Here is a 57671-nt window from a genome sequence, read left to right as displayed (position 1 = left end):
GAAGGAAATAGGAAAAGGTGCTTTAATACAAAGATATAAGGGATTAGGAGAAATGAATCCAGATCAGCTTTGGGATACAACTTTAAATCCAGAGACACGAACACTTTTCCAAGTTACTATTGAAGATGCTGCAAAGGCAGAGAAAATGGTATCACTTCTTATGGGAGATGTAGTTGAACCAAGAAAGAATTATATGTATAAGTATGCAGAGTTTTAAAGCAAGGAAGGAGATAAATTATGGCTAAGAAGGTACATAATATACCAAAAGATAATAATATTTTACGAATACCAATTGAAGAGGCAATGCCAGACAATTATCTTCCATATGCTGTTGAAGTAGCAAAAGATAGAGCACTTCCAGATGTAAGGGATGGGTTGAAGCCTGTTCATAGAAGAATTCTTTATGGATCATATTTATTAAAAGCTTTTCCAGATAGACCATACTATAAGTCGGCTAGAATAGTTGGGGATGTATTAGGTAAATTCCATCCTCATGGGGATTCATCTGTTTATGATGCAATGGTACTTATGGCTCAAGACTTCTCTACTAGAGAGCCATTATTTGATGGACATGGAAACTTTGGTTCTATGGATGGTGATGGAGCTGCGGCTATGCGTTATACAGAAGCAAGGCTTTCACCAATAGCTATGGAAATGCTAAAAGATATTGAAAAAGAAACAGTAGATATGGTTCCAAACTATTCAGATAGTGAAATGGAACCAAAGGTTTTACCAGCGAGATATCCTAATCTTTTAGTTAATGGTACTTTTGGAATAGCGGTTGGATTAGCTACTAATATTCCACCACATAATTTAGGTGAAGTTACTGATGGGGTTTTAGCGTATATAGATAATCCAGAAATAACTACAAAAGAGCTTATGGAGTATATAAAGGCACCAGATTTACCAACAGGTGGTGTGCTGATAGGTAAAAATTCATTATTATCTGCATATGAAACAGGAGAAGGTAAGGTTACATTAAGAGCAAAGACAGAAATTGAAAAGCTTGAAAATGGACGTTATGGAATTGTAATAACAGAATTCCCTTATAGAAGAAATAAATCAAAGATTCTTCAAACGATATCTGAAATGACTGGAGATAAAAGACACCAAAAGGCTTTAGAAGCAATTACAGATATTAGGGATGAATCAGATAGAACTGGTATTAGAGCTGTTGTTGAGTTGAAAAAGGCAGCAGATTATGATACAGCAGATAAGATATTAAAATATTTATTTAAAAAGACTGATTTACAGTGCAATGTAAGCTTTAATATGGTGGCTTTAGCAAATGGAAAGCCACAAACTATGGGATTAAAGACAATAATAACTCATTATGTTAATCATCAAAAGGATATAGTTACAAGAAGAAGTATAAAAGAGCTTGCAATGGCAGAAAAAAGATTCCATATAGTTGAAGGGTTCATTAAAGCAATTGATGTTTTAGATGAAATAATTAAGACTATTAGAGAATCAAAATCTAAAAAGGATGCAGGAATTAACCTAGTTGAAAAGTTTGGATTTACAGAAATGCAAGCAGAAGCTATTTTAGAACTTATGCTTTATAGATTAACAGGTCTTGAAATAAAAGTGTTCCAAAAGGAATATGCAGAACTTGAAAAAACTATAAAGAGGTTAAGAAAAATATTATCTGATGAAAAGACTCTTTTAAATGTTGTAAAAACTGAATTAAAAGAAATAACTGATAAATATAGAAATCCTAGAAGAACTATGATAGTTGAAGATGATAGTGAAGCTAAAATTGATTTACAAGAGCTTATTGTAGTTGAAGATGTTATGGTTACTTTATCAAAAGATGGATTTATTAAGAGAATTCCAGTTAGGACTTATCAAAGATCTAATGCAAAGGCAGAAGATATTGAATATAGAGAGGGAGATGAACTTAAATTCTTATTTAAGTCTAATACTACTGAAAATATTCTATTATTTACTGATAAGGGAAATATGTATCAAGTTAAAGGTATAAATATTCCTGAAGGTAAGTGGAAAGAAAAAGGAGAAAGAATAGATTCTATAATTAAAACTTTAAATTGTGATGATGAAAAAATAGTTGAAGCTATATCAGTAGGAGTTTTAGATTCTAATAAGAGTGTTCAGTTTATAACTAATAGAGGTATAATCAAAAAGAGTACTTTAGATAAATTCCAAACTAATTACAGTAAAATTCAAGCTATTAAATTAAAAGAAAATGAATTTGTATTAGATATAGAGATTTTAGATAATAATGAAGAAAAAGAATTCTTAAAAGTAGAAACTAAATTAGGATTAAAATTTAGCTTAGAACTTCCTAAGATAGAAGATACACCTAGAAATATTTTAGGTACACAATTATTCAATCTAATAGAAAGTGATGAAATAATTAAAGTTGAATATCTAAATGAATTTGAGTTTATGACATTTAGTGTTGGGGTAACGGCTAAAGGAAGTTTAAAAGGTTTTGCAAGAGCAAAAGCTAGTGATAGATTAAAGGTAAATACTGATTCTATAAGTACTTTATTATTATTTACTAATAAGGGGAATGTTTATAAGATACCATCATTCCTAATTTCAAATGTTGTTAAAGAAGAAATTTCATTAGAAAATATTATTGATGGATATTCTAAAAATGAAAAAATAATCGATGTGCATTCAATAAAGAATTTTGATGAAAGAAATATGGTTTATTTCTTTACTAAAAAGGGAATGATAAAGAAGACTTCGTTAAAAGAATATGATGGAAATTATTCAATATGGCAGGCCTATAAATTTAAATATGAAAATGATGAAGTAATTTCTGTATGTATTGAAGATTATTCTGAAAGTGAAGTATTAATAATAAGCAAAAAAGGTATGGCAATTAGATTCCTAAGTGATAATGTTAATCCAATGGGAAGAATAGCAGCAGGGGTTACTGGAATAAGTTTAAAAGAAGATGATGAAGTAATTTATGGTAAAATAATTGATATAACATCTAATAATAGCGATGAAATAGCTGTAGATACTAGCAGAAGTTTTGAAGTTGTTTTAATTACAAGTAGCAAAGAGAAAAAGACTATTTCAACTGAAGAAATAAGAATTCAAAATAGGGCAGGAAGAGGTACTAATGTTATGGTCATTAGCTTAGATGATGAAATAACAGAAGTGCAATTTAGTTAATAGTTTTGAGTTAGGAGTTAAAAGTTATATATGATGGATACTTGTTACAATAGTAAGAAGTTTTTAGATATTATATAACAAATAGGTATGCCTAATATAATGAATGTTAAAAAAGAAGTTCCTTAGGAGATTTCATTTATAACTCCTAACTATAAACTTATAACTATAAATTAATATAAAGGGGTGTTTTAAAATGAAAAAAGTTGCAGTTTTATTAGCAGAAGGCTTTGAAACTATTGAAGCATTAACAAGTGTAGATATTTTAAGAAGGGCAGGTGTTACTTGTACTACCTTTGGAATTAATGAAGTAGAAGTAACAACATCTCATTCAATTACAATAAGAGCTGATGAAGTTTTAAATGATGAAATTTATAATTATGATGTAGTGATATTGCCAGGTGGTATGCCAGGGGCTGTTAACTTAAGAGATAATGAAAAAGTGAATGAAATTGTAAAGAAATTTTATGATGAAGGTAAAATAGTTGCAGCAATTTGTGCAGGGCCAATTACATTTGGAAAATTAGGAATTGTGAATGGAAAAAATGCTACATGCTATCCTGGATTCGAAGATCAGTTAGTAGGATGCAACTATAAAGATGAACTTGTGGTTGTAGATGAAAACATAATTACAGGAAGAGGACCAGCAGCTGCTATACCATTTGCATTTGAAATATTAAATCATATATTACCAGAAAAGGTTGAACAAATTAAAAAAGCAATGCTTTTTAATAGTTAATAGTTTTGAGTTAATAGTTAAGAATTATGGAAATAAAGTCAGCTTAAGCTGACTTTATTTTTAACTACTAACTATTAACTATTAACTATCAACTAAAGTAACGGGGGTGTTTTTTTGGAAAAATGGATGGTTAGAAACGTAAAGTTTGATACTGTAAAATTTGCACAACAATTAGGTATTAGTGATACAGTTGCAAAGCTTATGGTTAATAGGGGAATATATAATTTAGATATAGCAAAAGAATACCTAAGCTCATCTATAGGTGAACTTCATAATCCAACAGATATGCTTGGAATGAGCGGAGCAGTTGAATTAATGAGGAATAGTATTATTAAAGGTGAAAAAATACTTATAGTTGGAGATTACGATGTAGATGGCGTAATAAGTACATATGTCCTTTATATAGCTATAAGTAAATGTGGTGGAAATGTAAGTTTTCATATTCCTGATAGGATAAAAGAAGGATATGGAATTAATGAAAGTATAATTAAAAAGGCTAGTGAGGATAATATTGATATTATAATTACTTGTGATAATGGAATTGCAGCAATAGAACAAGTAAAGTTAGCTAAAGAATTGGGAATTAAAGTAATTATTACAGATCACCATGATGTACCATTTATTGAAGAAGATAATGTAAGAAAGTATGTAGTTCCAGAAGCTGATTATGTATTAAATCCTAAACAAGAAAATTGTAATTATGAATTTGATAAAATTTGTGGTGCTGGAGTAGCATATAAATTTGTACAATGTCTTTATAAAGAATTTAATATTCCTAATGAAGAGTTATATGATTTAATTCAATATGTAGCCATAGCAACGGTTTGTGATGTTGTTGATTTAGTTTCTGAAAATAGAATATTAGTTAAAGAGGGACTTAAAAGAATTAATAATACGAGTAATATAGGACTTAGAGCTTTATTTAAAGAAACTGGATTAGAAGGAAAGGAAATAACGGTTTACTCATTAGGATTCGTTATAGGACCTAGTATAAATGCATCAGGGAGGCTTGAACAGGCTGAATGGGCATTGAAGTTATTAATTACAAAAGATAAAAATGAAGCTGAAGAATTAGCTAAAAAATTAAATGAGTTGAATAAGGATAGGCAAGAACTTACTCAGACAGGATTAGAGGAAGCCATAAAGATAATTGAAGAAAATAATATGGCCAAAGATAAGGTGCTTGTTGTTTATTTAGAAGATGTTCATGAAAGTATTGCAGGTATAATTGCAGGTAGAATTAGAGAAAAATATAACTTGCCAACAATTATATTAACAAAGGCTCATGAAGGTGCTAAAGGATCTGGTAGGTCAATTGAAGAATATAATATGTTCGAGGAATTATTAAAGTGTAAAGATTTGCTTGGAAAGTTTGGTGGTCATCCAATGGCTGCAGGAATGTCTATTCCAAGTGAAAATATAGATAAATTTAGAGAAAAGCTAAATGAGGTAACAACATTAAGTGATGAAGATATTATACCAAAGGTATCAATTGATATGCCGCTTCCGATTAATAAAATAAATTATAAGTTAATAGATGAAATAGCATTATTAGAACCATATGGAAAGGGAAATCCAAAGCCTAATTTTGCTGTTAAAGGATTAATGGTTAAAGCGGCTAGGATTTTAGGAAAGAATAATAATGTTTTAAAATTAAATCTTACTGATGGATACTTAAATATAGACGGAATTTATTTTGGTGATATTGAAGTGGCCTTAGAAATAATTAAAAATAAATTTGGCGAGTATGAATATAATAAAATGCTTAATGGGCAGACTAATATGGTAAAAATAGATATAGTATATTTTCCAGATATCAACGAATATAACGGTAGAAAAAGTGTCCAGTTATTGATACAAAATATAAGGGTATAGTAGTTATAAAATCCAAATAATAAATAAAGGTATCTATATAATAAGATACCTTTATTTATTATTAAAATATTTACAATATTAAATTCCTTTTTCGTATTGTTCAACCATACGTTTAACCATTTCTCCACCAACGCTACCGCATTGTTTTGAAGTTAAGTCACCATTGTAATCAGTAAAAGGAACTCCCATTTCAGTTGAAACTTGGTTTTTGAATTTTGCTAATTTGTCTTTAGCTTCTGGAACTAATTGTGCCATTTAAATCATCTCCTTATATCTTTATGTTAATAGCTTATCCAATAAAAAAGTTTGTATAATATTTAATTGGAGGAAAAGGTGGAAAAATACTGGGTTAGTGGTAGAATATATATTGGCGAGTGAGAAAATTAAATATAAATAAAAAAATAAGGAATTAAGACATATAATTTGGTTAAAAATTAAAATAAATGAGTTATTTTTTTATTTTATTTCTCTTAAAATATTAATTGTATAAATTTATGAGGTTTTAACAATTAAGATTCATAGTACAAATAATTAATGAGGTGTTTTAATGAGTAAGTATAAAATCATAATGACTGGTGGGGGTACTGCAGGACATGTAACTCCTAATTTAGCCTTAGTTCCAAAGTTAAAGGAAAAAGGATTTGAAATAAAATATATTGGGAGTTATGAAGGTATTGAAAAAGAAATTATTGGTGATGCAGGGATACCATATTTTGCAATTTCATCAGGTAAATTAAGAAGATATTTTGATATGAAAAACTTCACTGATCCATTTAAAGTGATGAAGGGAATAGTGCAAGCAAATAAAATATTATCTAAAGAGAAACCAGATGTTATTTTTTCAAAAGGTGGTTTTGTGGCTGTTCCAGTTGTTATAGCTGCATCAATGAAAAAGATACCAGTAGTTTCGCATGAATCAGATTTAACACCAGGTCTTGCAAATAAGTTATCAGCTCCATTTTGTGATAAACTATGTGTTACATTTAGGGAAAGCTTAAATTATATTAAAGATGGAAAAGGTGAATTAACAGGAACACCAATAAGAGAAGAAATATTAAAAGGTAGTAGAATTACTGGAAAGAAGATTTGTAATTTTAATAATGACAAAGAAGTAATTTTAGTTATTGGGGGAAGTTTAGGAGCAAAAAGTATAAATGATGAGGTAAGATATCATATTCATGAAATATTAAAGGACTTTAATATTATTCATATTTGTGGAAAGGGAAATTTAGATAAGTCATTAGAAGAATTAGATGGATATAAGCAATTTGAATATGTAAAAGAAGATTTGCCACATTTACTTCAATATGCTGATTTTGTAATATCAAGAGCAGGGGCAAATGTAATATTTGAATTACTAGCGTTAAGAAAGCCTACTTTATTAATTCCGTTATCTAAAAAAAGTAGTAGAGGGGATCAAATATTAAATGCTAATTCATTTGCTAAAGAAGGATATTCATTAGTGTTAGACGAAGATGAGATGATGGAAAAACATAATTTGCTAGAAAGATTGTTTGAATTAAGAAGTAAAAAAAGTGAGCTTATAAAAAACATGACAAATAGTGAAATGAAAAATGGTGTTGATGCAATTTTAAATGTTATTATGAAAAGTATAAATAAAAAGTAATTTGCGTGTTTAACCGTTTTCAATGAAAATATTTTTAAAATATGAAAGTAAAGAACTTGAAAAAAAAAAATACTGTTATATAATGAAAGTAATGGAAAATTTAACAAAAATAAAACAAAAGTATAAGAGGTGCTGAAAATGAAAAAAGTTTCAATAATATATTGGAGTAATGGTGGAAATGTAGAAATTTTAGCAAATGCTATAAGTGAAGGTGTTAATTCTAAAGAAGTTGAAGTTGAAACAAAACACGTTGCAGATGCTACTATTGAAGATATATTAGAAGCTGATGCTGTTGCATTAGGAAGTCCAGCAATGATAAACGATGAAATAGAAGAAATAGATATGAAGCCTTTTATTAATAGCTTAAGTGAATTAAATATTAAAAATAAACCTTTAGTATTATTCGGATCATGTGGATGGCGTGATGCTAAGTTTATTGATAAATGGGGGAATTTGATGGAAGATTATGGATTTGAGATTTTGTCAAAATTTACTGTTAAAGATTCCGTTGAAAAAGAAGATTTAAAAATTGCTAAAGAACTTGGTAAATTATTAAGTCAACAATAGTTTTAATAAATTTTTATTGTCAAATAGTGTTTAAGCCTGTGATAAATTTCACAAAGTGGAAACGAAGGATAAAAAGCAGAGGTTAGATTTTATCTATTAAGCTTAGAATGTATTAATAATTGCAAGCAACAATGATATTTAAAAGATATCATGATTTATATGCTTAAATTTTTTTGAAAATGGGAAGCGAGGTAGACGAGATGAGAAAAATGAAAACTATGGATGGTAACACTGCTGCTGCACACGTGTCATATGCGTTTACAGAAGTAACTGCTATTTATCCAATCACTCCATCATCACCAATGGCAGAACACGTTGATGAATGGGTTGCACAAGGTAGAAAAAATATTTTTGGACAACCAGTAAAAGTTATGGAAATGCAATCAGAAGGGGGAGCAGCAGGTGCTGTTCATGGATCATTACAAGCTGGAGCTTATACAACTACATATACAGCTTCACAAGGTTTATTATTAATGATTCCTAATATGTACAAAATAGCTGGAGAAAGACTTCCAGGGGTTATACATGTATCAGCTAGAGCATTAGCTACATCTTCATTAAATATTTTTGGAGATCATCAAGATGTTATGGCAGCTAGACAAACTGGTTTTGCTATGCTAGCTGAAGGTTCAGTTCAAGAGGTTATGGATTTATCAGCTGTTGCACACTTAGCTGCAATAAAGACTAGAATTCCATTTATGAACTTCTTTGATGGATTTAGAACATCTCATGAAATTCAAAAAATAGAAGTTTTAGAATATGATGAATTAGCTAAGTTAGTTGATTGGGATGCTGTTAAAGAATTTAGAGCGAGTGCTTTAAATCCGGATCATCCAGTAACTAGAGGTACAGCTCAAAATCCAGATATATATTTCCAAACAAGAGAAGCTGTAAATAGATTCTACGATGATATCCCAGAAGTAGTTGAAAGTTATATGGCTGAAATTACTAAATTAACAGGAAGAGAATATCATTGTTTTGATTATTATGGAGCACCAGATGCAGATAGAATAATTATTGCAATGGGTTCAGGAACAGACGTTGCTGAAGAAACAGTAGATTACTTAAATGCAAGAGGAGAAAAAGTTGGGGTTGTAAAGGTTAGACTTTATAGACCATTCTCAATAGAAAAATTATTAGCTGCAATTCCAGATACAGTAAAGAAAATTGCAGTATTAGATAGAACTAAAGAACCGGGATCAATTGGTGAACCTTTATACTTAGACGTAGTAAGTGCATTTGCTGGTAAAGAAAATGCTCCTTTAATAGTTGGTGGTAGATATGGATTAGGTTCTAAAGATCCAAATCCATCAGATATAGCAGCTGTTTATGAAAATCTTTCTAAGGACGAGCCTAAGAATGGATTTACAATTAGTATAGTTGATGATGTTACTAATACATCATTAGAAACAGTAGAAGATATTGATGCTACTCCAGAAGGAACTAAGGCATGTAAGTTCTGGGGATTAGGATCAGATGGTACTGTTGGTGCTAACAAGAGTGCTATAAAGATAATTGGCGATCATACAGATATGTATGCCCAAGGATATTTCTCATATGACTCTAAGAAATCAGGTGGTATCACAGTTTCTCACTTAAGATTTGGTAAGAAACCAATTAAATCACCATATTTAATAGATAAAGCTGATTTCGTAGCATGCCACAATCAATCTTACGTTTATAAATACAACGTATTAGATGGATTAAAGAATAATGGTAAGTTCTTATTAAATACAATTTGGACACCTGAAGAATTAGATGAAAAATTACCAGCTGAAATGAAGAGAACTATAGCTGAAAAAAATATAGAATTCTACACATTAAATGCTGTTAAGATAGCTCAAGAAATTGGACTAGGTGGAAGAATTAATATGATAATGCAAGCTGCATTCTTTAAGTTAGCTAACATTATTCCAGTAGATGAAGCAGTAGCGTATTTAAAACAAGCTGTTGTTACTTCATATGGTAAAAAAGGTGAAAAAGTTGTTAACATGAACAATGCTGCAATAGATTCAGGTGTTGATGCTATTGTTAAGATAGATGTTCCAGCATCATGGGCTAATGCAGTAGATGAAGAAGTAGCTGCAACAAAAGAAATTCCTTCATTTATTAAAGAAATAGTTGAACCTATGAACAGACAAGAAGGATTTGGATTACCAGTTTCTACATTTGTTAAACATGGTATGGAAGATGGTACATTTATGGCTGGTACAGCTGCATATGAAAAGAGAGGAATTGCAATTAATGTTCCTGAATGGGTTCCAGAAAATTGTATTCAATGTAATCAATGTGCTGTAGTATGTCCACATGCTGCAATAAGACCATTCTTATTAACTAGTGAAGAAGCTGAAAAAGCTCCAGCAGCAATGAAAACTACTGATGCTAAAGCATTAAGGACAGAAACACCATATAAGTTCTCAATAGGTGTTACACCTCTTGATTGTACTGGTTGTGGAAACTGTGCTGAAGTATGTCCAGCTAAGAATAAAGCTTTAGTTATGAAACCACAAGATACTCAACATGATCAAATTGAAGCTTGGGATTATGCAATAACAGAGGTATCAGCTAAGAAGAACCCAATGAATAAGAATACATTAAAGGGAAGCCAATTTGAACAACCATTACTTGAGTTCTCAGGTGCTTGTGCTGGATGTGGAGAAACTCCATATGCTAAGCTTGTAACTCAATTATTTGGTGATAGAATGATGGTAGCTAATGCTACAGGATGTTCTTCAATTTGGGGAGGATCAGCTCCTGCAACTCCATATACAGTTAATCATAATGGACATGGACCAGCTTGGGCAAATTCATTATTTGAAGATAATGCTGAATATGGATTAGGTATGTTCTTAGGAGTTCAAGCTATAAGAGATAGAGTTGCTGAAAATGTAAAAGTTGCATTAGAAAGTGATTTATCAGATGAAACTAAGGCTGTATTAAAAGATTGGTTAGATAATAAAGATGAAAGCGCTGGAACTAGAGAAAGAGCAAATGCTTTAGTTACTGCACTTGAAAATTGTGATTCTGAAATAGCTAAGACTATTTTAAATGATAAAGAATTCTTCGTTAAGAGATCTCAATGGATCTTTGGTGGAGATGGTTGGGCATATGACATCGGATACGGTGGACTTGACCATGTTCTTGCATCAGGAGATAACGTAAATGTATTAGTATTTGATACTGAAGTTTATTCAAATACAGGTGGTCAATCTTCTAAAGCTACACCAACAGCTGCAATTGCTAAATTTGCAGCTTCAGGTAAGAGAACTAAGAAGAAAGATTTAGGAATGATGGCTATGAGCTATGGTTATGTATATGTTGCTCAAGTATGTATGGGGGCAGATAAGAATCAAGTTCTTAAAGCTATAGCAGAAGCAGAAGCTTATGATGGACCATCATTAATTATAGCTTATGCTCCATGTATAAATCATGGTATTAAAGCAGGAATGACAAATTCACAAGCTGAAGCTAAGAAAGCTGTAGATTGTGGATACTGGGCATTATACAGATATAACCCAGCATTAAAAGGAACTAAGAATCCATTTACTTTAGATTCAAGAGAACCTAAGGGAGACTTCAAAGAATTCTTAATGGGTGAAGTAAGATATGCTTCATTAGCTAAAGCATTCCCAGAAGCTGCAGAAGCTCTATTCGAAAAGACTCAAGCAGATGCTATGGAAAGATTAGAAAACTACAAAAGACTTGCTAATCAAGAATAAAATTTAAATTTAAAAGGCGATACATTTATGTATTGCCTTTTTGTAATTTTAAAACAAAAATTCTAGTATTATGAATATATAAATAAATAATATGAATTATTAATAAAATTTTTATTAAAATGAAGATTTTTCTTTTATTTTACTAAAAATAAGAGTACAATTAGAAGGACTACTTAAGTTAAGCAAAATTTAAAATACAGTTTTTTACTGGTTTATTTTAATTAGAAATTGTTTAACTTATTATTAAGGAGGAATGTAAAATGGAAAAAGAATTAAATAAATGCGGTGAAGGCTGCGGATGCGGACACGACCACGATCATGATAGCCACGGATGTGGAGAAAACTGCGGGTGTGGAGAACACGAACATGAACACTTCGTTGTTGATTTAGAAGACGATAACGGAAATGTTTTATCTTGCCCAATAGTTGATGCATTTGAATTTGAAGAAAATGAATATGTATTAGCTCAAAACCCAGAAGATGAATCAGTTTACTTATTCAGATCAACTGAAGAAGGAGAACTTATAGTTCCAGAAGAAGCTGAATTTGATAAAGTAACAGAATATTACACTAATGTTTTAGCTGAAGACTAATATTTCGTAAAGATTATGCAATTTTAATTGCATAATCTTTTTTTATTATATAAATTAAATGATAATTAAATTCATTGTTTTCAATTTACAATTTAATGAGGAGATGATATATTTTTATTATGGAAAAAATTACTTGGAGTTATAAATGAATTAGTAAAGAGTCGAAAATGGTTGATTGAAAAGTTTTCCTGGGTTATTTATTGAATAAGTATAGGTTATGAAATTAATTGATTAAATTAAAAATTAGAATTTTGATTATAATGGAATAACAATGTGCTTAGTAACTTAAACTAAGTAAAAGTGGTTTTATGTTATATAATAAAATTTCACTTACAGAGAAAAGGTGAATAAAATGAAGTATGCAGATTTACATATTCATTCAAGTTATTCTGATGGTTCGAAAAGACCAGAGGAGATAATTGATTCGGCAATAAAAAATAATATAAAATGTATTTCAATAACGGATCATGATTCTATAGCATCGCAATATGTGACAAAAAATAATTATGATGATTTATTAATAATTCCAGGAATTGAACTTAGTACAGAGTATAATAATATGGAGCTTCATATACTTGGATACTTTATAGATGTTGAAAATAATGATTTAAAATCACTTGTTAATGAATTAAATATACAAAGGATTAAAAGAGTTGAAAGTATATTATATAATTTAAGAAAATATAATATAAATTTAGAGTTAAAAGATTTAGAAGTAGACAATGATTCAACTGTGGGCAGAAGTCATATAGCAAATGCCATGGTTAAGAAGGGGTATTTTGACAATTATAAAAGTGCATTTAGAAGTTTTTTAGTACAAGGAAAGCCTGGATATGTAAAAGGATTTAGATTAAATTATAGAGATTGCATAGATGTGATTAATAATTCTGGTGGAGTGCCTATTTTAGCACATCCTGGACAAATATATAGAAAACTTGAAGTTGAAAATATATTAAAAGAATTGAAATGTTTTGGGTTAAAAGGTGTTGAGGTATATCATCCTAGTCATACACAAGGAGATGTTAATAAATTTTATAACTTATCTAAAAAATATAAACTATGTGTAACTGGAGGAAGCGATTATCATGGAAGACCTGTAGGTAATGAGTGTATATCTATTGGCAGTTGTGGATTAAATGAAGAGTGTTTAGAGAAATTTATTAAATTTAATAATAAGAGATAGTGGGGGCAAACAAATGGAATTATCAAAAAAAGCACAAAGAATTGAACCATCAGTAACTTTAGAAATTACAGCGAAAGCTAAAGAGATGAAAGAAAATGGAGTAGATGTTATTAGTTTTGGAGCTGGGGAGCCAGATTTTAATACACCTAAAAATATAATTGACGCAGCTATCAAAGCAATGAATGATGGAAATACTAAGTATACTAGTGTAAATGGGATATTACCATTAAGAGAAGCAATTTGTAAAAAATTCAAAGAGGATAATGGATTATTTTATAAACCATCACAAATAGTTGTTTCAACAGGAGCAAAACAAAGCCTAGCTAATACTTTTTTAGCTATATTAAATCCTGGTGATGAAGTAATTGTACCAACTCCTTATTGGGTTAGTTATCCAGAGCTTATTAAATTAGCAGATGGAAAGCCTGTATTTGTAAAAAGTGATGAAAAATCAGATTATAAATTTACTAAGGAAAACTTAGAAAATGTAGTTAGTGATAAAACAAAGGCTATTGTATTAAACACACCTAATAATCCTACTGGAACTATATATAGTGCAGATGAATTAAAAGTGATTGCAAATTTTGCTAAAGAACATGACCTTATAATTGTATCTGATGAAATGTATGAAAAACTTATTTATGATGGAGAAAAGCATATAAGTATTGCAAGTATTTCACAAGATGCATATGAAAGAACTATTGTTATTAATGGTTTATCTAAATCATATGCAATGACAGGATGGAGAATAGGATATTGTGGTGCAAGTGAAAAGATAGCAAAATTAATGACAAGTATTCAAAGTCATGTAACTTCAAATGTTTGTTCAATAACTCAGTATGCAGCAGTTGAGGCTTTGAATGGCCCGCAAGATAAAGTAAATGAGATGATTGGCGAATTTGAAAAAAGAAGAAATTATATGGTAGATACAATTGAAGGTATCAATAATTTAAGTATAATTAAACCTAAAGGTGCCTTTTATATTATGATTAATATAGAAAAGTGTTTAGGAAAAGAAATTAATGGACAAATATTAAATGATTCTATGGATTTTTCAGCTATGCTATTAGAATGTGAAAAGGTAGCAGTTATTCCAGGTAAGGCCTTTGGATTAGATCACTATGTAAGGGTGTCTTATGCAACTTCTTTAGATGCAATCAAAGAAGGTCTTATGAGAATTAAAAAATTTGTAGATAAGCTGAATTCTTAGCTTTAGGTGGAGTTTTAACTTCAAAGGAAGATTAAAATTCATTATCTAAGAGTGGGTTAGTTGTTAGCACTGCTTTAAAAAATGGCATGAGTGTAACAATTTATAATTGTCAAAAAAGTTGAATTAGATAATTGGGGCTGTAGCAGGTTTAAATGCTCAGCCCTTCATATATGATGGAGGATAAACGTGGAAAAGTTAGCGATATTTGATATAGATTATACAATAACAAGAAAAGAAACACTAATGGAGTTTTTTAAATATCTTGTTTCTAAGGATATTAAAAACATAAAATTTTTACCAAGGGCTTTATATTCAGGGCTTATGTATAGTATAAAAGTATATGATGAAAGAAGAGTTAAGGAATGTTTCTTAAAGTTTATAGATAATATAGATGAAAAGGACTTAGCAAAACTTACAAAATCATTTTATGATGAAAGATTAAGTAGTATACTTTATAAAGATGCTGTTGATATGATAAAGAAATTAAAAAATGAAGGGTACATGGTAATTCTTATATCAGCATCGCCAGAATTTTATATTAAAGAATTTTATGCTATTAAGGAAGTAGATTTAATAATAGGTACTAAATTTGCTTTTGAAGGTGGAAAATTTGTAAGAAAAATGGATGGAAACAACTGCAAAGGAGAAGAAAAGGTTAAGAGACTAAATGAAGTTTTAAAAGAAAAAAATATTAAAGCAGACTTTAAAAACTCATATATGTTTTCAGATTCTCTTTCAGATAAGCCATTATTAGATTTAGTTGGAAATCCATATTTAATAAACTATAAGAAGCATCATGAAATTGAAATATTAAAATGGAAGTAATATAAATCTTCAAAGGAAGTGTAATTTTTATGGAAGCTATAAATAAGTTTTATTTAAATAATGAAAAAATAGAAGACGTAAATGAATTTAATGAAGATAGTGAAAAAGGTAGTATAATATATGAAGTTCTTAGAGTGATTAATGGAAAAGCTGTGTTTTTAAAAGATCATATTGAAAGAATGAAAAGATCTTTTGCACTTATAAATATGGAATTTCCATTTAACACTGAAGATGTAGAAAAAAAGGTTAATGAGGTTATTAAAAAGAATGATAATGTATTAGGAAATATTAAAATCACTTATAATACTGCTTCAAAGAATTTAAAAATATATTATATAAAGCATTCTTATCCAAGTAATGAATTATATACTGAAGGTGTAAAAACTATTCTTTATTATGGAGAAAGAGAAAATCCAAATGCAAAAATAGTAAATGACAATTTTAGAGCAAAAGTAACAGAGGAAATAAAAAAATCAAATGCTTTTGAAGCAATATTAGTTGATAGGAATGGATTAATAACAGAAGGTAGTAAATCTAATATATTTGCTATTAAAGATGGAAAACTTATTACTGCAAAAGCAGAAGCTGTTTTAAAGGGAATAACAAGAGATAAAATAATAGATATTGCTAAAGAAATAGGAATAGAATTTGAAGAAGTTGATATAAAGTCAGAAGATATTGATAAGTTAGATGCAATGTTTATTTCGGGCACTTCTCCTAAGATATTACCAATAGCATTTGTTAATAATATAAAACTTGATGTGAATAATATCACCTTGAGAAAGCTTATGAAAGCATATAATGAGCTTTTAGAAGGAAAGAGATAAGGCATTTTTATTAAAAGAGGGATGGGGCTATGGAATTAAATTTAAAAAAAGAAGTTAATACGTATTTGTTTGTTTTATTTAAGCTTATGGGTGGATTTTTTCTAGCATCATTAGGAATAGTATTTATGATAAATGCTAACTTAGGTCTATCACCATGGGATGTATTACATAAAGGGATAACCAATGTAATTCCTATTACAATGGGACAAGCAAATATTGTAGTGGGAGTAGTTGTTGTTATTGCTAGTGTATTTTTAGGGGTAAAAATAGGTATAGGAACTATATTAAATACAATTTTTATTGGAGTATTTATAGATTTAATAACGATGAGTAAATTAATACCAGTTGTACATAATTTATTTATAGGAATAATAATGCTTATAATTGGAATGCTTTTATTAGGTCTTGGAACTTGTATTTATTTAAGTTGTGAATCAGGATGTGGACCAAGAGATGGATTGATGACAGCATTAACTAAAATTACTAAAAAACCAGTTAAGGTAGTAAGGGGAAGTATTGAAATAGGAGCTTTAATTTTAGGATGGATCTTAGGAGGAAGTGTTGGATTAGGAACTATAATTACAGCATTAGGATTAGGGTATTTTGTACAAATGTGGTGTAAGGTACTTAAAATAAATATAGCAGATTTAAAACATAAAAGTATAATAGAGACTTTAAACTTTAAATAGGAGCTTCGATTATTGAAACTCCTATTTTAGCATTTATAAATATTGAAAAAATATTATATGATAAATGAAAAAATACTTCATATCACGGAGAATAGTTTTACTTTTTATAAAATATAATAAAGCTTTTCAAAAAAATAATAGTTTCAGGATATATATTAAGTGTAATCAAATTTTAGGGGGAGAGTTTATGGAGATAAGTGAACTTATTAATTTAATTGCAAATGTTGGGTTTCCAGTAGCTATTAGTGCATATTTACTAATAAGGCTAGAAAAGCAAATACTTACATTAACATTTTCAATAAATAAACTTAATACTATAATTTCAACTAAATTAGGTGTTGTAATTGATAATGAGTAAAAAATAAGGTGTATCTTTTAAGATACACCTTATTTCTTATTTAAACTATATAAAATTATGTTAATTAAGATGTTATAGCATTAGTTATTGGTGGTACAACTTGTTTCTTTCTTGAAAGAACTCCTGGAAGGAATGCACCCTTATCTTTTAATGTAACATTGAAAGCTTTTTCTACTATTTCAGGTTTATTACCAGTAACTAGTATTTCAGAACCTTCGTTTAATATGTCTGTTAATAATAACATAACCATATCTAATCCAGCTTCTTTAGCTTTTTGATCCATGTAGTTTAACATTTCTTCTTTTAAAGGCATGAATCCTTCAATATCCATTGTATTAACTTGAGCTATACCTACTTTAGTATCTTCGATAGTAAATGGCTTGAAGTCAGAGTTGAAGATTTGTTCAACTGTTTTACCTTTTAATGAAGTACCAGCTTTAAACATTTCTTTTGCAAATTCTTCAATGTTTATATCAGCAATTTCAGCAAGCTTCTTACAGATATATTGATCTTGTGGAGTACAAGTTGGACTTCTGAATAATAATGTATCAGAAATTATTGCACCACATAAAAGTCCTGCAGCTTTTCTTGAAGGTCTTATTCCACTTTCAAAGAAGCATTTAGCAACTATAGTTGATGTACTTCCAACTGGTTCATTTCTAAAGTAAATTGGATTGTTTGTTTGAATATCAGCAACTCTGTGGTGGTCGATGATTTCTAAAACTTCTGCATCTTCTAATCCATCAACAGATTGACCTCTTTCGTTGTGGTCAACTTGAATAACCTTTTTCTTGTGGTTAGAAATTAAGTGGTATCTAGAAACAGTACCAACAACTCTTCCGTTTTGATCTAAAACAGGATAGCTTCTAAATCTAGTTTCAGTCATAATTCCTTTTATATCATCAACTAAATCATCAGTTGTGAAAGAAACTATGTTTTCTTTAACCATAACATATCCAACAGGGATACTTTGAACTATAAGTCTTGAAGCAGTAAATGAATCATGTTGAGTTACTATTATAGTTACTCCATGTTCTTTAGCTAAGCTTACTATTTTTTCAGATGGAGCATATCCACCAGTTACAATCATTAATGAAATATTAAGTTTTATTAATGCTGCTTGAGCTTCTTCTCTATCACCAACTATAGCAATGTCACCTTCGTCTATATGACCAGACATTGTATCAGGTTGCATAGCTGTAACAACTATTTTACCAGGGAAGTGAGTTACTTTTTCATTAACGTAAGAAACTTTAGCAGATAAAGTATCGATAATATTATCTAATGTTGTATTACTTTTAGCTAAGATTCTGTTATCCCAGATATCCATATAACAAGATGTAAGATTAGATACTGCTAGTACTCCTAAAAGATGATCATTTTCATCTGCTACAGGTAAAGTTTTAATATTTTTATCTCTCATTATACTCCAAGCTGTTTTTAATGAGATTTCAGGAGATACAGGACTTATGTTATCAAATTGTAAGTCTTCCACCTTTAATTTAACAGTTTTTAAAAGTCTTGGAGCTTCAGCATTGAAGTAATCTAATATATATTGAGTTTCTTGATTAGGATTACCTAGTCTGCAAGCAACAGTTTCAACGTCACCAATTTTGTTTTTGAATTCAGCATATGCGTAAGCTGCACATATTGAGTCTGAGTCTGGATTCTTATGACCAGTTACATAAATTATATCTTTCATGCAATACGCCTCCTAAGTATATTTAAGTATAAAAGATTTTATCTGATGGCTAGCCGTTGTAACACTCCTACCTTTTCAGGTGGAATATAACAACGTACATACCCCTAGATAACGAACTCTAACCTTAAGATGAAGTTAAAATTCCATCTTAAGCTAAGAATTCAGTTTATTACATATTTTCGCATACTACTATTCTATATTTCCAAGGGGAATTTGTAAATAAAAATGTTATGTATAGAAAGTATAAATTTTACTTAATTATTCATAGTATTACATAAACATTAATATATATATACAAGAGTTCTTAAAGAGGAGGAAAAAGGGTGATACAGGAAAAAGAATTTACTAGGGGATTAAGTACTAGAGAAGCAGAAAAAAGAATTAAAACTTACGGGTTAAATGAACTTAAACATAATAAGAAAAAGTCACCGATTTTAATTTTTTTATCTCAATTTAATGATTTCTTAGTATGGGTATTAATAGGTGCAACTATTATATCAGGATTTATAGGGGACAAGGCCGATGCAGTAACAATACTTATTATTGTAATTGTAAATGCAATATTAGGATTTGTTCAGGAGTTTAGGACAGAAAAGTCATTAGAAGCGCTTCAAGAGTTGGCGGCGCCAACCTGTAAGGTAATTAGAGATGGGAATATTAAAGTTATTAATTCAAAAGAGTTAACAATAGGTGATTTAGTTGTATTGGAAGCCGGTGATAGGATTCCAGCAGATGGAACATTTATTGATGCAGCCAATATGGTAGTTGATGAATCATTATTAACTGGCGAATCAGTTGGTATTTCAAAGGATACAGTTAAAGGGAAAAATGCAGGATTTATGGGGACGATAGTTCTAAAAGGTAGAGGGTTAATAATAGTAGATGCTATTGGAATGAAGACAGAAATGGGGAAAATAGCTAACCTTTTAGATAATATAGAAGAAGAAAAATCACCTCTAAGAGAAAGATTAGATTCTTTAGGTAAAATTCTAGTTGTAATGTGTATTGCAGTATGCGTAATAGTTACTGTTTTAGGAATAATAAGGGGAAATGATATAACAGAAATGTTCCTTTTAGGAGTTTCATTAGCAGTTGCAGCTATACCAGAAGGATTAGCGGCAATAGTTACTGTTGCCTTAGCATTAGGTGTTAGCAGGATGTTAAAGAGAAATGCATTAGTTAGAAAATTACCAGCAGTTGAAACGTTAGGATGTACATCTGTAATTTGTTCAGATAAAACAGGAACATTGACTCAAAATAAAATGACTGTTAAGGAAATATTAGCTAATGGTAAAATATATGAATTAGATAAAGAAAAACTTAATGATTGTGAAAAATTAAAAGAGGCATTTATTTATTGTAATGATGCAAATTATAATTACGAAATAAAAGATATTGAAAAGGCTGTTATGGGAGATCCTACAGAAACAGCTTTGGTAAAGGCATTTTATAAAGACCCTAAAGAGTTAGAAAAATTTGTAACAAAAAGTAAGAGAGTTTATGAGATTTCTTTTGATTCTACAAGAAAGATGATGACCGTTATAATGAATGAGCACGGAAAAGAAACTTGTTACATGAAGGGAGCTCCAGAAAGGGTATTAGAAAGATGTAATTTTGTATTAGAAAACGGTAAAATAAAGCCATTAACAGCTCAAAAGAAAAAGCAAATATATAACTATATAGAAGCTATGTCTAATAGAGCATTAAGATGTATAGCAGCTGCATATAAGGAAGAACATATAGTTAAAAGTGAATCTGTAGAAAGTAATTTAGTGTTTTTAGGTGTTGCAGGTAGCATGGATCCACCAAGAGTAGAAGTTAAAGATGCAGTTTTAAAATGTAAGATGGCAGGAATTCAACCTATAATGATTACAGGGGATCATAAAAATACAGCTTTAGCTATAGCGAAAAGTATTAATATTTGTAATTCTGATGATCAAGCAATAACTGGAGATGAATTAGAAAAAATGTCTGATGAGGAATTGGTTAAGAGAGTAAATAAAATAAGGGTATTTGCTAGAGTATCTCCTAATCATAAGTTAAGAATTGTTAGAGCATTTAAAAAGAATAATAATATTGTTGCTATGACTGGTGATGGTGTAAATGATGCTCCAGCCATAAAGGAAGCTGATATTGGTGTTGCTATGGGTATATCAGGTACTGATGTAACTAAGGAAGCTGCAGCAATGGTATTAATAGATGATAACTTTGCTACTATTGTTGCAGCAGTTGAAGAAGGAAGAGTAATTTATGATAATATAAGAAAGTTTATAAGATATTTATTATCATGTAATTTAGGTGAAGTTTTAACAATGTTCTTGGCATCATTATTTTATTTACCAAATCCACTTACTCCAATTCAAATTTTATTTGTTAATTTAGCTACAGATGGATTACCAGCTATTGCGTTAGGAGTTGACCCTCCTGATAAAGATATAATGAGACAAAGACCTAGAGATAAAAATGAAGGTATTTTTGCTAGAGGACTTTGGGAAAAAATAATAGTAAGAGGATGTCTAATTGGTATTTGTACTTTATTATCATTTATGTCAGGAAGATATTACGGGATGGATTTAGCAACTTGTAGAACTATTACATTATGTACATTAGTTATGTCACAACTTTTACATGTATTTGAATGTAGATCAGAAAGGCATTCAATATTTGAAATAAATATATTTAGTAATATATATTTATTAGGAGCTGTATTAGTTTCTATATCAATGATATGTTGTATATTATATATTCCTTTATTGAGTAGTATTTTTAATACTGTAGCATTAAATTTAGGACAATGGTTATTGGTATTATTCTTCTCAGGAGTAATTTTCTTAATTAATAGTGTATATTTATTAATTAAGTCTAAAAAATAATAATAGCAAAAAATTTCCTGATTATATGTTTTTATAATCAGGAAATTTTTGTTCAAAAGTAGAAGCTTAAAATTAAAAGAAAAAAATATTAAAATTAAAATGTTTACAAGAAAAAAACAGTTGTGCATCATAGGAATACATGGTAAAATTTTCTTATGGTAATTCTTGCTTTAAAATGGAAATAAAGGGTGAGTACATAAATAAAAAAGTAGGGGGTGCAAAAATGAATTTTATAAGTACAAGAGGAGAGGAGGGAGCAATTTCATCCTCGGAAGCAATTATAAAGGGTATTGCGAATGATGGTGGATTATATGTTCCAAATGAATTTCCAGAGGTATATGACAGGCTAAAAAAGAAAATGGGGCTTTCTTATATTGAGCTAGCATATGAAGTTATAAAAGAATTTTTTGGAGACATAGGAGAAGAAAATTTAAAAGGGGCTATAGACAGAGCTTATAATGGTAAATTCTCAGTAAGAGAAGAAAATGATTTTTTAGAGTTGTATCATGGACCAACATCTGCCTTTAAGGATGCAGCACTTCTTTTTTTACCACAAATAATGAAGGAAGCAAAGAAATTAAATAATATTAAAGAAGAAATAGTAATATTAACTGCAACTTCAGGTGATACAGGAAAAGCAGCATTACAGGGATTTAGTAATGTTGATGGTTTTAAAGTTGTGGTTTACTATCCAGAAAATGGCGTAAGTGCAATTCAAGAAAAACAAATGGTAACTCAAGAAGGTAATAACGTTAAGGTAATCGGAATTAGGGGCAATTTTGATAACGCGCAAAGTGGAGTTAAGAAAATATTTGGGGATGTTGAATTTAGAGAAGAATTAAAAAATAGGGGCTTTTTATTATCTTCAGCTAATTCAATTAATATTGGAAGGCTAGTACCACAAATAGTGTATTACTTTTATGGTTACTTTGATTTAGTCAATAAGCAAAAAATAAAAGAGGGCGATGAAATAAATATAGTAGTTCCAACAGGGAACTTCGGAAACATATTAGCAGCTTATTATGGTAAAAAAATGGGGCTACCTATAGGTAAGTTAATATGTTCATCTAATGAAAATAATGTATTAACAGATTTCTTAAATACAGGGCTATATGATAGAAGAAGAGAGTTAATATTAACAGAATCTCCATCAATGGATATTTTAGTATCTTCAAATTTGGAAAGATTAATATTTGAAGCAAATAATAGAGATGCTAAAAAAACTAAAAAGCTTATGGATGAATTGAATGAAAAAGGAGTTTATTCAATTTCAAGTGAAAGTAAAGCATTTTTAAGTGATTTTTATGGAAATTATGCAAATACAGATGAAGTGTATGAAGCAATTAAGAATGTTTATAATAATAAAAAATACCTTATGGATACACATACTGCAGTTGGATATGTAGTTTTTAATAAGTATAGAAAAGAAACTGGGGATAATAGACAAGCATTGATAGCATCTACTGCAAGTCCTTATAAATTCCCAAGAAGTATTTGTAATGCCTTAGAATTAGATGTTAGTAACAAAGATGATTTTGAAATATTAAAGTTATTAAATGAGTATACTAATATTGAAATTCCTAAGAATCTAGTAGGATTAAATAATAAAAAAATTCTTCATAATAATGTATGTGATAAGGAAAAAATGAAAGATATTTTACTTGAATTTTTAAAGGAGAGTAAAAATGATTAGGGTAATAGTACCAGCGACATCAGCCAATTTGGGGCCAGGTTTTGATTCGCTGGGAATCTCCTTAAGCATATATAATGAATATGAATTTTCACTAAAAGATGAAAATGGATTGTTTTTTGAAGGTGTTGAAGAAGAATTCCAAAATGAAGATAACATAATTTATATGGCTATTAAAAAAGTTTTTGATAAATATAACTTTAAATTTAAAGGATTAGGGATTAAAATAATAAGACAGGATATCCCAATATCTAGGGGGTTAGGTTCTAGTTCAAGTTGTATAGTAGCAGGATTAATAGGGGCTTTTGCATTAATGGGAAAAGAGATAAATAAAGACGAAATATTAAGTTTAGCAGTTGATATTGAGGGTCATCCAGATAATGTGTGTCCAGCTATCTTTGGAGGACTAGTTTCTACAGTAATGACAGAGAGTAATAAGCCATTATATAATTGTATAGAAATTAAAGAAGGTATTAAGTTTATTGCATTAGTTCCAAGGGTTAAACTTTTAACAGAGAAAGCAAGGGCAATATTGCCTAAAGAAATTCCATTTAAAGATTGTGTTTATAATATAGGAAGGGCTGCCTTATTAATATCTGCATTTTCAAATGGGAAATATTCTTTATTAAGAGAAGCAACTAAGGACAGGATTCATGAACAATATAGAAGCAGACTTATCGAGAATTTTGATGAGATTTATAATAAGGTCATAGAGTTAGGAGCTTTTGCATGCTTTTTAAGTGGTGCAGGTCCAACTTTAATGTCAATAGTAGATAAAAATGATTTAAGTTTTGTAAATGAAATTTCAAAGTTTATTAAAGAAAATAATTTTAATTGGGATATCAAAGAATTAATGATTGATAAAAATGGGGCAAAAATTTTGAAGGGTGAATAAGCATGAACGGAGACTATTTAGTTATTGATAAAAAGGTTTTGCCAGAAGTATATGAAAAAGTGATTACAACAAAAAAAATCTTACAAGAAGGTAAGGTAAAAGAAGTAACTGAAGCTACTAAGTTAGCTGGAATAAGCAGAAGTGTTTATTATAAGTATAAGGATTATGTGTTTGAGTTTTCTCAAATGTCTAATGGGAGAAAGGCAACTTTTAATATGATAATTGGGCATCAAAAGGGAGTTCTTTCAAATATACTTAACTTTATTTCAGAGCATGATGGGAATATACTAACAATTGATCAAGGTATTCCAATTAATAATTTAGCTAATTTAAGTTTAACTATTGATATATCATCAATGAAAATTGAATTAAGTGAAATGCTAGAAGATTTAAAAAGTCTAGAATATGTAGATAGAGTAGAATTTATAGCTATGGAATAAAATATAATATAATAGCCTCTTAGGTCATTCTGAATATTAGATTGACCTAAGAGGTTTATTTTGATAGAATGTAAAATTAATATGAAACAACTTTTTCTAATGTGAAAGTTGTAACTTCAATTTATAAACTGTTAAACTTAACTTATGATGTAAATACTAAAAGAAAGGAGTGATTGTCAATGAATGTATATTTTGATAATAGTGCTACTACTATGCCTTATGATGAAGTTATAGATGAAGTAAGCAAAGGTATGAAAGAGTACTTTGGCAATCCATCATCATTACATAAAATTGGAATGAAATGTGAAAAGCGATTAAATGAAGCTAGAGAGTATTTTGCATCTACCATTAAATGCAATAAAGATGAAATTTACTTTACCTCTGGTGGAAGTGAAGGTAATAACCTTATATTAAAAGGTTTATTAAAACCAGGTCATCATCTAATAACGACTGCTTTTGAGCATCATTCAATAATTAGTACGTGTAAATATCTAGAAGAGAAAGGTGTTAAAATTACATATTTAGATGTTGATAGTGAAGGAAGAATTTCATTAGAAGATTTAGAAGAAGCTATTAATAAAGATACAGTTTTAGTATCAATTATGCATGTTAATAATGAGATAGGTGTTGTTCAAGATCTTGAAGCAATAGGAAATTTAATTAAAGAAAGAAGTTCAAGAGCTAAATTTCATGTAGATGCAGTTCAAGCTTATGGAAAATTACCTATTGATGTTAATAAAGCTAAAATTGATTTTTTAACAACAGCAGCGCATAAAATTCATGGACCAAAGGGTGCAGGATTTGTTTATATAAAAAAAGGCATTGTATTAAATTCTTTAATTTCTGGTGGTGGACAGGAAAAAGGTTATAGAGCAGGAACAGAAAACTTACCAGCAATAATAGGATTTGAAAAGGCTTCTAAAATTACTTTTGAGAATATGGATGAAAGATACGATAAAACTTTAGAGTTAAAAAAATATTTTATTGAAAGATTAGAAGAAATTAAGGATATTAGAATAAATAGCAAGATTGATGGCTATAGCCCTTATATTTTAAATGTTTCATTTTTAGGAGTTAGAGCTGAAGTGTTATTGCATTTATTAGAAGAGGAAAATATTTTTGTAGCAACCGGATCAGCATGCACGTCTAAAACTAGTGCGGCTCATGGAAGTTACGTAATAAAGGCTCTAGGGTTAACTAACAAAGAAGTGGAATCAGCTATTAGGTTTTCTTTCTCATATGAAAATACAAAAGAAGAAGTAGATTATACAATTAATGTTTTGAAAAAGTCATTAATGTTTTTAAGGAGAGTAAAAAGATGAATAATAAGTTAATTTTAGTGAAGTATGCTTCAGAAATATTTTTAAAAGGATTAAATAGAGGGAAATTTGAAAGAAAGTTAAAGGAAAATATAGAAAAAAAGCTTTCAGGATTACAATTTGAATTTGTAACAGATCAAGGTAGAGGCTTTATAAAAGCTGATGATATAGAAGCAGCAGTAGAAAGAGTAAGAAAAGTATTTGGTGTTGCAGAAGTTTGTATAGTTACTCAAGTAGAAAGAGATTTAACTGCCATTAAAGAAGAAGCATTAAAAAAAGTTAAGGAAGCTAATCCTAAAACATTTAAAATTGAAACTAATAGAGCAAATAAAAAGTTCCAATTAAACTCTATTGAAACATCAAGAGATGTTGGTGGCTATGTACTTCATCACTTTGGTGAAGGTTTAGATGTAGATGTTAAAAACCCTGAATGTTTAGTAAATATAGAAATAAGAGAAAAGGCATATGTATTTACAAGCAAAGATAAAATAAAAGGTGTTGGGGGATTACCATATGGAATGAATGGTAGCACTATGTTAATGCTATCAGGTGGGATTGATTCTCCAGTAGCTGGATATTTAATGGCTAGAAGAGGAGTAGAGTTAAATTGTGTATATTATCACAGTCATCCATATACTTCAGAGAGAGCCAAGGATAAGGTTAAGGAATTAGCTAAAATACTTTCAAATTATACAGAAAGAGTTAATTTATACATAGTTCCATTTACAGAAATCCAATTAGATATAATGGAAAAATGCAGACAAGATGAATTAACTATATTAATGAGAAGATTCATGATGAGATGTGCATGTACTTTAGCTGAAAAGTATGGAGTACAATCAATTTCAAGTGGAGAAAGTATTGGGCAAGTAGCAAGTCAAACTATGGAAGGTTTAATAGTTAGTACTGATTGCGCTGATAGACCTGTATTTAGACCATTAATTGCCATGGATAAAGGAGATATAATGGATATTGCCAAGGAAATAGGTACATATGATACTTCAATATTACCATATGAAGATTGTTGTACAATATTTGTTCCAAAACATCCTAAAACTAAGCCACAGTTAGAAGCTATGAGAAAAGCTGAATCTGTTCTTGATGTAGAAGAAATGGTTAATAAGGCAATTGAAGGAACTGAATTAGTGGTATTTTAGTTTGGCATATGTGCATATAAACCTTTAATTATAATGAAAAATATAGTCATTTATAAAATCGTGAGAAGAATACATTAATAAAATTAAAAGAACTACTGTAGGGTAGTTCTTTTAATTTTTAGTAGATATTAAAAGATTTATATATAAAAGAAAGAAAAAACTATTTAAAAGTATTATATATTTTATATAATAATAAGAGAGAATAATTTTATTTAATGTCGAAGTAGAGTTTATAAGATAATTATGTTAGGAGAAAAGTATATGGCTGTATTTATAATATTTTTAGTAATAGTACTAATTGTTATAGTTATGTATGGAAATGAAATTTTAAGAGGAAGTTTTAAAGTACAGGTAGTAAAGTTTTTACCTTTAGGAATTTTTAAAGAAGATAAAAATAAAGATAAAGATAGTAAGATAGATAATAGAGAAGAAAGTATTAAAGAAAGACATATTAATAAAGAGAAAGATAATTTACATAATAGTATATTAATAGAAAATGAGAATGATTTAAAAGAAAGTCAAATAGAAGCACAAGAAAATGAAATAAAAGTAAAAGAAATTGAGCATGATGAAATAAATGTAGAAATTAACGAAAAAGGTGAAGAGAAAACTTGCGTAGAAAGTGAAGAAAGCAACATACTTGATTTAATAGATGAAAATAATGATAATTTATTAAATCAAGAAGAGATTGTATATTGGACACCTAATGGAAAAACATATCATTCTAAGAGTACATGTAGAACTTTAGCTAGAAGTAAAATAATTAATAGTGGAACAGTAAACGAAAGTGGAAAAGATTTTAAATGTGAAAATTGTAAATAAATAGTTATAAATTAGTAACTTCCTTGAAATTATTGTGCTGTAAAGTTAAAATTAACTTAATATGCCAATAATAGGAGGGTAATAATGCTTTCAAAATTTAGTGTTAAAAAACCATTTACAGTTTTCGTTTCAGTAATATTAGTTGTATTACTAGGCGTAATATCATTTACAAAAATGACTACCGATTTATTGCCGAGTATGGACTTACCATATGTTGTTGTTATGACAACATATCCAGGGGCAAGCCCTGAAAAGGTAGAACTTGCAGTTACTAAGCCACTAGAACAATCACTTGCAACAACAAGTGGAGTTAAGAATATAAATAGTATTTCTAGTGAAAATTCAAGTATTATAATTTTAGAGTTTGAACAAAGTGTTAATATGGATAGTATCTTAATTGAAATGAATAGTTACATTGACTTAGCTCAAGCTCAGTTTGATGATGATGTTCAATCACCTATGGTAATGAAGATGAATCCAGATATGTTACCTATAATGGTTGCAAGCATAGATGTTAATGGATTAGATACAAAGGAAGTAACTAAGATTGTAAATGAAACAGTTATTCCGGCCTTTGAAAAAATTGATGGGGTAGCGTCAGTAAATTCAACAGGGTTAGTGGAAGAAAAAATAAAGATCCAATTAAATCAAGAAAAAATTGATTCAATTAATAATAAGGTGCTTGCTAGTGTTGATGAAAAGTTAGCAGAAGGAAAAGCACAATTAGATGATGCAAAGAATCAATTAGAATCAGGAAAGAATCAGTTAGAAACTCAGGGAAAAGAGCAAACAGCACAGCTTGCAGAAGCAAGTGCAGCTTTAGAAAGTGGTAAAACACAATTAATTGAAGCAATTAATAGCTTATTATTAGCTCAAAATGATTTAGAAAATCAAAAGGCTGATATAGAACAGAAAAAGAACTTGTTGGACAAGTTCTTAGAAGCACAACAAGGAGTAGGAATTGAAATATCTGAAAAGGAGCAAGAATTACTAAATGAATTAACTAGTGGGTTAGAGGCAATTAATTCAGGAATTTCAGAGATTACTACTAAAAAGGGTGAATTAGAAACACAACTTACAGGATTAGCTGATAAGGAAAAAGAACTAGAATTAGGTAAGTTAACTTTAAATCAAGAATTAAGTAAAGCTTCTGCACAACTTACAAATAGTGAAGCAGAACTAAACAAAAGCATAAAAGAATTCGAAGCTTCAAGGGATGAAGTATATAAGAATGCAGGTATAGGAGAAGCACTTTCGGCATCAACTATATCAAATATTCTAAAGGCAGAAAATTTTTCAATGCCAGCAGGATACATTCAAGAAGATGAAGAAAAATATTTGGTTAAAGTAGGAGATGAATTAACTTCATTAGAGGAGTTAGAAAATCTTTTATTATTTAATATTGATGTTGAAGGAGTAGGAGATATATATTTAAAGGATATTGCTGAAGTTTCATATACAGATAACTCGGATGAAATGTATGCTAAGATAAATGGCAATGATGGAATAATATTATCTTTTCAAAAGCAAAGCACCTACTCTACATCAGAAGTATCCAATAAAATTAATGATACAATAGAGGAATTACAAAAAAATAATCAGGATATGCATATTACAGCACTAGAAGACCAAGGAATATATATTAATATCGTTATTCATTCTGTATTAAGCAATTTAATTTTAGGTGGTATATTAGCAATAATTATATTATTACTGTTTTTAAGAAATATAAAACCAACAATAATTATTGCTTTTAGTATTCCAATAAGTTTATTATTTGCATTAGTAATGATGTATTTTAGCGGTGTAACAATGAATGTTATATCATTAGCTGGTTTAGCATTAGGTGTTGGTATGTTAGTTGATAACAGTATTGTTGTTATAGAAAACATATATAGATTAAGAAATGAAGGTATGCCAGCAATTCAAGCAGCTGTTAAGGGATCAACTCAAGTTGCAGGAGCAATTTTAGCATCAACATTAACTACCATTTGTGTATTTTTACCTATAGTATTTACTGAAGGTATATCTAGGCAGTTATTTACTGATATGGGATTAACTATAGCATATTCGTTAATAGCCAGCTTAATTGTAGCATTAACATTAGTACCTACTATGTCATCTACGATGCTTAAAACAACAGTGGAAAAAGAGCACAAATTTTTTAATAAATTTATAAAAATATATAGTAAAGCACTTAAATTTGCATTAAGATATAAGCCAATATTTCTAATTTTGGTTGTTGTATTACTTGTTAGTAGTACAGTAATTTCAATATCACGAGGAAGTTCTCTTATGCCTGAAATGGATAGTACTCAAATTTCTGTTAGTATGACTATGGATAATGATACAAAAACTACTGATTTAAGAGAGATGAGTAATACAATTATTGATAGGATTTCTGAAATTGATGATGTTGATACTATAGGGGCAATGCAAAATTCAAGTTCTATGAGCTTAATGGGTGGAGGAGATAGTAAATCAATTTCACTTTATGTAATTTTAAAAGATGATAAAAAACTATCAAGCAAAGAGGTTGGGAAATTAATTGAAGATAAAACAAAAGATTTAAATTGTGAAATTAATGTAACTACTTCAACTATGGATATGTCTGCTTTGGGGGGATCTGGAATAAGTCTTTCTGTTGAAGGTGATGATTTAGATAAGATTAAAGAAATAGCTAATGATATAGCAGATATAATTAGTAAAGTAGATGGTACAATTGAAGTATCTAATGGACAAGAAGATACCTCTTTAGAAACAAGGATAACTGTTGATAAAAATAAAGCTATGGAATATGGATTAACGGTAGCACAAGTTTATCAGGCTGTAGCGCAAGAGATATCATTAGAAACAACTTCAACTTCATTAAGTATAAATTCTAGTGATTATCCAGTAATAATAGCAAAAGATAGTAATAATACTTTGAAAAGAGATAATATTAAGGATCTTGAAATTAAAGGAACTAAGAATGGCAATGAAGAAAAAATTGCATTAAGTGAAATTGCAACAATTAGTGAAGAAAATGGATTATCTTCAATTAATCATATTAATCAAACTAGAGCTATTACTGTAAGTGCAGCTATTGATGCAGAACATAATGTAGGAAATGTGAGTAAAGCTGTAGAAAAAGAAATAGATAAATATGAATTGCCTGAAGGGTATACTATTGAAATTGGTGGAGAAAGTGATTCAATGAAACAAGCTTTTGGGGATTTAATACTTATGATTGCAATGGCCATAGTATTTATATATTTAATTATGGTAGCACAATTTCAGTCTTTACTATCACCATTTATAGTACTATTTACTATTCCACTTGCATTTACAGGAGGATTTTTAGCATTAATTATTACAGGATTTGAATTAAATATGATTTCAATATTAGGTTTTTTAATGCTTGCAGGAATAGTTGTTAATAATGGTATTGTTTTTGTAGATTATGTAAATCAGTTGAGATTAGGTGGGATGAAAAAGAAGGAGGCATTAATTGAAGCTGGAAAAGCAAGAATTAGACCAATATTAATGACTGCATTAACAACTATTTTAGGATTATCTACCTTAGCTATGGGAATTGGAATGGGAGCAGATATGATTCAGCCAATGGCTATAGTTACAATTGGTGGGTTAACTTATGCTACTGTTTTAACTTTATTTATAGTTCCAATTATGTATGATATTTTACACAGAAGAGAGTTGAAACCAATAATAATTGAGGAATCAATTTAGTTTTATCAGTGTAAAGGCTAAAAAGAAATATTATAAGAAATAAAAAAAAGAGTCGTATATTCGACTCTTTTTTGATTATCTAGTTCTCATTTTAGTAGCTTGTTGTCTTGCTTTTTTTATTTGACTATGGTCAAATGGATGAAGGTCTTTTCTAGTAGTTAAGTTAGCGATGTTTGAAGCTATAACAACTTCAGAATTTGCTTTACCTTTTTCACCCTTAATACCCATAACAATTATTTTGTGACCTTGGTTTATGTCAATAAATTCTGGCTTTTTAAACCATCTATTTCTTTTATATTCACATTTAGCTATTTGCTTACCAGCATCAGATTTAACAACTAGCCAAACATGTAATCTATTAAAAATACCAAGAAAGCTCTTAGTTTCAGTTTTAACTGATAAAACTGTACCAGATACACTTGTCATTCTATCTCCATATTTATTCATATATGCATCAGAGTAGTATTTTGTCATTTTATCTTTGAAACCCATTGCAAAAACTCCTTTTATTATAAATTATACTATGTTAACAATAATTATATTGTCATTATAGCATAAAAATTATAGATATAAAACAAAAAATAGAATTAATAATTCAAAGAAAGATAATATAAAATAAAATTTAAAACACATGAATATGATATTAAAATAAGAGGTAAACTCTTGTATAATATAAGGTAAGCATATGTAATAATTATGCAAAAATATAAAAATATTACTTTAGACAAGGGGAGGTGTCTTATGAATAAAATTACAATAGAAGAGATTAATAAAGAAGAAATTATCTCAAAAGTAAAAGATGTTAGAGAAAAGCAGGGAAGATTAGTAGCTATAAATGGATACGTAGATAAAGATAAAAATAATATTGTAGTGTATACGCTTGAATATGATAATTTTAGGAAACATTATCACATTAAAGGTGAGACTATATTACCAACTGTGACTAATATATATAAAGGTGCACAGTGGTTTGAAGAAGAGATTCAAGAAATGATGCCATTAAAATTTGAAGGATTAATATTTAGTGGAAGATTGTTCTTGCCTGAAGAATTTAAAGAAGGTGAGGGGCAAATATTAATAATGCCATTAAATGAATTAAAAAAATTAAAAGATAAATAAGAGGGGGAAGAAGGGATGAGTTATATTTTGCCATTAGGTCCTTATCATCCAGCTTTAGAAGAGCCAGTTCATGTTAAGCTTCTTACTGAAGGAGAACTTATAAAGGATTCTGAGGTATTCATAGGTTATAACCATAGAGGAATAGAAAAATTAACGGAAACAAGAAATTTTATTCAAACAATTACGCTAGTTGAAAGAGTATGTGGAATTTGCTCTCATTCACATGCAATGACTTATTGTTTAGCTATAGAAGATATTGCAGGTATGGAAGTGCCTAAGAGAGGTCAATATATTCGTGTTATTATGAGTGAACTTGAAAGGTTACATTCACATTATTTATGGTTGGGATTAGCTGCACATATAATTGCATTTGATTCATTATTTATGATGTGTTTTGCGTCAAGAGAAAAAATTATGGATATGCTAGAGGTTATAAGTGGTAATAGAGTCAACTATGCTATGAATATTATTGGTGGATCTCGTAGAGACATAGATGGAGATCAAAAACAAACATTAATAAAGATTATAGCTGAATTAAGAAAAGAATATAAGAATATCTATAATGTATATGCGAAAGATTCAAGTATAGCTGCTAGAACTAAAGGCGTTGGAGTTTTATCAAAAGATGATGCTTTAAATTATGGGGCATGTGGCCCACATGGAAGAGCATCTGGAGTTAATTTTGATGTAAGAAAAACTATGCCATATAACTCTTATGAAGATTTTGAATTTAATGTAGCATTAGCAAATGGTGGAGATGTATTTTCGAGGGCTGTAGTAAGGTTAATTGAAATTGAAGAAAGTTTAAAAATTATTGAACAAGCTTTAAATAAAATGCCTGAAGGCCCTATTAATTTAGGAAACAAAATACCTAAGGTGCCAGCAGGTGAATATATGAGTGTTACTGAAGCCCCAAGGGGTGAGGTAACTTATTATGTAGTAACAAACGGTGGGCAAACAAATGGAAGAGTTAATATTCATGTACCAACATTTAAAAATTCAATGACAGTACCGGTTATGTTAAAAAATAATACGATTGCAGATGCAGGGTTAATAGTTGCAAGTATAGATCCATGTTTCTCATGTTTAGATAGATAGGAGAAAAAATATGCATGAATTAGCTGTAACTAAGGGGTTACTTAAGATATGCCTGGAAGAAGGAGAAAAACATAAAATTGAAAAGATTAATAAAATAAATATTAAGGTTGGAGAGCTAACAGACTTAGTTCCAGATTGTATATCATACTACTTTAATATTGTAGCAAGAGGAACAATAGCTGAAAATACAGAAATTAATGTTGAAAAAATACCAGTAGAAATTGAATGTAATGAATGTGGGTATAAAGGCATTATAGGTAAGAATGACTATAAATGTCCTAAGTGCAAGGGTTTGCAATATGAAATTACAAAGGGAAGAGAGTTTTATTTGGATACAATGGAGGTTGATTAATATGGAAATAAAAGTTGTAAGACAAATTTTAGAATGGAATGAAGATTGTCACAAGGAAGTTCAAAAAACACTTAATGATAACAATGTAAAAATGATTAATATTATGGGGTCTCCAGGAGCAGGAAAAACAACATTTATATTAAACTTGATTAATGAACTTAAAAAGAAAGATGTAAGAGTTGCCGTTATTGAAGGGGATATTGAAGGAACTATAGATGCAAAAAGAATTCAAGATGAAGGAATCCCTGTTGTTCAATTAAACACCCAAGGGGCTTGTCATATTGAAGCTATGTCAATAAAGAATATTATTAATAAATTTGATTTAAATGAATTAGATTTAATAATAGTTGAAAATATAGGGAATTTGGTATGTCCAGCAGAATTTGAGATTGGGGAGGTATTAAAGGTTGCATTATTAAGTATTCCAGAAGGTGATGATAAAGTTGTAAAGTATCCATTAATGTTTTCAAAAGCAGATGCCTTAGTACTTACAAAATATGATATGATAAAATATTTTAACTTTAATGAAGATGAAGTTAGGAATCAGACATTATTAAGAAATCCTAATTCACAGATATTTAAAATAAACTCATTAGAGAAAGGTGAAGCAAAAGCTTTCGTAGAGTGGTTAGTTAGAAAAATATAATATAGAAGGTGATAATTTATGAAAAGATGGACAGCATTTTTAGGAACCTTTATTTTATCATATTTGTTTTGGATTTTATTTTTAATGCAGGATTTTAATATTTTAAAATTAGGAGCACAAGAGATTATTGTAGGAGCTATTGTTGCCGCAATAGTTAGTCTATTTTCAAGTCAATATTTTGCAAGAGAAGATGGAATGTGGTTGTTTAAAAAGTTTAGAATAATAAATTTAATAGCATTTATTCCGGTATACTTATGGGAATTGATTAAAGCAAATTTTAGTGTTGCAATTAAATCATTATCCCCTAAGATAGATATAAACCCGGGTATTGTAAAAATAACTACAGATTTAAATTCAGATTATGGTTTAGCTATGTTGTCTAATTGCATAACATTAACCCCTGGAACTATAACAATGGATATTTATGAAGATGAAGATAATAAAAATGCAATGTATATTCATTGGATAGATGCGACTACAGAAGATACTAAAGAAGCATCAGAAATAATAAAAGGCAAATTCGAATATTTTGTAAGGAGGCTTTTTAAATAATGAATATTAATTCTATATTTTATATAGTAGCAATATTATTAGCTATCCTAGCATTAGTTTTAGTATATAGAGTTTTTAAAGGACCTAATGTAATAGATAGAGTTTTAGCGGCTGATTCTATAGATATAATTTTAGGTATTGTAATGATTTTATTTGGTGCAATTGAAGAAAGAGCTATGTATTTAGATCTTGGACTTATTATAACTCTTTTAGGTTTTATTGGAACAGTTTTAATTTCTAAGTATATAGAGGGGGAATTATAATGTCTATACTAGAAGTAATAATTTGTATATTACTAGTAATAGGAATCTTCTTTACACTAGCCGGCGTTGTTGGAGTAATTAGGATGCCTGATACTTTTTGTAGACTTCAAAGTGCAACTAATATAGCAACTATGGGAGCAATGCCAATAGCTTTAGCATGTAGTATATATGGTTTTAGTGAATCAAATACATCATTAGGAATTAAGTCATTGATAATAGTTGTATTTTTATTAATAAGCAATCCAGTAGGAGCCCATGCCATGGCAAGAGCTGCATATAAAAATAAAGCAGAGTTAAGTGATAAAACGAAGTTTGATCATTATAGGAGGGATATAAATGGGTAGTTTTGAAATACTTAATTTTTTAGTTATATGTGGATTAGTTATTGCTGCTCTTTGTGTATTTTTTTTAGACGATATACTTCAATGTATTATTGCAATGGCTGTTCTTGGTACATTTTTAGCACTAGAATTTTTAATACTTAAAGCACCAGATGTAGCACTTGCAGAAGCAGCAGTTGGAGCAATATTGACGCCAGTAATCTTTATAATAACTTTAAATAAGGTTAAGACTAAGGAGGGAGAAAAATGCAAAAAAGAATAGCATATATAATTTTAATTTTATTACTTGCAATTTTTTCTTTTGTTGGATTTAAGATGGGGGCAAAGTCAGAAGTGTTTGGAGATGCATCACAAATAATTATTAATGAAACTATGAGTAAAACTGGGGCTATAAATTCAGTAACAGCAACAGTATTTGATTTTAGAGGATATGATACATTAGGAGAAGCAATAGTATTGTTCACTGCAATTTGTGGTGTTGCAGCAGTGTTAAGAGAAGAGAAGAAAGCAAAGGAGGAGAACTAATATGAAAAAGAGGAGAGACTCAATATTAATTTCTTGTACAAATTTAGTTTTACCTATTTTGCTTACTTTAGGGCTTTATATCATAATACATGGACATTTATCACCAGGTGGAGGATTTCAAGGTGGAGTACTAATTGCTGGAGCTGTTGCATTGATTTATATTGGATATGGATTTAAAAAGGTTAAGAATGGAATAGCTTCTAATACATTTAAAATTGCAGAAGATTTAGGAGCACTTGGCTTTATAATATTAGCATTTATAGGATTAATAGGTTCAGGAGTGTTTTTTGGAAATATACTTGAGAAGGGAACTCCAGGAGAATTATTTTCGTCAGGAAGTATATTTTTAATGAATTTTGCAGTAGGATTTAAAGTTTTTGCAGGAATTTCTTTTTTGATAATCATTATGTTGAGCAATTTAAATAAGAAGGGGGAGGAGTAGATGACAATTAATTATATTGGAGCTTTTCTATTAATAGTTATTGGTTTAGCCATAATTGTATTGAAGAAAAATCTAATAAAGATAGTAATTGGGATGGGTATTTTAGATTCAGGAATAAACCTATTATTAATTTCGATTGGATACAGAGTTAATGGAACAGCACCTATATTTAGTGATAATAGTACTTATTTTGTAGATCCTATTCCTCAAGCACTAACTCTTACATCCATAGTAATAGGAGCTTGTGTTACTGCACTTGCTTTATCAATAGTTATTAAAATTAATAAGCATTATAACAGTATAGAAAGTGATGATATAAGGAGGATTAGAGGGTGAGTACTAAATTTATTAATAGTCTTCCAATAATTGCGATAATGACGCCGTTTATATTAGCTTTTGTACTTGGGCTTTTTAAAGAAAAATATATAAAAGTGAAAAAGGCATTAGCAGTTATAGCAACTACAGTATCGTTTATATGTGTATTATTATTAATTAAGCCAGTGTTAGTTGAGGGTGGAGTAATAGTAACTTGGATGGGAAATTGGCTTCCTATAGAAGGAAAAGCTTATGGGATTTGTCTTGAAATAGATTCATTAGGTGTATTTTTATCATTAATTATTACAGGGGCATCGTTATTATCAGCAATTTATTCATTAAAATACATGAGCCATGATAATGGGTTAGAAAAATATTATGTATTATTTTTATTATTAACTTCAAGTATGATTGGTTTTGTATTTACTGGTGATTTATTCAATATGTATGTAATGCTAGAAATAATGACTTTTGCAGCTATTGCTTTAACTGCATTTAGAAATTATAAGGACAAGTCAGTTGAAGCTGCATTTAAATATATAGTAACAGGATCATTAGGATCATCTTTAATTTTACTAGGAACTTGTTTGATATACAGTGAAACTAAAACATTAAACTTGGCTGAAATAGCTGTAAGTTTAAATATATCACAAGGTATGAGTTCTACTATGATAGTTGCATTTGCGCTTATGATGGTTGGATATGCAGTTAAGGCATTTATGGTTCCATGTCATACTTGGCCAACAGATGCTCATATGGCAGCACCTTCATCAATATCAATGATACTATCTGGTGTAATGAGTAAAACAGGAGTATATGCAATTATAAGATTAGTATTTATGATTTTTGGACTAGTATCTAACAAGCCAGTAGGATATTTAATTTTAATATGGGGATTAGTAACAATGGTAATAGGAGTTTCTATGGCATTATTACAACATGATTTCAAAAGACTTTTAGCATTTCATTCAGTTTCGCAAATTGGATATATAATTACAGCATTAGGAATTGCAATTATAGAAAGTGAAGAGATAAGCATAATGGCTTTAACCGGTGGAACTTATCATATGATAAATCATGCCATATTTAAAGGGTTATTATTTTTAGTTGCAGGTGCAGTTTTGTATACAACTGGAACTACGGATTTAGATTCAGTTTCAGGTTTAGGAAAGAAAATGCCATTTACTATGGCGATGTTTTTATTTGGAGCAGCAGCAATTAGTGGTATCCCACCTTTTAATGGATTTGCATCTAAATGGATGATTTATGAATCAGGTTTTAATGGAAATTTGGGTATTGCTTCAATAATAGCTGTTGTAGTATCAGCACTTACTTTAGCATCGTTTATAAAAGTAGGACATTCTGTGTTTTTTGGTCCTATTAAAAAGGAGGATGATAATGTAGAGGATGTTCCATTATCTATGAAGATACCAATGGGTATTTTAGCAGCGTTAACAGTTGTTTTAGGAATAATGCCAAGATTAGTAGTAGATAATTTATTAATACCAGTTGTAAGAGCAATTTATAATTTGCCTATATATATTGGAAGTGCATTAGGAAATGTATATGGTGTATTGGATATAAACTTTGATGTTAGTAAAATTGAATTTTCAACTAATGGGGTTTATAGTCCAACAAATTTTTTGATTTTATTCATAATATTGCTTTTAGGTGTTTTATTGTTTGTAATATTTAAAGGAGAAAAGACTGGTGAGGAAATACATGAAAATCTTGATAAGGAATTTGATATGAGTATATTTACAAGATATCAAAATAAGGCTTCAAATGGTGTGAATTATTCAAATGTAGATATAGAGCCAAGTTGTAAATATGATATTTTTGTTGGTGGAGAAGAGGGTGAGAAGGTTAAGGTTGGAGCTAATGACTTGTTCTGGGGAATGAAATATCAATTAAAGGGATATTTAAACAGTATTCAGAGGGCACATAGCGGAAGTGTTAATGATTATGCTTTATGGATTGTAAGCACATTAGTCATAGTATTAATAATTTTATTTATATTTGTATAGGAGGTGGGAATATGGAGTATATTTTAAAATTAATTAATTTATTAATATTCCCAGGCTTTATTTTTACAATGATTATGGGATTATTTTTATCAGGTGTGGATAGAAAAATAGTTGCAAGAATGCAAAGAAGAAGGGGGCCTAAGATTTCTCAACCTTTTTATGACTTTGTAAAATTAATAGGAAAGGATACTATAGTACCTAGAAATGCTAATACTAAATTATTTATAATGGCACCAATAATAGCATTAGTTAGTATTTGTATAGTACCAGTTTTATTTCCTATATATAATGTAACATTTTTTGGAGGAGTGGCAGATATTGTTGTAATTATCTATTTATTAACGATTCCTTCAGTAGCGATAATAATTGGTGGAATTGCATCAGGGTCACCATTTGCATCTATAGGTGTTTCAAGAGAAGTTGTTTCTATGATTGCATATGAATTACCGCTTATAACATCAATATTAGCTGTTTGTAAAAAAGCAGGAATGGTTTTAGGAATGGAAACTACGTATTCTTTATCTGCAATATCAATGGCCCAAAAAATTAATGGAAGTTTTATGTTTTCTATAGCATTATTGCCGGCTGCTATTGCCTTTTTGATGATTTTACCAGCTAAAATTGGAGTTGCACCATTTGATGTGGCAGAGGCAGAAACTGAACTTTGTGAAGGACCATTAGCAGAATATAGTGGATTGCAGCTTGGTTTATTTAAGTTAACACATAATATAAAATTATATGTTATGACTGCTTTATTTGTAGTTTTGTTTTTAGGTAATGCGGGAGTTGAAAATGAAAATTTAGTAATTAATATAATAGTTAATACATGGATATTAATTGTATTAGTAGTTGTGATTACAGTATTATTTTTATCTGTAGTAAGAGGTCTTATGGGTAGATATAAATCTAATCAAATGTTTAAATTTTATTGGACAGTACCAACTATATTAGCACTATTAAGCTATGTATTAGTAAGCTTTAATTTGTAAGGGGGTATTTGATAATGGCATTAGTAGAAAAAAGTAGGGAAAAATCTCCTTGGATATATCATTTAAATACTGGCTCTTGTAATGGGTGTGATATTGAATTACTAGCATTACTTGGACCAAGATATGATATAGAAAGATTTGGCGTTAAAGTTGCAGGTTCTCCTAGGCATGCAGATATAGTGGTTGTAACAGGACCAATTACAGTACAGTCTAGAGATAGAATGATTAAGGTTTTATCACAAGTTCCAGAACCGAAAGTTGTTGTATCTATAGGTTCATGCCCAGCCTCAGGAAATGTGTTTAAGGGTAGTTATGCTATTGATGGACCATTAGATAAATGGACTAGCGTAGATGTAACAGTTGCAGGATGTTCTCCAAAACCAGAAGCAATAGCAAAAGGAATATTAAAAGCTGTAGAAATATTAAATAAGAAGAGGGAGGTAGAGACGCATGTTTAAACTTCCTTATTTATTAGAAGGTATAAGTAATATTTTTAAGCCTGTATTAACAAATGAAGAAGATTTTGATAATACAAAGGGAGCAGAAAATTATAGAGGAAAGCTTTATTTTGATTCTAATGCATGTATAGGATGTGGAATTTGTATTAGGGTTTGTGCTGGAGAAGCTATTACTAAGGAAATGAAGCCTGTAGAGGGTGGACAGGAAATAAAAATGACATTTGATTTAGCATCATGTACATTTTGTGGGTTATGTACAGATTTTTGTCCTAAGCATGCAATAAAAACAACTGAAGAGGTAATGATGGTAGAGAATGATAAGGAGAAATTAAAGGTTGAAGGAAGCTTTATTAAGAAGTTACCACCAAAGAAGCCAATTATAAAACCAAAGCAAGAGGATAAATCAAAAGATGTAATAGATAAAAAGGAAAAAATGTAAAATAAAAAGGCGCTTATTTGCGCCTTTTTGTATAAGTGAGATTTAAAATTTTAATTCGGGTAGTTGAAATTACACTTTAGTGTACTCAATCACTGAAAGGAGTCGAGTTTCCTAAGTGAGAGTCCAAATTTTAATTTGGTTTACTCGAAGTTGCTTGAAACTCCAAATTTTAATTTGGCTAGTTGAAAGTACACTTTAGTGTACTCAGCGACTGAAGGGAGTCGAGTTTCCTAAGTGAGAGTCCAAATTTTAATTTGGTTTACTCGAACTTACTCAGCGACTGAAAGGAGTCGAGTTTCCTATTAAGAATAATAGCTTTCTATTTTTGATTTTCTATTTAATAGTTTATATCCTGAAATACTAGGATTAACCTTAGTAAAGCGAGCTGACTGCCAAAGGCCAAAACACTTATCAAATTTATAAAGTTCGTTATCTATTTCAACAATTGCTGAGTTATTTATATCAAAGCCTTTAAAGGAAACTTTTTTCCCTTTTTCTTTTAAATATTTAAGTGCTTTCCCGAGTAGTTCATCAGGATCAGGAATATTTCTTTCCTCTAAAAAAATTTGAAATGAATCTTTAGTATTACTACAATTACTTCCCATACAATAACCTCCTAAAATTTCCCGCGTGTATAAATATTATATGCATTATGTAAAATATTTACAATAAAAAAATAACTATTTATCAAAAAATCATTGGAATCAATTCCAAAATGACAATTTGATTGTAAATAACAGTAAATAATTGAAGATTTATTTAAATAATATTGAAGAATTTATATATAGAGATAAGTTTCGAAATTAAGTAGTAAATATTAGAGGTTAGTCTTGAGAATAATGTTAACAGAGAGTATTAAATTGGAATAATATATACAATGTAAGTATTAAAAGAGATGACTTTATGAAAAAATCTAACAGTAAAAAAGAAGCTAAAATTAATAAGAAAAATAGTTGCTATAAAAAAAATAATGAGAACAGTAATAATAATAGTAGTAGTACTACTGAAGAAGAAAAAGCAGAGTTACTTAATCAAATTGGAATTTTAGATTTATCTTTATTTGGAGTATATTTAATAATATATGCATCAATTTTAAATATAAAATATCTAGAGTGGCAAAAAGTTCAAATATTAGATCAATTAAATGAGAGTAATTATTCGGATTTAATTGGGGATTTATCAGAAGTGCCTAAAAATGCGAATATTATATATTTATTTGTAACATCTATTTTTACAGGAGTAATATTTAATAATTATAGAACTGCTTCATCGCAAACTGGAGATGAGAGAAATGAAAAAGAAATTGAAAATGCTTATAAAAGTGTAATAGCTATTTTGTTAATTTTGTTAGGTACTACAATTAATTTCGAGGTATTGCATTCTTAAAGGTCTTAATATAAGTGTATATATTAGGACTGTTTTTTTTGATAAAAAGTAATAAAAGATATTTACTATATCGGTCTTTATGGTATAAAATATATATAATTGGATTTATTGGTAAAAAAATAACTATTAATACATATATATAAATTTTAAACATATATAACTATATTAATAATGTTTAGATAGGCATTTATAGTATATTAAGGGGGAAATGGTTATGAAAATAATTGTTGGGGCTGGAAAAACAAAATATAATGGATGGGTCTCTACTCAAGAAAATGAATTAAATTTGTTAAATTTAGAACAATGGGAAAGGTTGAAGGAAAATGAAGAAATTGAAGCAATATTAGCAGAACATGTTTGGGAACATTTATCTTTAGAAGATGGAATAAAAGCAGCAGAAAATTGCTATAAATTTTTAAAACCAGGTGGCTATGTTAGATGTGCTGTTCCAGATAAGAATTTTAAAAATGCTTTATATCAAAGCATGATTAAAGTAGGAGGACCAGGGCATGAAGCTCATCCAGCAGCAGAGCATAAAATGGTATATGATTATAAGACTTTAGTAAAAGTTTTTGAAGAAGCAGGATTTGAGGTAACTCTTTTAGAATATTGTGATGAACAAGGGGATTTTCATTATAAGGAGTGGGATGAATCTAAAGGAAAGATATGTAGAAGTTATAGATTTGATAACAGAAATTCTAGAGGAAAATTAGGAATGGTATCAATTATTATTGATGCTGTAAAACCATTTAATAAATAAGAAGCTTGAAAATAATAAGTATTATTACTATAATTAGTTTAAATGAATAATTCAAAAGAGGTGTAAGCATGAGTTCATTTAAGTCAATTAGTAGTAAAGAGGCTAATAAATTAATTGAAAATTGTAGTGAATTAGTAATTATAGATGTAAGAAGATTTAGTGAATATAAGTCAGGAAGGATTCCTAATGCAATAAATATACCAGTTGAAGAATTAGAATGGGAGATTGAAGATTTGAAAGAAAATATAGATAAACCTATTTTAGTTTATTGCAAGGCAGGGCATAAGAGTGCTTTAGCATGTCAAATTTTAGAAGAAGAAGGATTTAATAACCTTTATAATTTAGGACAAGGTATTTTAGGATATGATGGTAAAATAGTTTAAAAATAATGTATTTAAAAATAATGTATTTAAAATAGTAAATAATTAATATTTACTGTTTTAAATACATTTTTTGATTTTGCATATTAAAATAATATGTTAAATATTATATAATATATTAAGATAACGTTTAAATTAATAGGATATAAGGAGTGATGAGAATGTTATATACACTAGAAAATGAAAATATTAAAATTGTTGCAAGCACTCATGGGGCAGAGCTTAATAGTATTACATCTAAAAAGGATGGTACAGAATATTTATGGAATGGGAATAAAAATTATTGGGGATATCATGCGCCAGTTTTATTTCCTATAGTTGGAAAGGTGAAAGATGGTATATATAGAGTTGATGGTAAAGAATATAACTTACCACAACATGGATTGGCTAGAGTTCGTAAATTTGAATTAGTAGAAAAAACAGATAATAAATTAGTATTTGAATTACCTTATTCAGAGGATACATTAAAAATATATCCTTATAAATTTTCTTTGAAGATTACTTATTCATTAGTTCAAGATGGTGTTACAACGGCTTATACAGTTGAAAATAAAGATGATAAGACTATTTATTTTTCAATAGGAGCTCATCCGGCATTTATGTGTCCAATAAAAGGTGGGGAAATAATAAATGATTATTATTTTGAATTTAATGAAAAGGAAACAACTGATATAATGATTATCAACAAGGATGGATACATTAAAAAAGAAAGAAAAGAATATTTAAATAATGATAATATTATTAATTTAAGTTTTGATGTATTTAAAGACGATGCATTAGTTTTTGATAATTTAAAATCTAATAAAATTAGCTTAAAATCAGTTAATCATGACAAGTGCGTAACTATGGATTTCACAGGTTTTCCTTATATGGGATTATGGACAAAAGTAACAGGAGCTCCGTTTGTATGCATTGAACCATGGTATGGACATGCCGATTTTGAAGATTTTACTGGTGAACTTAAGGATAAAGAAGGAATAGAAAAGTTAAAAGTAGGACAAGTATTTAATAGTGCTTATACAGTTACAATAAAATAGTTATTTAAAAAAGCCTAAATAATTAAGGATTACTCTTATTATTTAGGCTTTTTTTGATGAGTAAAAATAATTTTACTTAAATTTAATAAAGTATAAAATAAATTTAAATTTACAGAACATAGAAAGCGTTTAGGAATATCTTAATAGTATAAAGGAGGTGGAGATATTATGAAAATAGATTGGTCTAGATTTAAGAATTATGGACTATGGTTATCTTTGTTTTCTTTAATTGGTATTTTATTAAATGCATTTGGTGTTAATTTTGTACCTGAAGAATATACACAAATAACAAATGCTATCCTTGCGGTTTTAATTGCTGCTGGAATTATAAGTAATCCAACTACTGAAGCTAAAGGATATTTGGATGATAAAAAAGCTGAAGAAGAAAAACAATAGGTAGAATAGAAAATGAACCACAATAATATAGTTTAAAGCTTATATTATTGTGGTCTTTTATTATTCAATAGTATCATCTCTATATTCAACAATTGCTTCGTAGAGAGCTTTAGCACATTCAGATTGGCCTAATTTAGATGAAAGGTATTTTTCATCCGAAGAATTACTTAAAAAGCCTAATTCAATTAATGAAGAAGTATTTGTATTTAATTCTAAAACAGCAAGTTCTTCTCCAGAGACATAAGAACGAACACCTCTATTAGTTGTGTAATTTAAATCTATTAATGCTTGTTGAAGGTATTTTGATAGGTTTAAGCTATTTTCATCGTTAGGATTGTACCAAGTTTCAACTCCAGATATTTCTTTAGAATCAGAACTATAGTTACAATGGATTGAAATAAATATATCAGCATTACATATTTTTGATATATTTATACGCTCTTTCAAACTATCATTTGCGGTTTCTAACCAATCTATTTCATCATTTGACCTTGTATAAATTACTTTAAATCTATCATCATTTTCTAGTAGTTCACCTAATTTTAATGAAATAGCTAAGGTAATATCTTTTTCAGCAGTGCCATTAGGACTAATAGCTCCGTAATCCCAATCTCCATGACCTGGATCAATACAAACCACATATGGAGGTGATTCTTCGATTTTAGGTATTGCTAAGTTAAAAGTAGCAATAGTTTTATTTTTATTTGACATAATAATTATTAAGGGGACTATAGATATAAATAGTAGTATAGTAGTAAATGCTACTATTATTCTTCTTTGACGTTTTTTTTTCTTTTTGTAAAGCATTTTTCTTCTGTAGTTTAAGTTAAATGAATCCTTATTTATTTAAACCACCTCTACAAAATATTATTTAAATGAAATTAGCTTTTTACATAGCGAATAAGGATACTATGTATAGTTTAAACTAAGTTGAATTTAGAATTTTAGTCAAATTTGATTTATTAATTAAGTATAAAATATTTAGATGAGATTTAGATTGTCACTTATAAGTATAAATAAATTACCAAAAAATGTAAATAAATATAAGCAAAAATAAATTTGAAAAAATTTTTTAAAGCAAGGAACAATTTATAGGACATGATAGTCTAATTAATATGTTAACAAAAGAAAATTAATAAAAGTGAGGTTATCAAAAATGAAAAAAATATTAGTAAGTGCTTTAATTGCAATTATGGTAGGTGCAACATTAACAGGTTGTGGAAAAGCAAACAACGGTAATAATCAAAGTGTTGAGCAGGGGACAGGGCAAACATCTTCTGTATCAGCAAAGGAAGTTGTAGAAAAAATAAGTGAAGAAGAATTATTTATGATGCCAACAATGGTTGATGATGAGATGGCTAAAGATATATATCATTTAAATTTAGAAGACATAGTCGATTATGGAATATTAGTTCCAGGTGTGACAGCACAACAAGATGCTATAATAGTAGTAAAAGCAAAAGAGGGAAAAGTTGATAGTGTAAAGGCTTCATTAGAAGAATATATTCAAGATCTACTAGCTGGCCATTTATATCCTGAATATTTAGAAGCTGCAGAGAATGCAACAATTGAAGTTAATGGAGATTTAGTATCATTATTTATTTTAAATAGTGAGATTAAGGATAATATAGAAGCTAAATATAATGATTTGATTAAATAATAAGTAAATAAAAGGAGTATTTTATATTTATATATCTTTAGTGATGATATATAGTATAATATACTCCTTTATTTTGTTAATAATAAAAAATGTTAAGTTAACTTGAGTTTTACCATTCTCCAGGATAAGCAATAATGTATAATGATACAGTTTGCACTCCCCAGTTTATACAATCATTTTCTGAGTTTAAAAATAAATCTATTTTGTTACCTTTAATTGCACCACCTGTATCAGCAGCAATAGCCATACCATATCCAGGTATATAAACTTTTGAACCTAAAGGAATTATAGATGGATCTACTGCAATGGTACTAATACCATTGGGATCACGGACAGGGGTAGTGCCTGTATAGGTAATTGTATCACCTGTATACGCAGTACTTACCATTGTATATACTGCTTTATAGTTGGTAGTTTCATCATTAGTAGTATTTGCAACACATTCACTATCTTCTAAAGATTCAGAAGTAGATTCGTCTTCTTTTGAGCTAGATTCTTCAATTTCTTTAGCCTTTTCTTCTTCTAAGTTTTTATTAGAGATATTTATATCATTAATAATATTTTCATTAGTAACACTACGAGTATTATCATTAATATTATCAGTAGTAATATCATTATTATATTCATATATATTAGTATTTGAGCTTATATCATTTTTATCTAAATAACTTACATTAACAACTTTTTGTGCACTTTTATTTAAAACACTTGCTTGTGCAGAAAATTCATTTATACCAAATAGTGATATAGCAAGTGAAGTTGTTAAAACTATAATTTTCTTAAACAGAAAAATACACCTCCAAGATTATTAATTTAATTCCTTCGCCCTGCAACAAGGTTATACTATATATAAAAAATGATGTCAAACCAACATGGTTTATAATGGGAATGAATAAAATGGAAGAAGTAAAAAGGAATAATATAGAAAAGTGGTTGTAATACTTTAAATTCAAGAGATTAAAACATATCGCTAAAGAAAAGTCAAGAAAAAATAAATGGGAAAAATATGATTAAATTCCTTAAATATTATAATTAATTTAGGTATAATTTTTTGAAAAAATGTGGACAAATTCAAAAGTATTGTTCTATAAAATTTGAGAGAGAATATATAGGAGTGTTAGAATATTATGTAAAAATATGTGATATAATTAATAGAATATGTATATTAATAAGATAGATATATATATATAAATTAGTATTAGGGGGAATATAATGGCCGCTATAACATATAAGTGCCCAAATTGTGGTGCAGAAATTAACTTTGATCCTACTTTGCAAAAAGGAAAATGTGATTTTTGTATGAGTGAGTTTACAGTGGGCGATATAGAACGTTTAAATAATGAAAATAAAGATCATATAACGGAAGAAATTTTAGATGAAGAATATAATGATGAATGGAGTAATTTAGAGGAAAACACAGCAAGTTATTCATGTCCAAGATGTGGCGCTGAAATAGTATGTGATAAAACAACAACAGCAACATTTTGTTGTTATTGCCATGGGCCAGTTGTGTTAAATGATAAGTTTAAAGGCGAGTTTAAGCCATCTAAAGTTATGCCATTTAAAGTTAATAAGGAAACTGCAATTGAGAATTTCTTGAAATGGAGTAAGAAAAAATGGTTTTTGCCTAAGGAGTTTTCATCCTATAAACAATTAGAGAAAATTACAGGTATCTATATTCCATTTTGGTTAGTTACTTCTAATGTTACTGGGGAAATGAGTGCTAGATGTAAAAGAATAAATACTTGGGTAAGTGGTGATTATAGATATACTAAAACAGACGTATATCATGTATATAGAGAAGCAAATTTGAATTTTAATAATGTTCCTCATAATGCATCAAGTAAAATGGATGATAATGTTATGGAAAGTATTGAGCCTTATGATGATAGAGAGCTTAAAGATTTTTCAATAGCATATTTACCAGGATTTTTTTCAGAAAAATATGATAGAGGTAAGGAGCAAGTTTTACCTTTAATTGAAGGTAAAATAAGAATGGGAACAAATGATATATTGAGAAATTCTATAAGTGGATATTCAACTGTTGATATTGTTGGAACAAATGAAAGGTTTAATAAAACATCTTGTCAATATGCATTGATGCCTGTTTGGATGATGACATATAGTTCAGGAGATAAAAATTATATATTTGCAATGAATGGTCAAACAGGAAAGGTGTTTGGCTCATTACCAGTGTCAAAAGGTAAAATAGCAATATTGTTTGCGATAGTATTTATTTTGGTATTTTTAGTTGTATTAATAGGAGGGATGTTTATATGATTAATATAAAAAAGAAAATGGTACCTTTTATTAGTTCACTTGTCTTGCTATTATCCTTTGTAACTATAGTAAGTGCAGATATAAATTTTGTAGTTGATGATGCTAATCTTTTATCAAGTGAGGAAGAACAACAATTAAGAGAAGATTTAGCAAGTTTTAAAGAACAGTATAATATGGATGCTGTTATAGTAACATCTAATGATTTAGGTGGTAAAAGCCAAATGGATTATGCTGATGATTATTTTGATTATAATGGATATGGTGTTGGAGAAGATAAAAGTGGCTTATTATTGTTAATAGATATGGACGATAGAAAGGTATGGATATCAACTTCGGGAGAGGCTATAAAATATTTCACAGATAGTAGAATACAGAATATAGTTGATGATATAACAACGCAATTAAAAAATGCAGATTATTTTGAAGGATGTAATGAATTTATAAATGATATAAATTATTATGCAGAAGAAGGTATACCAGCAGGGCAATATACTTATAATGAGGCTGAACGTACTCAAAAAGTTATTTTTATTGGATTAGGAGCTGGATTAATAGTAGCTAGTGTAGTATCTTTATTAGTTGTTAATTCTTATAAAAATTCAAAATCTATTTCTACAGCAAATTATGTTGATAGTAACTCAATAGTTTTTACTAGAAAAAAGGATAGATTTATTAGTACGTACACTTCAAAAACAAAAATAGAGAGAAATAATAGTAGTAGTGGAGGAAGTTCAACTCATACTTCAAGTAGTGGAAATACTCATGGTGGAGGCGGAGGAAGCTTTTAAAAATAAATAAACTTTATGACTGTATAAAAAATAACATGGATAATTTTATTTAAACATGTTATTTTTGTACAGTTTTATTTTTTCATACAGTATTAATTAAAAAGTTTATGATAAATTGATAAATAAATACAAATAAACTATACTAAGGTTATAAAATGAGAATAGCATAAAGGAGTGATTATTTGTTTGGTTATGTAACTCCACTGAAACCAGAGCTTAAAATTAGAGAATATGAAATGTTTAGAGGATATTATTGTGGTGTCTGTATGCATATTAAAGATACTTTTGGAAATCTACCAAGGTTAACTTTAAATTATGATATGGCATTCTTAGGATTATTATTAGATGCATTACATAATGAGACTCCTAAAATTGACTTTAAAAGATGTATGGCTCATCCATTAAAGAAAAAGCCAATGATTATAGATAATAAGGCATTAGAATATACAGCTGCAATGAATGTTTCATTAGTATATTATAAGTTGATTGATGATGTGAATGATGATAAAAGTATAAAAAGTAAGTTAGAAAGTACAGCATTATCACCATATAAAAGAAAATTTAACAGAAATGTTACGAAAGTTAATGATATAATAGAAGAAAATTTAAATTTATTATCTAACTTAGAGGAAAATAAAAATTTTGAATCTATAGATGAAATTTCTCATCCATTTAGTTTAATAGTTGCTAAAATTTTAGAGTTATATCCAGAAAATTTTGAAGGCGATTGTGAAAATATTAGGTATGCACTTTATGATCTAGGATATGCATTAGGAAAGTGGATATATTTAATAGATGCATTAGATGATTTAAAGGAAGATATGGAGAAAAATAAATTTAATCCAATAAACTTTTTATATAATAAGGAAAATAAAAGTTATGATGAGCTAATGCTGGAAATAAAGCCGCGAATGGAATTTACTATATTGAATTGTGGATATAATTGTAAGGAATCATTAGATAAATTACCATTAAAAAGAAACAAAGCAATACTTGAAAATATAATTAGTCTTGGAATGATGGATAAGTATGAAAGGATAGTTAATAATTGTAGCTGTAAAGAAAAAGGAAATTTAAAATTTAATTCATAAAGATTAAGAAAGTTATTCTGAAAATATACGGTTATAAAAAATATACATAAAGGATAAAAAGGAGTGTTTTAAAAATGAATCCATATGAGGTATTAGGAGTAAAGCCAGGGGCTTCTCAAGAAGAAATTAAATCAGCTTATAGGAAGTTAGTAAAACAATATCATCCAGATCAATATGTAGATAATCCACTTAAGGATTTAGCACAGGAAAAGCTTGCTGAAGTAAATAAGGCATATGATATGTTAAAGAATAATAATGGTGGAGATTCAAGCTATAATGCTTCATCTAATGGATATAACACAAATTATAATTCAGGATATAGTTCTTATAGTAGCAATGCTCCAATTTATGCAGAGATTAGAAGTTTAATTCAAATGAGGAGTATTTCAGTAGCAGAATCAAAGCTTAATGCTATTAGAGATAGAGATGCTGAATGGTATTATTTATATGGAAATGTTATGCTTGCAAAAGGATGGTTTGAGTCAGCATATAATAATATTCAAAAGGCATGTAATATGGATCCAAATAATTTTGAATATAGGCAAGCATTAAATCAATTAAATTCAAGAAGTCGTGGATATAGTCAAACATATAGAACTTCAAGTGGAAATATGGATACTTGTGATTGTTGTATGAATTTATGGTGTTTAGATTCATTATGTGAATGCTTTGGTGGAGATTTAATAGGATGTTGTTAGGATAGTTAGAAGTTAATAGTTTTGAGTTAATAGTTAATGAATAAATTCAACTTGGGTTGAATTTAAGAATGTATTTTAAGAAACAATGTAATAGTTTCTATAACTATTAACTACTAACTATTAACTGTATGAAAGGGGCGGTTTTATGAAGGCAAAGAATATAGCTCTTGGGGGGATTTTAGTTGCATTAACTACTATAGTTTTATATTTAGCGGCTTTTTTACCAATAAGTACATTAGCAATATTAACTATTGCTTCAGCAATAATACCTATTTGTATTATAAGAAGTGATGTACAAACATCAATTTTTGTCTATATAGCATCTAGTTTAATAGCTTTTTTCTTGGTTCCAATTAACATATCATTGTTATATTTTATTTTCTTTGGTGTATTTGGAATAATAAAGTTTTTTATAGAGAGATTAAGAAAAGAAAAATTAGAAATACTATTAAAATTAGTATTCTTCAATATAGCCTTTATTATTGGATTTTTAATAATGCAAAATATATTAGGTATAAATGTAATAACAGGATTAGAAACTATAGTTTCTAGGTTATTTGATACTTCAACAAAAGCTATTGCATCTATTATATTATGGATAATAGCACAACCAGTTTTCTTAATTTATGATTATGCTATGACAATGATTATTACATTTTATGTGGAGAGAATACACAAAAAGTACTAGAAGCATTTAAGGATAGAGAAGATTAGTAAAAAAAGAACTGCCATTTGGCAGTTCTTTTTTTGCTAAATATCTAAAAGATTCTTTTTATATGAAGAGTACATATTTCTTAATAAGCTCATTTTATCTTCTAATTCTAAATATAAATCAGAAGCAAGCTCTAAATTGTTCTCCACAATTGCGTCTTTAAGTCTTGTGAAAAGAGATTTTGTAAAATTAGTATCCTTCATGATATATAATCTTAATTCGTGAATTTTAGTCCAGTTAGTTAAGTCTAAATCTAGTGCTTTATTTGCATCATGAAGGCATTTACAAGCTCTGATTTCAGCAGTAAATTTATTTACTATTCTATGAGATATTTCCATTTTCCATCTCTTAATAGTTGCCATTCTAAAACTGTTAATAAGTTGATCTGTTAGCACATCATTTCTCTTTAAAACTTCTACTTTTTCAGGATATCTATCTAATGCAGTAATGTTTTCATAGATTGTTGCTGGTGCTTTGCTGAAGTATTTATTTCTTTCTTCTTCAGTAAAGTCTTCAAATACATCTTCTTCAGCTCTATATTTTCTATCTTTTTCTAAGTAATCGGCTTCTTCACCATATTCTTTTGAAAGTTCAGCTAAAAGCTCATCATCAGTCTTTTTATTGTTAACCGCATAAAGAATACCATCAAGCATTGCCATATAACATACAGCTATAGTTATATAAGCATTTGAATGTGGATTTGGTGAACGAAGTTCAAATCTTGTAGCTAAAGGATTAGCTAAATCTCTAATAAGACCAACTAATATAGATCTATTTCTCGAAGGATTACTTGGAGATAATCCAAGAGAAGTAACTATACAAACTGGTGCTTCAAATCCAGGTTTTAATCTTTTTAATGAGTTATTAGTTGAAGATATAAATGGATTCATAACTTCATAGTTTTTAAGTAATCCCATAAGAGATCCATATCCAAGAACACTTAAGAAGTGATCTTTAGTTGTATGGAATAAGTTAATTCTCTTACCATTTTTAAGTTTTAAGCTAATTCCTAAATGTACATGCATACCTGAACCAGCAACACCATCAAGGGGTTTAGCCATAAATGTAACATCTAATCCATATCTTCTATAAGTTTCTTGAACTAATATTTTAATGAATAATTCATTATCAGCTGCTTGAACTGCATCAGAATATTTCCAATCAACTTCAATTTGTTCCATTACATGATCAAAATTACCAGAAGAATCTAATTTAGCTCTAACTCCACCAACTTCTTTATGTCCCATTTCTGGTTCAAATCCGTAAGCTTCCATTAATAGTAAAGTTTCTTCTAAAGCAGTACGAACTTTACCTTTAGTTCTTGTCCAGTATTGTTCATGAAGTACTTGAGAAGTAGATAATTCTTCTAATTCTGCATCACTGTTTGGAGTTTTAACCCAAAATTCTAATTCAGTAGCAGAAGTAATAACTATTTCATCTATATCATCTTTTTTTATGTCATAAATATCTAATACTTCAGGATTTGTATCAAATATATTCCATAAAGTATCTTTAAATGTTTTAACTGCATTGTGTAAAATATTTCTAGAATCCACAGGTTTATTATCGTGATATAAGAAACATGGAATTCTTAATGTACCAACTGGTTTATTTGTTGCAGAATCTATAAAATCATAATTGTAATCAACAAACCATTTGCTATGTAAGTCAGCAATCATATCTACTTTTGCATTATTTAATGTGGCGATTCCAGGTAAAACAACTGATGAACCATCAGTTTGAACTGCAACTCCATGAAGGAATGAGTCAAGATCATCTAAAAATAAGTTTACTGGTATTTTTTCATCAGTATCATTTCCTGAAAGGTCAATTCCAACAAATGAAACAAATTTGATTTCGGGATGGTTAGTTAATATTTCTTTTACTTGTTCTTTTGTATGATTTTCTTTTGGTATGGTATAAAGTAAGTTATCAATCATAAGCTTAATTTCACAACAGTTAAAACGCTATGAAATATACTCACATCCTTTCTTATATTAGTCGAATGATAGATGGTAAAAGTTTAAAAACATTCGGAAATTCCTTATAGTGATTTTATTATAAATTTGTTAATTATGTCAATACATTTATTGCTATATTATAATAAAATATCAATTTTTTTGTAAATTATTCTTATTTACAAATTATAGCATAAATTTTATATACTTATATAAAGAACTGTTTAAATTTGTATAAAAAGGTTAAAATAAAAATAATTAATATATTAAAATTAGTACTTAAGAAGGAAGTGATTGATTATGGAAAAAGTTTTATGTCCTAAGTGTGGGGAAATTATATTTGAAGAACCAGAGTGTGAAGCTAATGGAATTATTACATGTGATAAATGCAATAATAAAATAAGATGGATATGCGATGGTAAGAGAACGATAACTAAATTAGATACATAATTAAAAATCCTTTATATAGATGCTAAATATATCTATATAAAGGATTTTTTTATAATAAGAATAATTGTAAAAATTTTGAAAATAGAATATGTATATGATAAAATAATATATATAAATAAATAATAATGATAAATTATTAAAAATATATTTTATTAATTGATAAAAAGAAAAGTAGAAGGTGAGAAATCGTTAATAAGTAAAATTTATATTAGGGGGAATAAAGATGGGGGTATATTTTAAAAGACTAAAGGATGAAATATTTATTGGAGGAAGTGTTATTTTAGCATTAGTAATAAGTATACTTGTATCGAAAATATTTTTTATAAAGTATGGGGACATACTATTATATGTAGGTAGTATAATAATAGTGCTAGGATTTTTAGATTCCGCATTAAGAAATGATAAAATAGATAGAGATAAAATTGTTATTGGAAGTGGATTATTGGTTATGCTTTTAAGTTGTTTAATATAGTTTTAATGTATAAAATTAAAAGCTAAATCATATCAAATCTATAAATTATATGATTTTACTTAAGACTTTATAATCTTATTAAAAGAAAAACTGCTAAAGAGTTGAAGCTTATTGTATTTGCTTCAATTTCTTAATGCAGTTTTTCATAATAAGTATTAAATTAGTAAATTTAATTAATATATAATTTAGTTAATTCTAGAAGATGTGTAATTATCGTACCATTTATTAAATATAACTCTTATAGAAGCTGCAATTGGAACTGCAATTAGCATTCCGATTAATCCACCTATATTACCACCTATTAAAATAGCCATCATAGTAAATACCGCATGAAGTCCTACGCTTTGCCCAACTATTTTTGGAGCTAAAAAATTATTATCAATTTGTTGAACTACAAGCATTGCTATTATTGCATATAATACTTTTATAGGGCTTCCACTTAATAATCCCATTACGGCTGCTAATATTGTTCCAACAATAGGACCTACATAAGGAATCATATTGCATATACCAGCAATAATACCTATAACAACTGCATAATCTATTCTAGCAATTGATAGCGCAATTGCAGATAGTGCACCCACACAGAAGCCTTCTAATAATTGCCCACGGATAAATTTTGAAAATACATCATTGATTATTGAAAAAATTTCAGAGCATTTTTTACCGGCAACAGTATCTTTAAATATTAAAGAATAAAGTTTTTTCCAAAGACCAATAAAGTATTCAGAATCTTTTAGGATATATATGCTTATGATAATTGATATAAAGAATGTAGCAATACTACTTCCTATAGACATTATATTAGATGTCATTAATCCAAGGTTATTAATTATATATTTTTGAACAGTATCAACAATTTGAATTATATAAGGTTCTAGTTTATCAATAAATGAAATATTTAAATTCTCTAAAGTTGATTTTATTGATGATGTTGTAAATGAATTGGAATTTAAATATGAAGATATATCATTTATTATGTTAGTAAGCGTTGTGCTTTTAGATAATTGACCGCCTATCATAAAGTAGATTCCCCAAATAATAGCTAATACTATAGCAATTATAAGAAGATAGGAAGATATAATTGCAATCATTCTTCTGTTTCCTTGCTTTTTTACTTTATAAATAGTATTAGTTCTTAAAAAATTCTCGATGCTCCTTGTTAAGGGAAAGAGTAAATAGGCAATTATTATTGCAATAAGCAGAGGTTTTATCAAGCTAAGGCAATTTCCGATAATAGAAAAAATAGTTGTAAATATTGTCCCTATATTGGACATTATAGTTAAAGCTAAAAATATAGCTATAGCTGTTAAAGTGACATATATTGAATACTTCAATAGCTTTTTATCAAAGTGTATTTTCATGACTTACCACCCTTCAAAAATTTTATTATTTTATATAAGATATAGTATAACATAAGTAAATTAAATTTAAGGATTAATTATTATTTATTTGTAAATTTATCAAATAAAGTGAAAAACTAAGTAATTTATAGTAGAAAATAATAAAATCTAAAAAGTAATACCAATAAAAATATTTTTTAGCAGGAAATCTAGAAGATAGGTTGAAAATACTAATTATCAGAATTTTTTCAAAATATTAATAGGGATGAGCATAATTGATCTTTTAAAAAGTGAATATTAATTAGAGATGAAAAAATAGGAAAATTAGGATTATTAGTAATAAAGTGACCTAAAAAAGGGCAGACTATCCCTATGAGGATAATAAAATGTAAAATATTAGGTTGTTAAAGAGCTAACTAGCTCGTTTAAGCTTGCTTAGAGAACAAATCTTATCTTCCTTTTTATTAACAATTGCAGCAATAGCAACTGTTAAAAGGCATATGTGACCTAAGGTATTTAGGTTAGATATGGAATAAATATTTCTAACAGAAGTATTTTCAAGATTAAGATTCTTAAATCGTGAATTGTAGCGTTCTGATTCAGTTCTCTTTGAATAGTATAGTTTAAAATAATCTGATGTATCATCGACGGTTGATCTATAGTCTGTACTGATAGATTTATATTTTATACATCCTCTATTTTTAT

The 57671-nt window shown here is 28.6% G+C and carries 59 protein-coding genes and 1 pseudogene (1 of these 60 running past the window's edge); 51 read left to right on the top strand and 9 right to left on the bottom strand.

Going from position 1 to position 57671, the window contains the following annotated elements:
• The 4 genes from HCG70_RS09925 to recJ form a co-directional block, all read left to right on the top strand.
• A protein-coding gene (locus HCG70_RS09925) for a type IIA DNA topoisomerase subunit B (protein WP_221697705.1) crosses the window boundary here: on the top strand, positions 1-217 show its 3' end. 1733 nt of this gene lie to the left of the window's left edge; the window shows 217 of its 1950 coding nt (coding positions 1734-1950); its start codon lies beyond the left edge, outside the window; it ends in the stop codon at positions 215-217.
• A gap of 20 nt (positions 218-237) precedes the next feature.
• Positions 238-3153, top strand: coding sequence for a DNA topoisomerase IV subunit A (locus tag HCG70_RS09920; RefSeq protein ID WP_195951362.1), 2916 nt, complete (start codon positions 238-240; stop codon positions 3151-3153).
• Positions 3154-3346: 193 nt separating this feature from the next.
• Positions 3347-3889 (top strand): DJ-1 family glyoxalase III, encoded by a 543-nt coding sequence (locus HCG70_RS09915; protein ID WP_042394332.1) that lies wholly within the window; start codon positions 3347-3349, stop codon positions 3887-3889.
• A gap of 126 nt (positions 3890-4015) precedes the next feature.
• Positions 4016-5764, top strand: a complete 1749-nt coding sequence (recJ, locus tag HCG70_RS09910) for a single-stranded-DNA-specific exonuclease RecJ (RefSeq protein WP_042394693.1) — start codon at positions 4016-4018, stop codon at positions 5762-5764.
• Between the two features lie 78 nt (positions 5765-5842).
• Here the strand turns inward: recJ and HCG70_RS09905 are convergent, their stop codons facing one another.
• Positions 5843-6019, bottom strand: a complete 177-nt coding sequence (locus HCG70_RS09905; RefSeq protein ID WP_042394329.1) for an alpha/beta-type small acid-soluble spore protein — start codon at positions 6017-6019, stop codon at positions 5843-5845.
• Between the two features lie 292 nt (positions 6020-6311).
• On the opposite strand from HCG70_RS09905, the gene HCG70_RS09900 reads away from it, so the two are divergent.
• The 10 genes from HCG70_RS09900 (at position 6312) to HCG70_RS09855 (ending at position 17362) form a co-directional block, all read left to right on the top strand.
• Positions 6312-7391 carry an undecaprenyldiphospho-muramoylpentapeptide beta-N-acetylglucosaminyltransferase gene (locus tag HCG70_RS09900; protein ID WP_042394326.1) on the top strand — a complete coding sequence of 360 codons (1080 nt, stop codon included), beginning with the start codon at positions 6312-6314 and terminating at the stop codon, positions 7389-7391.
• A 138-nt stretch (positions 7392-7529) separates the two neighbouring features.
• Complete coding sequence (locus HCG70_RS09895) at positions 7530-7958, top strand: flavodoxin domain-containing protein (RefSeq protein WP_055274855.1); 429 nt, start codon at positions 7530-7532, stop codon at positions 7956-7958.
• A 200-nt stretch (positions 7959-8158) separates the two neighbouring features.
• Positions 8159-11677, top strand: coding sequence for a pyruvate:ferredoxin (flavodoxin) oxidoreductase (gene nifJ, locus HCG70_RS09890; protein ID WP_221697704.1), 3519 nt, complete (start codon positions 8159-8161; stop codon positions 11675-11677).
• Between the two features lie 260 nt (positions 11678-11937).
• Positions 11938-12270 (top strand): DUF1292 domain-containing protein, encoded by a 333-nt coding sequence (locus HCG70_RS09885; protein WP_042394312.1) that lies wholly within the window; start codon positions 11938-11940, stop codon positions 12268-12270.
• A gap of 352 nt (positions 12271-12622) precedes the next feature.
• Positions 12623-13453, top strand: a complete 831-nt coding sequence (locus tag HCG70_RS09880; RefSeq protein ID WP_042394309.1) for a PHP domain-containing protein — start codon at positions 12623-12625, stop codon at positions 13451-13453.
• Positions 13454-13466: 13 nt separating this feature from the next.
• A complete protein-coding gene (locus HCG70_RS09875) occupies positions 13467-14663 on the top strand; it encodes a pyridoxal phosphate-dependent aminotransferase (protein ID WP_042394308.1) in 1197 nt (398 codons plus the stop codon).
• Between the two features lie 186 nt (positions 14664-14849).
• Positions 14850-15488 carry an HAD-IB family hydrolase gene (locus tag HCG70_RS09870; RefSeq protein ID WP_042394305.1) on the top strand — a complete coding sequence of 213 codons (639 nt, stop codon included), beginning with the start codon at positions 14850-14852 and terminating at the stop codon, positions 15486-15488.
• Between the two features lie 29 nt (positions 15489-15517).
• On the top strand, positions 15518-16315 hold the full coding sequence (locus tag HCG70_RS09865; protein WP_042394303.1) for an aminotransferase class IV: 798 nt from the start codon (positions 15518-15520) through the stop codon (positions 16313-16315).
• Positions 16316-16344: 29 nt separating this feature from the next.
• The gene (locus HCG70_RS09860; RefSeq protein WP_042394300.1) at positions 16345-17004 is read left to right on the top strand and encodes a YitT family protein; all 660 of its coding nucleotides are present in this window, start codon (positions 16345-16347) and stop codon (positions 17002-17004) included.
• A gap of 187 nt (positions 17005-17191) precedes the next feature.
• Positions 17192-17362 carry a YvrJ family protein gene (locus HCG70_RS09855; protein ID WP_074431742.1) on the top strand — a complete coding sequence of 57 codons (171 nt, stop codon included), beginning with the start codon at positions 17192-17194 and terminating at the stop codon, positions 17360-17362.
• Positions 17363-17426: 64 nt separating this feature from the next.
• Here the strand turns inward: HCG70_RS09855 and HCG70_RS09850 are convergent, their stop codons facing one another.
• On the bottom strand, positions 17427-19064 hold the full coding sequence (locus HCG70_RS09850; protein ID WP_042394297.1) for a putative manganese-dependent inorganic diphosphatase: 1638 nt from the start codon (positions 19062-19064) through the stop codon (positions 17427-17429).
• Positions 19065-19387: 323 nt separating this feature from the next.
• On the opposite strand from HCG70_RS09850, the gene HCG70_RS09845 reads away from it, so the two are divergent.
• The 8 genes from HCG70_RS09845 to HCG70_RS09810 all read left to right on the top strand — a co-directional run bounded on the left by HCG70_RS09845 (position 19388) and on the right by HCG70_RS09810 (position 31989).
• Positions 19388-21937, top strand: coding sequence for a calcium-translocating P-type ATPase, SERCA-type (locus tag HCG70_RS09845; protein WP_042394293.1), 2550 nt, complete (start codon positions 19388-19390; stop codon positions 21935-21937).
• A 223-nt stretch (positions 21938-22160) separates the two neighbouring features.
• On the top strand, positions 22161-23630 hold the full coding sequence (thrC, locus tag HCG70_RS09840) for a threonine synthase (protein WP_042394292.1): 1470 nt from the start codon (positions 22161-22163) through the stop codon (positions 23628-23630).
• Complete coding sequence (gene thrB, locus HCG70_RS09835) at positions 23623-24522, top strand: homoserine kinase (RefSeq protein ID WP_042394289.1); 900 nt, start codon at positions 23623-23625, stop codon at positions 24520-24522. Before thrC ends, thrB begins: the two co-directional genes overlap by 8 nt.
• A 2-nt stretch (positions 24523-24524) precedes the next feature.
• Positions 24525-24962: an ACT domain-containing protein gene (locus HCG70_RS09830; RefSeq protein WP_042394286.1), complete on the top strand. Its 438-nt coding sequence runs from the start codon at positions 24525-24527 to the stop codon at positions 24960-24962.
• A gap of 179 nt (positions 24963-25141) precedes the next feature.
• Complete coding sequence (locus HCG70_RS09825) at positions 25142-26284, top strand: cysteine desulfurase family protein (RefSeq protein WP_042394282.1); 1143 nt, start codon at positions 25142-25144, stop codon at positions 26282-26284.
• Positions 26281-27438, top strand: coding sequence for a tRNA uracil 4-sulfurtransferase ThiI (thiI, locus tag HCG70_RS09820; protein WP_042394278.1), 1158 nt, complete (start codon positions 26281-26283; stop codon positions 27436-27438). The genes HCG70_RS09825 and thiI overlap by 4 nt, the downstream gene beginning before the upstream one ends.
• Positions 27439-27699: 261 nt before the next feature.
• Positions 27700-28260, top strand: coding sequence for a hypothetical protein (locus HCG70_RS09815; RefSeq protein ID WP_052330573.1), 561 nt, complete (start codon positions 27700-27702; stop codon positions 28258-28260).
• Positions 28261-28344: 84 nt separating this feature from the next.
• Complete coding sequence (locus tag HCG70_RS09810) at positions 28345-31989, top strand: efflux RND transporter permease subunit (RefSeq protein ID WP_221697703.1); 3645 nt, start codon at positions 28345-28347, stop codon at positions 31987-31989.
• A gap of 75 nt (positions 31990-32064) precedes the next feature.
• On the opposite strand, the gene HCG70_RS09805 is transcribed toward HCG70_RS09810, so the two are convergent.
• Complete coding sequence (locus HCG70_RS09805; RefSeq protein WP_042394273.1) at positions 32065-32481, bottom strand: hypothetical protein; 417 nt, start codon at positions 32479-32481, stop codon at positions 32065-32067.
• Positions 32482-32730: 249 nt separating this feature from the next.
• Here HCG70_RS09805 and HCG70_RS09800 point away from each other — a divergent pair, with 249 nt between their 5' ends.
• From HCG70_RS09800 to HCG70_RS09730, 15 genes are read left to right on the top strand one after another with little or no spacing between them, the layout of a single operon-like run.
• Positions 32731-33108, top strand: a complete 378-nt coding sequence (locus tag HCG70_RS09800) for an NADH-quinone oxidoreductase subunit C (RefSeq protein WP_055274866.1) — start codon at positions 32731-32733, stop codon at positions 33106-33108.
• Between the two features lie 15 nt (positions 33109-33123).
• Positions 33124-34206, top strand: coding sequence for a nickel-dependent hydrogenase large subunit (locus HCG70_RS09795; protein WP_042394270.1), 1083 nt, complete (start codon positions 33124-33126; stop codon positions 34204-34206).
• 10 nt (positions 34207-34216) lie between these two features.
• Positions 34217-34558 carry a hydrogenase maturation nickel metallochaperone HypA gene (hypA, locus tag HCG70_RS09790; protein ID WP_042394268.1) on the top strand — a complete coding sequence of 114 codons (342 nt, stop codon included), beginning with the start codon at positions 34217-34219 and terminating at the stop codon, positions 34556-34558.
• 1 nt (position 34559) lies between these two features.
• Positions 34560-35204 (top strand): hydrogenase nickel incorporation protein HypB, encoded by a 645-nt coding sequence (gene hypB / locus HCG70_RS09785; protein WP_042394265.1) that lies wholly within the window; start codon positions 34560-34562, stop codon positions 35202-35204.
• Between the two features lie 18 nt (positions 35205-35222).
• Positions 35223-35756, top strand: a complete 534-nt coding sequence (locus tag HCG70_RS09780) for a Na+/H+ antiporter subunit E (RefSeq protein ID WP_042394263.1) — start codon at positions 35223-35225, stop codon at positions 35754-35756.
• Positions 35756-36019, top strand: coding sequence for a monovalent cation/H+ antiporter complex subunit F (locus HCG70_RS09775; protein ID WP_042394262.1), 264 nt, complete (start codon positions 35756-35758; stop codon positions 36017-36019). The genes HCG70_RS09780 and HCG70_RS09775 overlap by 1 nt, the downstream gene beginning before the upstream one ends.
• Complete coding sequence (mnhG, locus tag HCG70_RS09770) at positions 36019-36363, top strand: monovalent cation/H(+) antiporter subunit G (protein ID WP_042394260.1); 345 nt, start codon at positions 36019-36021, stop codon at positions 36361-36363. Before HCG70_RS09775 ends, mnhG begins: the two co-directional genes overlap by 1 nt.
• On the top strand, positions 36356-36622 hold the full coding sequence (locus HCG70_RS09765; RefSeq protein WP_042394258.1) for a hydrogenase subunit MbhD domain-containing protein: 267 nt from the start codon (positions 36356-36358) through the stop codon (positions 36620-36622). Before mnhG ends, HCG70_RS09765 begins: the two co-directional genes overlap by 8 nt.
• Positions 36607-36885 carry a hydrogen gas-evolving membrane-bound hydrogenase subunit E gene (gene mbhE / locus HCG70_RS09760; protein WP_042394256.1) on the top strand — a complete coding sequence of 93 codons (279 nt, stop codon included), beginning with the start codon at positions 36607-36609 and terminating at the stop codon, positions 36883-36885. Before HCG70_RS09765 ends, mbhE begins: the two co-directional genes overlap by 16 nt.
• A 1-nt stretch (position 36886) precedes the next feature.
• A complete protein-coding gene (locus HCG70_RS09755; protein WP_042394254.1) occupies positions 36887-37327 on the top strand; it encodes an MnhB domain-containing protein in 441 nt (146 codons plus the stop codon).
• Positions 37328-37663, top strand: coding sequence for a sodium:proton antiporter (locus HCG70_RS09750; RefSeq protein ID WP_042394251.1), 336 nt, complete (start codon positions 37328-37330; stop codon positions 37661-37663). It abuts the gene before it with no gap.
• Positions 37660-39669, top strand: coding sequence for a proton-conducting transporter membrane subunit (locus HCG70_RS09745; protein ID WP_052330572.1), 2010 nt, complete (start codon positions 37660-37662; stop codon positions 39667-39669). The genes HCG70_RS09750 and HCG70_RS09745 overlap by 4 nt, the downstream gene beginning before the upstream one ends.
• 11 nt (positions 39670-39680) lie before the next feature.
• A complete protein-coding gene (locus HCG70_RS09740) occupies positions 39681-40658 on the top strand; it encodes a respiratory chain complex I subunit 1 family protein (RefSeq protein ID WP_042394249.1) in 978 nt (325 codons plus the stop codon).
• A 14-nt stretch (positions 40659-40672) separates the two neighbouring features.
• Positions 40673-41116, top strand: coding sequence for an NADH-quinone oxidoreductase subunit B family protein (locus HCG70_RS09735; protein ID WP_042394246.1), 444 nt, complete (start codon positions 40673-40675; stop codon positions 41114-41116).
• Positions 41109-41555: a 4Fe-4S binding protein gene (locus tag HCG70_RS09730; protein WP_042394244.1), complete on the top strand. Its 447-nt coding sequence runs from the start codon at positions 41109-41111 to the stop codon at positions 41553-41555. Before HCG70_RS09735 ends, HCG70_RS09730 begins: the two co-directional genes overlap by 8 nt.
• 302 nt (positions 41556-41857) lie before the next feature.
• Here the strand turns inward: HCG70_RS09730 and HCG70_RS09725 are convergent, their stop codons facing one another.
• A complete protein-coding gene (locus tag HCG70_RS09725) occupies positions 41858-42160 on the bottom strand; it encodes a hypothetical protein (RefSeq protein WP_042394243.1) in 303 nt (100 codons plus the stop codon).
• 298 nt (positions 42161-42458) lie between these two features.
• Here HCG70_RS09725 and HCG70_RS09720 point away from each other — a divergent pair, with 298 nt between their 5' ends.
• From HCG70_RS09720 to HCG70_RS09700, 5 genes are all read left to right on the top strand, one after another.
• Entirely contained in the window at positions 42459-42941 is a 483-nt protein-coding gene (locus tag HCG70_RS09720) for a hypothetical protein (protein ID WP_055274873.1), read from the top strand.
• Between the two features lie 214 nt (positions 42942-43155).
• Positions 43156-43701: a methyltransferase domain-containing protein gene (locus tag HCG70_RS09715; protein ID WP_154820392.1), complete on the top strand. Its 546-nt coding sequence runs from the start codon at positions 43156-43158 to the stop codon at positions 43699-43701.
• A 68-nt stretch (positions 43702-43769) separates the two neighbouring features.
• Complete coding sequence (locus HCG70_RS09710) at positions 43770-44084, top strand: rhodanese-like domain-containing protein (RefSeq protein ID WP_042394236.1); 315 nt, start codon at positions 43770-43772, stop codon at positions 44082-44084.
• 158 nt (positions 44085-44242) lie between these two features.
• A complete protein-coding gene (locus tag HCG70_RS09705) occupies positions 44243-45118 on the top strand; it encodes an aldose 1-epimerase family protein (protein ID WP_055291466.1) in 876 nt (291 codons plus the stop codon).
• A gap of 168 nt (positions 45119-45286) precedes the next feature.
• The gene (locus HCG70_RS09700; protein WP_055291465.1) at positions 45287-45514 is read left to right on the top strand and encodes a phage holin; all 228 of its coding nucleotides are present in this window, start codon (positions 45287-45289) and stop codon (positions 45512-45514) included.
• A 60-nt stretch (positions 45515-45574) separates the two neighbouring features.
• Here HCG70_RS09700 and HCG70_RS09695 read toward each other — a convergent pair whose 3' ends face one another.
• On the bottom strand, positions 45575-46321 hold the full coding sequence (locus HCG70_RS09695) for an N-acetylmuramoyl-L-alanine amidase (protein WP_154820393.1): 747 nt from the start codon (positions 46319-46321) through the stop codon (positions 45575-45577).
• A gap of 349 nt (positions 46322-46670) precedes the next feature.
• On the opposite strand from HCG70_RS09695, the gene HCG70_RS09690 reads away from it, so the two are divergent.
• On the top strand, positions 46671-47174 hold the full coding sequence (locus tag HCG70_RS09690) for a DUF4358 domain-containing protein (protein ID WP_221697702.1): 504 nt from the start codon (positions 46671-46673) through the stop codon (positions 47172-47174).
• A 109-nt stretch (positions 47175-47283) separates the two neighbouring features.
• Here the strand turns inward: HCG70_RS09690 and HCG70_RS09685 are convergent.
• Positions 47284-47559 (bottom strand): annotated as a pseudogene (locus tag HCG70_RS09685) (3D domain-containing protein); the annotation flags it as partial.
• A gap of 22 nt (positions 47560-47581) precedes the next feature.
• Between HCG70_RS09685 and HCG70_RS09680 the strand changes: the two are divergent.
• The 6 genes from HCG70_RS09680 to HCG70_RS09655 all read left to right on the top strand — a co-directional run bounded on the left by HCG70_RS09680 (position 47582) and on the right by HCG70_RS09655 (position 52719).
• Positions 47582-47842 carry a hypothetical protein gene (locus HCG70_RS09680; RefSeq protein ID WP_052330569.1) on the top strand — a complete coding sequence of 87 codons (261 nt, stop codon included), beginning with the start codon at positions 47582-47584 and terminating at the stop codon, positions 47840-47842.
• A gap of 544 nt (positions 47843-48386) precedes the next feature.
• A complete protein-coding gene (locus HCG70_RS09675) occupies positions 48387-49454 on the top strand; it encodes a hypothetical protein (protein WP_052330568.1) in 1068 nt (355 codons plus the stop codon).
• Positions 49451-50242: a TPM domain-containing protein gene (locus tag HCG70_RS09670; RefSeq protein ID WP_055274880.1), complete on the top strand. Its 792-nt coding sequence runs from the start codon at positions 49451-49453 to the stop codon at positions 50240-50242. The genes HCG70_RS09675 and HCG70_RS09670 overlap by 4 nt, the downstream gene beginning before the upstream one ends.
• Before the next feature lie 182 nt (positions 50243-50424).
• A complete protein-coding gene (locus tag HCG70_RS09665) occupies positions 50425-51333 on the top strand; it encodes a DUF5685 family protein (protein WP_221697701.1) in 909 nt (302 codons plus the stop codon).
• Positions 51334-51407: 74 nt separating this feature from the next.
• Positions 51408-52031: a J domain-containing protein gene (locus HCG70_RS09660; RefSeq protein ID WP_042394216.1), complete on the top strand. Its 624-nt coding sequence runs from the start codon at positions 51408-51410 to the stop codon at positions 52029-52031.
• 145 nt (positions 52032-52176) lie between these two features.
• On the top strand, positions 52177-52719 hold the full coding sequence (locus HCG70_RS09655; protein WP_221697700.1) for a hypothetical protein: 543 nt from the start codon (positions 52177-52179) through the stop codon (positions 52717-52719).
• 62 nt (positions 52720-52781) lie between these two features.
• On the opposite strand, the gene HCG70_RS09650 is transcribed toward HCG70_RS09655, so the two are convergent.
• A complete protein-coding gene (locus HCG70_RS09650) occupies positions 52782-54683 on the bottom strand; it encodes a glutamine synthetase (RefSeq protein ID WP_042394211.1) in 1902 nt (633 codons plus the stop codon).
• Between the two features lie 318 nt (positions 54684-55001).
• Between HCG70_RS09650 and HCG70_RS09645 the strand changes: the two genes are divergently transcribed.
• A complete protein-coding gene (locus tag HCG70_RS09645) occupies positions 55002-55151 on the top strand; it encodes a hypothetical protein (protein WP_172684755.1) in 150 nt (49 codons plus the stop codon).
• Positions 55152-55374: 223 nt separating this feature from the next.
• On the top strand, positions 55375-55623 hold the full coding sequence (locus tag HCG70_RS09640; RefSeq protein ID WP_042394207.1) for a hypothetical protein: 249 nt from the start codon (positions 55375-55377) through the stop codon (positions 55621-55623).
• 185 nt (positions 55624-55808) lie between these two features.
• Here the strand turns inward: HCG70_RS09640 and HCG70_RS09635 are convergent, their stop codons facing one another.
• Positions 55809-56987 carry an AI-2E family transporter gene (locus HCG70_RS09635; protein WP_042394203.1) on the bottom strand — a complete coding sequence of 393 codons (1179 nt, stop codon included), beginning with the start codon at positions 56985-56987 and terminating at the stop codon, positions 55809-55811.
• 391 nt (positions 56988-57378) lie between these two features.
• Positions 57379-57671, bottom strand: a 293-nt coding sequence (locus tag HCG70_RS09630) for a hypothetical protein (RefSeq protein ID WP_221697699.1), incomplete at its 5' end; no start/stop codon positions are given.

The organism is Clostridium sp. K04 (assembly GCF_019734375.1).
GTDB lineage: Bacteria > Bacillota > Clostridia > Clostridiales > Clostridiaceae > Clostridium > Clostridium saudiense.
This window is presented reverse-complemented; position numbering and strand designations above follow the sequence as displayed.

Excerpts from the sequence above, each read along its gene's own strand:
- HCG70_RS09920 (WP_195951362.1), top strand. The coding sequence starts at position 238 with ATGGCTAAGAAGGTACATAATATACCAAAAGATAATAATATTTTACGA.
- HCG70_RS09915 (WP_042394332.1), top strand. The coding sequence starts at position 3,347 with ATGAAAAAAGTTGCAGTTTTATTAGCAGAAGGCTTTGAAACTATTGAA.
- recJ (WP_042394693.1), top strand. The coding sequence starts at position 4,016 with ATGGTTAGAAACGTAAAGTTTGATACTGTAAAATTTGCACAACAATTA.
- HCG70_RS09905 (WP_042394329.1), bottom strand. The coding sequence starts at position 6,019 with ATGGCACAATTAGTTCCAGAAGCTAAAGACAAATTAGCAAAATTCAAA.
- HCG70_RS09900 (WP_042394326.1), top strand. The coding sequence starts at position 6,312 with ATGAGTAAGTATAAAATCATAATGACTGGTGGGGGTACTGCAGGACAT.
- HCG70_RS09895 (WP_055274855.1), top strand. The coding sequence starts at position 7,530 with ATGAAAAAAGTTTCAATAATATATTGGAGTAATGGTGGAAATGTAGAA.
- nifJ (WP_221697704.1), top strand. The coding sequence starts at position 8,159 with ATGAGAAAAATGAAAACTATGGATGGTAACACTGCTGCTGCACACGTG.
- HCG70_RS09885 (WP_042394312.1), top strand. The coding sequence starts at position 11,938 with ATGGAAAAAGAATTAAATAAATGCGGTGAAGGCTGCGGATGCGGACAC.
- HCG70_RS09880 (WP_042394309.1), top strand. The coding sequence starts at position 12,623 with ATGAAGTATGCAGATTTACATATTCATTCAAGTTATTCTGATGGTTCG.
- HCG70_RS09875 (WP_042394308.1), top strand. The coding sequence starts at position 13,467 with ATGGAATTATCAAAAAAAGCACAAAGAATTGAACCATCAGTAACTTTA.
- HCG70_RS09865 (WP_042394303.1), top strand. The coding sequence starts at position 15,518 with ATGGAAGCTATAAATAAGTTTTATTTAAATAATGAAAAAATAGAAGAC.
- HCG70_RS09860 (WP_042394300.1), top strand. The coding sequence starts at position 16,345 with ATGGAATTAAATTTAAAAAAAGAAGTTAATACGTATTTGTTTGTTTTA.
- HCG70_RS09855 (WP_074431742.1), top strand. The coding sequence starts at position 17,192 with ATGGAGATAAGTGAACTTATTAATTTAATTGCAAATGTTGGGTTTCCA.
- HCG70_RS09850 (WP_042394297.1), bottom strand. The coding sequence starts at position 19,064 with ATGAAAGATATAATTTATGTAACTGGTCATAAGAATCCAGACTCAGAC.
- thrC (WP_042394292.1), top strand. The coding sequence starts at position 22,161 with ATGAATTTTATAAGTACAAGAGGAGAGGAGGGAGCAATTTCATCCTCG.
- thrB (WP_042394289.1), top strand. The coding sequence starts at position 23,623 with ATGATTAGGGTAATAGTACCAGCGACATCAGCCAATTTGGGGCCAGGT.
- HCG70_RS09830 (WP_042394286.1), top strand. The coding sequence starts at position 24,525 with ATGAACGGAGACTATTTAGTTATTGATAAAAAGGTTTTGCCAGAAGTA.
- HCG70_RS09825 (WP_042394282.1), top strand. The coding sequence starts at position 25,142 with ATGAATGTATATTTTGATAATAGTGCTACTACTATGCCTTATGATGAA.
- thiI (WP_042394278.1), top strand. The coding sequence starts at position 26,281 with ATGAATAATAAGTTAATTTTAGTGAAGTATGCTTCAGAAATATTTTTA.
- HCG70_RS09815 (WP_052330573.1), top strand. The coding sequence starts at position 27,700 with ATGGCTGTATTTATAATATTTTTAGTAATAGTACTAATTGTTATAGTT.
- HCG70_RS09810 (WP_221697703.1), top strand. The coding sequence starts at position 28,345 with ATGCTTTCAAAATTTAGTGTTAAAAAACCATTTACAGTTTTCGTTTCA.
- HCG70_RS09805 (WP_042394273.1), bottom strand. The coding sequence starts at position 32,481 with ATGGGTTTCAAAGATAAAATGACAAAATACTACTCTGATGCATATATG.
- HCG70_RS09800 (WP_055274866.1), top strand. The coding sequence starts at position 32,731 with ATGAATAAAATTACAATAGAAGAGATTAATAAAGAAGAAATTATCTCA.
- HCG70_RS09795 (WP_042394270.1), top strand. The coding sequence starts at position 33,124 with ATGAGTTATATTTTGCCATTAGGTCCTTATCATCCAGCTTTAGAAGAG.
- hypA (WP_042394268.1), top strand. The coding sequence starts at position 34,217 with ATGCATGAATTAGCTGTAACTAAGGGGTTACTTAAGATATGCCTGGAA.
- hypB (WP_042394265.1), top strand. The coding sequence starts at position 34,560 with ATGGAAATAAAAGTTGTAAGACAAATTTTAGAATGGAATGAAGATTGT.
- HCG70_RS09780 (WP_042394263.1), top strand. The coding sequence starts at position 35,223 with ATGAAAAGATGGACAGCATTTTTAGGAACCTTTATTTTATCATATTTG.
- HCG70_RS09775 (WP_042394262.1), top strand. The coding sequence starts at position 35,756 with ATGAATATTAATTCTATATTTTATATAGTAGCAATATTATTAGCTATC.
- mnhG (WP_042394260.1), top strand. The coding sequence starts at position 36,019 with ATGTCTATACTAGAAGTAATAATTTGTATATTACTAGTAATAGGAATC.
- HCG70_RS09765 (WP_042394258.1), top strand. The coding sequence starts at position 36,356 with ATGGGTAGTTTTGAAATACTTAATTTTTTAGTTATATGTGGATTAGTT.
- mbhE (WP_042394256.1), top strand. The coding sequence starts at position 36,607 with ATGCAAAAAAGAATAGCATATATAATTTTAATTTTATTACTTGCAATT.
- HCG70_RS09755 (WP_042394254.1), top strand. The coding sequence starts at position 36,887 with ATGAAAAAGAGGAGAGACTCAATATTAATTTCTTGTACAAATTTAGTT.
- HCG70_RS09750 (WP_042394251.1), top strand. The coding sequence starts at position 37,328 with ATGACAATTAATTATATTGGAGCTTTTCTATTAATAGTTATTGGTTTA.
- HCG70_RS09740 (WP_042394249.1), top strand. The coding sequence starts at position 39,681 with ATGGAGTATATTTTAAAATTAATTAATTTATTAATATTCCCAGGCTTT.
- HCG70_RS09735 (WP_042394246.1), top strand. The coding sequence starts at position 40,673 with ATGGCATTAGTAGAAAAAAGTAGGGAAAAATCTCCTTGGATATATCAT.
- HCG70_RS09730 (WP_042394244.1), top strand. The coding sequence starts at position 41,109 with ATGTTTAAACTTCCTTATTTATTAGAAGGTATAAGTAATATTTTTAAG.
- HCG70_RS09725 (WP_042394243.1), bottom strand. The coding sequence starts at position 42,160 with ATGGGAAGTAATTGTAGTAATACTAAAGATTCATTTCAAATTTTTTTA.
- HCG70_RS09720 (WP_055274873.1), top strand. The coding sequence starts at position 42,459 with ATGAAAAAATCTAACAGTAAAAAAGAAGCTAAAATTAATAAGAAAAAT.
- HCG70_RS09715 (WP_154820392.1), top strand. The coding sequence starts at position 43,156 with ATGAAAATAATTGTTGGGGCTGGAAAAACAAAATATAATGGATGGGTC.
- HCG70_RS09710 (WP_042394236.1), top strand. The coding sequence starts at position 43,770 with ATGAGTTCATTTAAGTCAATTAGTAGTAAAGAGGCTAATAAATTAATT.
- HCG70_RS09705 (WP_055291466.1), top strand. The coding sequence starts at position 44,243 with ATGTTATATACACTAGAAAATGAAAATATTAAAATTGTTGCAAGCACT.
- HCG70_RS09700 (WP_055291465.1), top strand. The coding sequence starts at position 45,287 with ATGAAAATAGATTGGTCTAGATTTAAGAATTATGGACTATGGTTATCT.
- HCG70_RS09695 (WP_154820393.1), bottom strand. The coding sequence starts at position 46,321 with ATGCTTTACAAAAAGAAAAAAAAACGTCAAAGAAGAATAATAGTAGCA.
- HCG70_RS09690 (WP_221697702.1), top strand. The coding sequence starts at position 46,671 with ATGAAAAAAATATTAGTAAGTGCTTTAATTGCAATTATGGTAGGTGCA.
- HCG70_RS09675 (WP_052330568.1), top strand. The coding sequence starts at position 48,387 with ATGGCCGCTATAACATATAAGTGCCCAAATTGTGGTGCAGAAATTAAC.
- HCG70_RS09670 (WP_055274880.1), top strand. The coding sequence starts at position 49,451 with ATGATTAATATAAAAAAGAAAATGGTACCTTTTATTAGTTCACTTGTC.
- HCG70_RS09660 (WP_042394216.1), top strand. The coding sequence starts at position 51,408 with ATGAATCCATATGAGGTATTAGGAGTAAAGCCAGGGGCTTCTCAAGAA.
- HCG70_RS09655 (WP_221697700.1), top strand. The coding sequence starts at position 52,177 with ATGAAGGCAAAGAATATAGCTCTTGGGGGGATTTTAGTTGCATTAACT.
- HCG70_RS09650 (WP_042394211.1), bottom strand. The coding sequence starts at position 54,683 with ATGATTGATAACTTACTTTATACCATACCAAAAGAAAATCATACAAAA.
- HCG70_RS09645 (WP_172684755.1), top strand. The coding sequence starts at position 55,002 with ATGGAAAAAGTTTTATGTCCTAAGTGTGGGGAAATTATATTTGAAGAA.
- HCG70_RS09640 (WP_042394207.1), top strand. The coding sequence starts at position 55,375 with ATGGGGGTATATTTTAAAAGACTAAAGGATGAAATATTTATTGGAGGA.
- HCG70_RS09635 (WP_042394203.1), bottom strand. The coding sequence starts at position 56,987 with ATGAAAATACACTTTGATAAAAAGCTATTGAAGTATTCAATATATGTC.